Annotated in this window: 50 protein-coding genes (2 of these 50 cut by a window edge); 29 read left to right on the forward strand and 21 right to left on the reverse strand. The window is 58.6% G+C overall.

The genetic code is table 11. The features are described from left to right. Positions 1–983: the 3' portion of a Gfo/Idh/MocA family protein gene (locus tag G6L97_RS15640; RefSeq protein ID WP_065687731.1), read on the forward strand. The gene continues 118 nt to the left of window position 1, outside the view; only the last 983 of its 1,101 coding nucleotides appear in the window; its start codon lies beyond the left edge, outside the window; its stop codon occupies positions 981–983. A gap of 17 nt (positions 984–1,000) precedes the next feature. Further along, positions 1,001–1,642, forward strand: coding sequence for a ThuA domain-containing protein (locus tag G6L97_RS15645; protein WP_003510737.1), 642 nt, complete (start codon positions 1,001–1,003; stop codon positions 1,640–1,642). A 47-nt stretch (positions 1,643–1,689) separates the two neighbouring features. Here G6L97_RS15645 and G6L97_RS15650 read toward each other — a convergent pair whose 3' ends face one another. Continuing rightward, positions 1,690–3,048, reverse strand: coding sequence for an amidase (locus G6L97_RS15650; RefSeq protein ID WP_003510741.1), 1,359 nt, complete (start codon positions 3,046–3,048; stop codon positions 1,690–1,692). A gap of 346 nt (positions 3,049–3,394) precedes the next feature. On the opposite strand from G6L97_RS15650, the gene G6L97_RS15655 reads away from it, so the two are divergent. From G6L97_RS15655 to G6L97_RS15665, 3 genes are all read left to right on the forward strand, one after another. Then, positions 3,395–5,713 (forward strand): EAL domain-containing protein, encoded by a 2,319-nt coding sequence (locus G6L97_RS15655; protein WP_003510743.1) that lies wholly within the window; start codon positions 3,395–3,397, stop codon positions 5,711–5,713. Positions 5,714–5,743: 30 nt separating this feature from the next. After that, positions 5,744–6,637, forward strand: a complete 894-nt coding sequence (locus G6L97_RS15660) for an amino acid ABC transporter substrate-binding protein (RefSeq protein WP_060642281.1) — start codon at positions 5,744–5,746, stop codon at positions 6,635–6,637. Positions 6,638–6,704: 67 nt separating this feature from the next. After that, a complete protein-coding gene (locus G6L97_RS15665) occupies positions 6,705–7,607 on the forward strand; it encodes an amino acid ABC transporter substrate-binding protein (protein WP_003510747.1) in 903 nt (300 codons plus the stop codon). A gap of 45 nt (positions 7,608–7,652) precedes the next feature. Here G6L97_RS15665 and minE read toward each other — a convergent pair whose 3' ends face one another. The 3 genes from minE to minC are packed head-to-tail and all read right to left on the reverse strand — an operon-like array spanning position 7,653 to position 9,491. Then, complete coding sequence (gene minE / locus G6L97_RS15670) at positions 7,653–7,913, reverse strand: cell division topological specificity factor MinE (protein ID WP_003510750.1); 261 nt, start codon at positions 7,911–7,913, stop codon at positions 7,653–7,655. Beyond that, positions 7,910–8,725 (reverse strand): septum site-determining protein MinD, encoded by an 816-nt coding sequence (minD, locus tag G6L97_RS15675; RefSeq protein ID WP_003510752.1) that lies wholly within the window; start codon positions 8,723–8,725, stop codon positions 7,910–7,912. Before minD ends, minE begins: the two co-directional genes overlap by 4 nt. A 37-nt stretch (positions 8,726–8,762) precedes the next feature. Then, on the reverse strand, positions 8,763–9,491 hold the full coding sequence (gene minC, locus G6L97_RS15680) for a septum site-determining protein MinC (RefSeq protein WP_003510754.1): 729 nt from the start codon (positions 9,489–9,491) through the stop codon (positions 8,763–8,765). Positions 9,492–9,899: 408 nt separating this feature from the next. Here minC and G6L97_RS15685 point away from each other — a divergent pair, with 408 nt between their 5' ends. The 7 genes from G6L97_RS15685 (at position 9,900) to uxuA (ending at position 16,963) form a co-directional block, all read left to right on the forward strand. After that, positions 9,900–10,586, forward strand: a complete 687-nt coding sequence (locus tag G6L97_RS15685) for an HAD family hydrolase (protein WP_174003340.1) — start codon at positions 9,900–9,902, stop codon at positions 10,584–10,586. A 231-nt stretch (positions 10,587–10,817) separates the two neighbouring features. Then, positions 10,818–11,534 (forward strand): FadR/GntR family transcriptional regulator, encoded by a 717-nt coding sequence (locus G6L97_RS15690; protein ID WP_013761517.1) that lies wholly within the window; start codon positions 10,818–10,820, stop codon positions 11,532–11,534. 61 nt (positions 11,535–11,595) lie between these two features. Further along, positions 11,596–12,570, forward strand: coding sequence for a sialic acid TRAP transporter substrate-binding protein SiaP (locus G6L97_RS15695; protein ID WP_013761518.1), 975 nt, complete (start codon positions 11,596–11,598; stop codon positions 12,568–12,570). Between the two features lie 61 nt (positions 12,571–12,631). Next, positions 12,632–13,204 carry a TRAP transporter small permease gene (locus G6L97_RS15700; RefSeq protein WP_013761519.1) on the forward strand — a complete coding sequence of 191 codons (573 nt, stop codon included), beginning with the start codon at positions 12,632–12,634 and terminating at the stop codon, positions 13,202–13,204. A gap of 4 nt (positions 13,205–13,208) precedes the next feature. Further along, complete coding sequence (locus G6L97_RS15705) at positions 13,209–14,615, forward strand: TRAP transporter large permease (RefSeq protein ID WP_003510762.1); 1,407 nt, start codon at positions 13,209–13,211, stop codon at positions 14,613–14,615. A gap of 76 nt (positions 14,616–14,691) precedes the next feature. Continuing rightward, positions 14,692–15,738: an L-idonate 5-dehydrogenase gene (locus tag G6L97_RS15710; protein ID WP_174003341.1), complete on the forward strand. Its 1,047-nt coding sequence runs from the start codon at positions 14,692–14,694 to the stop codon at positions 15,736–15,738. A 16-nt stretch (positions 15,739–15,754) separates the two neighbouring features. After that, positions 15,755–16,963: a mannonate dehydratase gene (gene uxuA, locus G6L97_RS15715; RefSeq protein WP_174003343.1), complete on the forward strand. Its 1,209-nt coding sequence runs from the start codon at positions 15,755–15,757 to the stop codon at positions 16,961–16,963. Between the two features lie 28 nt (positions 16,964–16,991). Here uxuA and G6L97_RS15720 read toward each other — a convergent pair whose 3' ends face one another. Further along, a complete protein-coding gene (locus tag G6L97_RS15720) occupies positions 16,992–17,345 on the reverse strand; it encodes an antibiotic resistance protein VanZ (RefSeq protein ID WP_065659707.1) in 354 nt (117 codons plus the stop codon). A gap of 245 nt (positions 17,346–17,590) precedes the next feature. Here G6L97_RS15720 and G6L97_RS15725 point away from each other — a divergent pair, with 245 nt between their 5' ends. Then, a complete protein-coding gene (locus G6L97_RS15725) occupies positions 17,591–19,102 on the forward strand; it encodes an aldehyde dehydrogenase (NADP(+)) (protein ID WP_013761523.1) in 1,512 nt (503 codons plus the stop codon). Positions 19,103–19,159: 57 nt separating this feature from the next. Here the strand turns inward: G6L97_RS15725 and G6L97_RS15730 are convergent, their stop codons facing one another. From G6L97_RS15730 to G6L97_RS15745, 4 genes are read right to left on the reverse strand one after another with little or no spacing between them, the layout of a single operon-like run. Further along, entirely contained in the window at positions 19,160–20,158 is a 999-nt protein-coding gene (locus tag G6L97_RS15730; RefSeq protein ID WP_174003345.1) for a TRAP transporter substrate-binding protein, read from the reverse strand. 16 nt (positions 20,159–20,174) lie between these two features. Continuing rightward, a complete protein-coding gene (locus G6L97_RS15735) occupies positions 20,175–22,007 on the reverse strand; it encodes a TRAP transporter large permease (RefSeq protein WP_174003346.1) in 1,833 nt (610 codons plus the stop codon). Between the two features lie 31 nt (positions 22,008–22,038). Beyond that, the gene (locus tag G6L97_RS15740; protein WP_174003347.1) at positions 22,039–23,166 is read right to left on the reverse strand and encodes an LLM class flavin-dependent oxidoreductase; all 1,128 of its coding nucleotides are present in this window, start codon (positions 23,164–23,166) and stop codon (positions 22,039–22,041) included. Beyond that, entirely contained in the window at positions 23,163–24,029 is an 867-nt protein-coding gene (locus tag G6L97_RS15745) for an ABC transporter substrate-binding protein (protein WP_174003349.1), read from the reverse strand. Before G6L97_RS15745 ends, G6L97_RS15740 begins: the two co-directional genes overlap by 4 nt. 211 nt (positions 24,030–24,240) lie before the next feature. Here G6L97_RS15745 and G6L97_RS15750 point away from each other — a divergent pair, with 211 nt between their 5' ends. Together G6L97_RS15750 and G6L97_RS15755 are read left to right on the forward strand one after the other, a co-directional pair. Then, positions 24,241–24,606, forward strand: a complete 366-nt coding sequence (locus tag G6L97_RS15750; protein WP_025595724.1) for an ArsR/SmtB family transcription factor — start codon at positions 24,241–24,243, stop codon at positions 24,604–24,606. 1 nt (position 24,607) lies between these two features. Next, a complete protein-coding gene (locus G6L97_RS15755) occupies positions 24,608–25,237 on the forward strand; it encodes a glutathione S-transferase family protein (protein ID WP_041694635.1) in 630 nt (209 codons plus the stop codon). 6 nt (positions 25,238–25,243) lie between these two features. Here G6L97_RS15755 and G6L97_RS15760 read toward each other — a convergent pair whose 3' ends face one another. Next, positions 25,244–27,079: an ABC transporter ATP-binding protein gene (locus tag G6L97_RS15760; protein WP_174003351.1), complete on the reverse strand. Its 1,836-nt coding sequence runs from the start codon at positions 27,077–27,079 to the stop codon at positions 25,244–25,246. Positions 27,080–27,127: 48 nt separating this feature from the next. Beyond that, the gene (locus G6L97_RS15765) at positions 27,128–28,324 is read right to left on the reverse strand and encodes an aminotransferase class V-fold PLP-dependent enzyme (RefSeq protein ID WP_174003353.1); all 1,197 of its coding nucleotides are present in this window, start codon (positions 28,322–28,324) and stop codon (positions 27,128–27,130) included. An 88-nt stretch (positions 28,325–28,412) separates the two neighbouring features. On the opposite strand from G6L97_RS15765, the gene G6L97_RS15770 reads away from it, so the two are divergent. Further along, on the forward strand, positions 28,413–29,249 hold the full coding sequence (locus G6L97_RS15770) for an IclR family transcriptional regulator (RefSeq protein ID WP_003510788.1): 837 nt from the start codon (positions 28,413–28,415) through the stop codon (positions 29,247–29,249). Positions 29,250–29,255: 6 nt separating this feature from the next. Here the strand turns inward: G6L97_RS15770 and G6L97_RS15775 are convergent, their stop codons facing one another. From G6L97_RS15775 to G6L97_RS15795, 5 genes are all read right to left on the reverse strand, one after another. Beyond that, the gene (locus tag G6L97_RS15775; protein WP_019564632.1) at positions 29,256–29,750 is read right to left on the reverse strand and encodes a RidA family protein; all 495 of its coding nucleotides are present in this window, start codon (positions 29,748–29,750) and stop codon (positions 29,256–29,258) included. 81 nt (positions 29,751–29,831) lie between these two features. Beyond that, the gene (locus G6L97_RS15780) at positions 29,832–31,055 is read right to left on the reverse strand and encodes an amidohydrolase/deacetylase family metallohydrolase (protein ID WP_174003355.1); all 1,224 of its coding nucleotides are present in this window, start codon (positions 31,053–31,055) and stop codon (positions 29,832–29,834) included. A 1-nt stretch (position 31,056) separates the two neighbouring features. Next, positions 31,057–31,932, reverse strand: coding sequence for an ABC transporter permease (locus G6L97_RS15785; RefSeq protein ID WP_019564634.1), 876 nt, complete (start codon positions 31,930–31,932; stop codon positions 31,057–31,059). Continuing rightward, positions 31,932–32,873, reverse strand: a complete 942-nt coding sequence (locus G6L97_RS15790) for an ABC transporter permease (RefSeq protein ID WP_174003357.1) — start codon at positions 32,871–32,873, stop codon at positions 31,932–31,934. Before G6L97_RS15790 ends, G6L97_RS15785 begins: the two co-directional genes overlap by 1 nt. A gap of 236 nt (positions 32,874–33,109) precedes the next feature. Then, complete coding sequence (locus G6L97_RS15795) at positions 33,110–34,636, reverse strand: ABC transporter substrate-binding protein (protein ID WP_113090235.1); 1,527 nt, start codon at positions 34,634–34,636, stop codon at positions 33,110–33,112. Positions 34,637–34,772: 136 nt separating this feature from the next. On the opposite strand from G6L97_RS15795, the gene G6L97_RS15800 reads away from it, so the two are divergent. From G6L97_RS15800 to G6L97_RS15830, 7 genes are all read left to right on the forward strand, one after another. Continuing rightward, the gene (locus G6L97_RS15800) at positions 34,773–34,973 is read left to right on the forward strand and encodes a hypothetical protein (RefSeq protein WP_127966203.1); all 201 of its coding nucleotides are present in this window, start codon (positions 34,773–34,775) and stop codon (positions 34,971–34,973) included. Positions 34,974–35,151: 178 nt separating this feature from the next. After that, the gene (locus G6L97_RS15805; RefSeq protein ID WP_174003359.1) at positions 35,152–36,276 is read left to right on the forward strand and encodes a glycosyltransferase family 4 protein; all 1,125 of its coding nucleotides are present in this window, start codon (positions 35,152–35,154) and stop codon (positions 36,274–36,276) included. Between the two features lie 282 nt (positions 36,277–36,558). Continuing rightward, positions 36,559–37,077, forward strand: coding sequence for a helix-turn-helix domain-containing protein (locus G6L97_RS15810; protein ID WP_174003361.1), 519 nt, complete (start codon positions 36,559–36,561; stop codon positions 37,075–37,077). 158 nt (positions 37,078–37,235) lie between these two features. After that, the gene (locus G6L97_RS15815; protein ID WP_174003363.1) at positions 37,236–38,273 is read left to right on the forward strand and encodes an acyltransferase family protein; all 1,038 of its coding nucleotides are present in this window, start codon (positions 37,236–37,238) and stop codon (positions 38,271–38,273) included. A gap of 412 nt (positions 38,274–38,685) precedes the next feature. Beyond that, the gene (locus G6L97_RS15820) at positions 38,686–39,882 is read left to right on the forward strand and encodes a polysaccharide biosynthesis/export family protein (protein ID WP_174003365.1); all 1,197 of its coding nucleotides are present in this window, start codon (positions 38,686–38,688) and stop codon (positions 39,880–39,882) included. A 294-nt stretch (positions 39,883–40,176) separates the two neighbouring features. Further along, positions 40,177–41,478: an efflux RND transporter periplasmic adaptor subunit gene (locus G6L97_RS15825; RefSeq protein ID WP_111800209.1), complete on the forward strand. Its 1,302-nt coding sequence runs from the start codon at positions 40,177–40,179 to the stop codon at positions 41,476–41,478. Next, the gene (locus G6L97_RS15830) at positions 41,475–44,618 is read left to right on the forward strand and encodes an efflux RND transporter permease subunit (RefSeq protein WP_174003367.1); all 3,144 of its coding nucleotides are present in this window, start codon (positions 41,475–41,477) and stop codon (positions 44,616–44,618) included. The genes G6L97_RS15825 and G6L97_RS15830 overlap by 4 nt, the downstream gene beginning before the upstream one ends. 56 nt (positions 44,619–44,674) lie before the next feature. Here G6L97_RS15830 and G6L97_RS15835 read toward each other — a convergent pair whose 3' ends face one another. From G6L97_RS15835 to G6L97_RS15855, 5 genes are all read right to left on the reverse strand, one after another. Next, complete coding sequence (locus G6L97_RS15835) at positions 44,675–45,259, reverse strand: invasion associated locus B family protein (protein WP_174003368.1); 585 nt, start codon at positions 45,257–45,259, stop codon at positions 44,675–44,677. Beyond that, positions 45,259–49,227 carry an autotransporter domain-containing protein gene (locus G6L97_RS15840; RefSeq protein ID WP_174003371.1) on the reverse strand — a complete coding sequence of 1,323 codons (3,969 nt, stop codon included), beginning with the start codon at positions 49,225–49,227 and terminating at the stop codon, positions 45,259–45,261. The genes G6L97_RS15835 and G6L97_RS15840 overlap by 1 nt, the downstream gene beginning before the upstream one ends. Positions 49,228–49,459: 232 nt before the next feature. Next, entirely contained in the window at positions 49,460–49,984 is a 525-nt protein-coding gene (locus tag G6L97_RS15845) for a flavin reductase family protein (protein ID WP_013761544.1), read from the reverse strand. Then, positions 49,984–50,877 (reverse strand): aldo/keto reductase, encoded by an 894-nt coding sequence (locus G6L97_RS15850; RefSeq protein ID WP_174003373.1) that lies wholly within the window; start codon positions 50,875–50,877, stop codon positions 49,984–49,986. The genes G6L97_RS15845 and G6L97_RS15850 overlap by 1 nt, the downstream gene beginning before the upstream one ends. Then, the gene (locus G6L97_RS15855; RefSeq protein ID WP_003510817.1) at positions 50,877–52,034 is read right to left on the reverse strand and encodes an LLM class flavin-dependent oxidoreductase; all 1,158 of its coding nucleotides are present in this window, start codon (positions 52,032–52,034) and stop codon (positions 50,877–50,879) included. The genes G6L97_RS15850 and G6L97_RS15855 overlap by 1 nt, the downstream gene beginning before the upstream one ends. A gap of 100 nt (positions 52,035–52,134) precedes the next feature. Between G6L97_RS15855 and G6L97_RS15860 the strand changes: the two genes are divergently transcribed. From G6L97_RS15860 to G6L97_RS15885, 6 genes are all read left to right on the forward strand, one after another. Beyond that, positions 52,135–52,839 carry a GntR family transcriptional regulator gene (locus G6L97_RS15860; protein WP_003510818.1) on the forward strand — a complete coding sequence of 235 codons (705 nt, stop codon included), beginning with the start codon at positions 52,135–52,137 and terminating at the stop codon, positions 52,837–52,839. 332 nt (positions 52,840–53,171) lie between these two features. Continuing rightward, complete coding sequence (locus tag G6L97_RS15865) at positions 53,172–54,248, forward strand: ABC transporter ATP-binding protein (RefSeq protein WP_174003375.1); 1,077 nt, start codon at positions 53,172–53,174, stop codon at positions 54,246–54,248. 54 nt (positions 54,249–54,302) lie between these two features. Next, positions 54,303–55,538 (forward strand): ABC transporter substrate-binding protein, encoded by a 1,236-nt coding sequence (locus G6L97_RS15870; protein ID WP_174003377.1) that lies wholly within the window; start codon positions 54,303–54,305, stop codon positions 55,536–55,538. Positions 55,539–55,712: 174 nt separating this feature from the next. Next, positions 55,713–56,624 (forward strand): carbohydrate ABC transporter permease, encoded by a 912-nt coding sequence (locus G6L97_RS15875; protein ID WP_003510821.1) that lies wholly within the window; start codon positions 55,713–55,715, stop codon positions 56,622–56,624. A 4-nt stretch (positions 56,625–56,628) separates the two neighbouring features. Further along, positions 56,629–57,486 (forward strand): carbohydrate ABC transporter permease, encoded by an 858-nt coding sequence (locus G6L97_RS15880; RefSeq protein ID WP_003500737.1) that lies wholly within the window; start codon positions 56,629–56,631, stop codon positions 57,484–57,486. A 12-nt stretch (positions 57,487–57,498) separates the two neighbouring features. After that, positions 57,499–57,671, forward strand: the 5' portion of a protein-coding gene (locus G6L97_RS15885) for an alpha-glucosidase (RefSeq protein ID WP_174003379.1). It continues 1,822 nt past the right edge of the window; the window shows 173 of its 1,995 coding nt (coding positions 1–173); it begins with the start codon at positions 57,499–57,501; the stop codon falls past the right edge of the window.

The following is a 57,671-nucleotide window of genomic DNA, read 5'->3' on the forward strand; positions in this document are numbered from 1 at the left end:
CAGCAAAAGCGCGGGCAGACGAGTTCGGCTTTCAGGCAAGAAGTATCGACGAACTTCTGTCTGACCCCTCCGTGGAAATCATCGTCAACCTGACGATTCCCAAGGCGCATGTGGAGGTGGGCCTGCGCGCACTTGAGGCGGGAAAACATGCCTATTCGGAAAAGCCGCTCGGCATCAATTTCGCGGAGGGTAAACGGCTTGCGGACGCGGCAAAGGCAAAGGGCCTGCGCATCGGTTCGGCACCGGACACTTTCCTCGGCGGCGGGCACCAGACCGCGCGCCGCCTGATAGACGAAGGCGTGCTCGGCCAGCCGGTTGGCGGAACGGCTACCTTCATGTGCCCCGGCCATGAGCGCTGGCATCCCAACCCCGCCTTTTATTACGAAGTCGGCGGCGGGCCGATGCTGGATATGGGACCCTATTACATCACCGATCTCGTCAACCTGTTCGGCCCGGTCGCCAAGGTGGCAGGTTTCGCCATCGCGCCGCGCAACGAACGCCTCATCACCAGCGAACCTAAGAATGGCGAGAAAATCCCAGTCCATGTCGCCACCCATGTTTCCGGCGTGCTGGCATTCAAGAACGGCGCGGTGGTGCAGGTGGGCATGAGCTTCGATGTGGCGGGCCACAAACATGTACCGCTGGAAATCTACGGAACGGAAGGCACATTGATCGTGCCCGACCCCAATCATTTCGGCGGTGAGGTGCAATTGCTGAAAAAGGGCGGCCAGTTCGAGCCGCAGGCACTGTCTTCGCCCTATGCTGACGGCAACTACCGCTCGATCGGCGTGGCCGACATGGCCCATGCGATCCGCGAAAACCGCCCGCACCGCGCCAATGGCGATCTTGCCTTGCACGTGCTGGAGGTCATGGAGGCCTTCCAGACGGCATCGGACAGCGGCACCACCGTTTCCATCACCACCGAGGTGGAGCGCCCTGCTCCTCTCGAAACTTCGCTGGTCGACGGCCAGCTCGGCAAATAATCCCGAGGAGGAAATAAATGCGCGAAGCACTCATCGTCTGGGGCGGCTGGAGCGGCCACGAGCCGCAGGAATGCGCCACCATCGTTAAGGACATTCTCGAAGAGGATGGTTTCAAGGTCTATGTCGAGCACAGCACGGAGGCTTTTGCCGATCCGTCCGTGCATGACCTGAGCCTTGTCGTGCCGATCGTGACAATGTCGAAGATCGAGAAGGAAGAGATCAAGAACCTCACCGCCGCCGTCGAAAACGGCGTCGGCATTGCCGGCTTTCATGGCGGTGCAGGCGACAGTTTCCGCGACTGCGTCGAATACCAGTTCATGATCGGCGGCCAATGGGTCGCCCATCCCGGTAATATCATCGACTATCACGTCAACATCACCCGCCCCGACGACCCGTTGATGGAGGGGATTTCCGATTTCCCCTACACATCGGAGCAATACTACATGCATGTCGATCCCTCCAACGAGGTGCTGGCGACGACAAAATTCACCGGCGACCACGCTTGGTGGATCGACGGTGTAGTGATGCCGGTGGTCTGGAAACGCAAATACGGCAAGGGCCGCGTCTTCTATTCGGCGCTCGGCCATCAGGCCAAGGAGTTTTCCGTGCCGCAGATGAAAACCATGTTCCGCCGCGGCGCCAACTGGGCGGCACGTTAAAGCGTGCATTGAGAGGCGGCCAAACAAGGCCGCCTTTTTCTTTATCATCAGCCCCGAATAATCTCTTCCGCAGCCATCGCCACACCCAGAACGTGGTCATCCGTGCCGTGCAGGCCTGATAGCAGCAGGCCAACGGGCATGCCCGCCTCACCCGTGCCGCAGGGAATGGAAACGCCGCAGAGATCGAAGAAGTTGCCGATCTGGGTGTTGCGCAGGGTCTTGGCATTCATTGCAAAGAAGGTCTCATCATTCTCCACAAGCGGTGCGACCTTGGCCGCGACATGAGGCAATGTCGGCGATATCAGCAGCTCATTCTTGCCAATCATGCCCGAAAAAGCCGCCGTCATGCGTTCGCGCGCCTCGATAATGGCGATGTAATCCGGCAGGGAGATATTTGCGCCCAGTCTTGCTCGCGCAACCACGCGCGGGTCCATGCGAGCCGCATCAGCACCTTCCAGCCGCGCCTTGTGCAGGGCGAAGGCTTCCGCCGTTACCAGCGCACCCTTTTCCTTGATAAGATCGAATAATTGCGAAAAGACCGGGAATGCCTGCCGCCGTACAGAAGCGCCGGCCCGGGAAAGCCGTTCCACTGCCTGCTCGAAAGCGACCGCGACGCCCTCCTCGATGCCATCGAAAAACACTGTTTCCGGCACGACGAGTGACAAGCCGGACAGAGGCGTGCGCGCCGCATCAACAGCCGCCTTGCCACGCATGGCGGCATCTACCCACACGGCGTCCTGCACAGTGCGAGTGAGCGGGCCGAGCGAATCGAGACTTTTAGCCAGCGGATAGACGCCGCGCATCGAGTAACGGCCGCGGCTCGCCTTGTACCCCACCACACCGTTGAAGGCGGCGGGAATGCGCACCGATCCGCCGGTATCCGTACCGATTGCCACCGGCACCAGACCGGCCGCAACCGCGACACCCGCGCCGGAAGAAGAGCCGCCTGGCAGCCGGTGGCCATCCGTGGAAGCGGGATTGCGCGGCGTTCCGTAATGCGGGTTGATGCCAAGGCCGGAAAACGCGAACTCGCTCATATTGGTACGGCCGATGCAGACCATCCCGGCCTCCTTCAGCGCGCTCACCACATCCGCGTCACGGGACGCAGGCGCATCATTCGAAAGCACCGTCGATCCAGCCGTGGTCACAGTGCCTTCGAGATCGAAAAGGTCCTTCCAGGCGACCGGAATACCGTCGAGCACGCCGCAGGATCGACCCTCGCGAATGCGTTTCAAGGCGCCTTCCGCCTCCGCCATGGCCCGCTCCGCCGTCAAGCCGACAAAGATCGCCCGGTCTTCCGATTTCCCGATTGCATCAAGGGTCTCTTCCGCCAAGGCGCGCGGATCAAGATGGCCGCTCTGGATGAGAATGGAAAGCTGCGCGATGTTTTTGCTCTTGTGAGCCATGATATGTTCCCTGAAACCGGCATGTTACGCACAACATGCCGTTTATCGGCAGCTTGGCAAGGTCAATCGCGGTACCCTTGCAACCATAAAGCCCGGTTGATGAGCGCGAAAAGAGGCCCCAATGCATCGTCGTATTTGGCGCCGATGTCCCATCACAAGCCATCGAATATTTCAACCTGAGGTACATATTTTCGGCGCCTTATATAAGCGGCGACTATAAAAAGACGGATTAATTCTTAATCGCATCTAAACTTTGTTGAATTATTTAGCAGACACCATTGAAATACATGCCCTATAAAAATTCCATAAAACAATCATAACGCGACATCGCGGGGGAATATCGCGAATGGAAGAGACTGCCTATCGGGGGATAGATAGACAGACTGAAACCGGTGACACGCTTCGCTCAACGACGCAGCCGGTGCCGGGCCGCTTTTCGCGGCGGCGTTCGCTCGCCAGCAAGATAACCCTGATATTTCTCGGCGGCGTGATCTTTTCCTACAGCATCGGGGCGCTCGTCGGCTGGTACATGTTCGTTGCCGCCGCCAGCGAGCAATGGCTCAACCAGGCCCGCGTCAATTCACAGATTGCCAGCGCCACCCTGCGCAGCATCTATACCTATGTCAGCGTCACCGCCGACACGGACGGACAGGTGAACGGCATCTTGACCGACAAGCCGATTGGCGACGACGCTTCCATCCTCGTTACCGGCTTCAACCCCAGCGACGTTCTCGCCCTCATCGGTGCGCAGACCAAGAATGCCGTCTGGCTTTTCCGCTACGATGAGGCCGATTCCGGATTCCGTCAAATCGCGGCGGCCTTCGACAACGCCACCGACGACGCCGAAAAACCGATTGCCACCGATCCCATCTTCTCCAGAGATGCGGTCGCCGCGCGTTTTGCCACCGGCTTTGCGACGATTGGCGATTCCAGCCATTATATCGGCCTGTTGCCGATCATCAGCACGGAAACGAAAAAGCCGATTGGCGCGGTCGCCGTCAGCATCGGCGGTTCGGACGCGCTTTATGGCGCGCAGCGCAAGCTCATCTACAATTCGCTCGTCGCCCTGATCGTTGTTCTGACCGTCACCGGCGTTCTCGTGACGCTGATTGCCAGGCATTTTCTGAAACCCGTTCCGGCGCTGGTGCAGGCGACACTCAGGATCGCCCGTGAGGAAACCGATGTCGTCACGCCGTTTCAGGATCGACGGGACGAGATCGGCGACATGGCCACCGCCATCGAAACCCTGCGGGAGGCCGTTCTGGAACGTGGACGGCTCAGGCAGATCCGCGACATGGCGCAGCAACTGGAACATATGGCCCATCACGATGCGCTGACGGGGCTTCCCAACCGCGTGCTCTTGATGAAGACGCTGGAGAACCGTCTCGAACATCTTTCCACGTCAGGCCAGCCGTTCAACGTCATGCTGCTCGATCTCGACCGCTTCAAGGCCGTCAACGATACGTTGGGACACGCGGCAGGCGACGCCCTGCTGGTGGCCGTGGCCTCGCGGATTTCCTCCGTGCTCGGTGAAAACGACATGGTGAGCAGGCTCGGCGGCGACGAATTTGCGATCATACAAGCGGTGAGCGATAATTGTCGAGAGGATGCGGGCGCGCTGGCAAAGCGCGTGGTCCATGCGGTCTCGCGCAGCTTCAGCCTCGAAGGTAGCCATATAAGCGTCGATACCAGCATCGGCATCGCCTGCGCGCCCGATCACGGCAACTCCGCCACCCAGCTTCTGCAACATGCGGACCTTGGTCTCTACCGGGCGAAATCCATGGGATGCGGCTTTTTTGTCTTTTACGAGCCTGGCATGGACATGGCGGCGCAGCACAAGCACGCGCTCGAAATAGACATGAAATCCGCGCTCGAAAACCACGAATTCGAGCTGTATTACCAGCCCGTGGTCAATCTGGAGAGCGGCCGCATTGTCGCCTACGAGGCCCTTGCCAGATGGCGGCACAGCAAGCTTGGCATCATCACGCCGGATCGCTTCATAACGCTTGCCGAAGAAAACAATTTCATCAAACCTCTGGGCGAATGGGTTTTGGCGCAGGCCTGCATGGACGCCATGACCTGGCCCAGGGATATCCGACTTGCCGTCAATCTTTCCGCCGTGCAGCTTTGCAATGACGATATTGTCCCGATCGTTGACGGCGCGCTGAAAGCCTCCGGCTTCCCGGCCGAGCGGCTCGAGCTTGAAGTGACGGAAACGGCAATGCTGGAGCGCGACAACAGCGCCAGGGCTTTAAAGCTGCTGAAGGAAATGGGCGTCCGCCTCGTGCTTGATGATTTCGGCACCGGTTATGCCGGGTTGAGCACGCTGACGCATGTTGCCTTCGACAAGATCAAGATCGACCGCGAATTCGTTTCCGGCCTGCCGGAAAATCCAATGTGCTCGGCCATCGTCAACACCATCATCGACATGGCAGAACAGATCGGCCTGAAAGTCACCGCCGAGGGCGTGGAAGACAAGAAACAGGTCGAGGCCCTCAAGCTTTCCGGATGCGACGAGGCACAGGGCTATTATTTTGCCGAGCCGGCGCCGCTTGCCCGGATACTCAAGAACCGTGCCGTCATCGCCCAAACCGGAAACGACGAATATAGCGACGTCGGGCGACCGATGCAGGAAACCTATTACCCGCCACAAAAAGCGATTTGAGAACGCGGCTGACAGCCAAAAGGACATAAAATGCGCATTTCAGTATTTTGCCTTTTCCTCACATGCTTTATCCCCACAACTCCGGTGCAGGCCGCCGGCGAAGGCGATACGCTTCGGCAGATTGCCAAGACCGCGAAAATCCGCATCGGTTATCGTGAGGCCGAACCGCCGTTTTCCTATCAGCTGCCGGATGGAGAAGTGACCGGCTTCTCGACTGATCTTTGCCGCGCGATCAGCGAGGACATCCGCACGCAACTGAAGCTGGACAAACTCGACATTGAATATGTAAAGGCCACGCCCGCAACCCGGTTCATTCTCGTCCGTAGCGGCAAGATCGATATTGAATGCGCGGCGACGACCAACAACAGCGAACGCCGGAAAATGGTAGATTTCTCCTATCCGAATTTCATGACCGCGACGCAATTTCTCTCCCGTAAACAGGACAATCTGAAGAGCCTTGCCGATCTGGCCGGACGCTCCGTCACATCCGCCTCCGGCACGGTCAACATCGAGCAGCTGAATGCGGTGAACCGCGAAAAGAACCTAAATATCTCGGTGATGCCCACAAAAACCAATGAGGAAGCCTTCGAACTCGTCGTTGCCGGCAAGGCCTCTGCTTTCGTCATGGATGGCATATTGCTGGCGGCGCTGGCGGCAACATCGGAGAATCCCGACCTCTACGCGCTCTCGGACGAAACGCTGAGCGCACCCGAACCGTACGGCCTGGTGTTTCGGCGCAACGACCCGGCCTTCAAGGCGGCGGTCAACGAAAGCCTGCGGCAGATCTTCACCGGTCCCACCATTCACGGCCTTTACGAAAAATGGTTCACCAAACCCATTCCGCCCAATGGCATGAACCTGAACCTGCCGATGACCGCCTCGTTAAAACAAGCCTATGACCATCCGAGCGAATACCGGGACTGAGGGAGTAAAAATCCCACCTCTATTTTATGAAAATGTTTTGACAGATAATTTTGGCTGGAGATGCGCGATGCAGAGATCGACATTGTGGCTCATGCTTGGGGTTTTTAGTCTTTTACCCACCATTGCAGCCGCCGACGAGACCCAACCGCCTACACTCGAAACCATTGCCAGAACCGGCACCATCCGGCTCGGCTTTGCCGACAGAAATCTTCCCTTTTCCTATATGGGAATTGGTCCGGAGCCGATCGGTTACAGCATCGAACTGTGCCTGAAGGTGGCGGATTCCATCAAGAAGAAGTTGGGCCTGCCGGAATTGAAAATCGATTTCGTCAAGCGCACCCCCAGCAACCGCATCACGCTTCTCAATGACGGCACAATCGACATGGAATGCGTGGCGAGCACGAATACGGAGGAAAGACGCAAGGCAGTGTGGTTTTCCTACAGCCACTTCATCACCGGCACGCGTTATGTCGCGCTGAAATCAAGCAACATGACAAGCGTCAGCGATCTTGCCGGACGAACCGTGGTGGTGACGACGGGAACGATCAATATCAGTCAGCTGAATGTGCTTAACCGCAAACTGGGACTGAACATCGCCGTCCTGCAAAATGACAGTACGGAAGGCAGTTTCGACATGGTGACGGAAGATCGAGCCTCGGCCTTCGTCATGGACGATATTCTTCTGAGGTCCTTCGTCGCTGAAACGGGCAAGCCAGAAGACTATTCCATCTCGAACGAATATCTCGCCCCACCACAACCCTATGGCCTGATGCTCCGACGGGGCGACACCGCCTTCAAGAACGCCGTCAACGAAGCCCTTGGGAAAATTTATGCAAGCGGCGAAATCAACGCGATCTACGACAAGTGGTTCAACGCGCCGATCCCGCCGAACGGCATAAACCTCAAGCGCCCGCTTCCCGACGATCTGGCCGAGGCATTTAGAATGCCGGTCGATACGACGGCCGAGTAAAGAAAAACGCCGCCCTGCAAGGGGCGGCGGTATTCGGAGAAAACATCACGCGGCGCGCAGGTCGGCGCTCAACGGTATCTCGACATCGATCTCCAGTATGGAGACGTGCTCGTCACGATCCATCTTCACATGCACCCGATCGTTATCGATCTGCACATGCTTGGCGATGACGGCGAGAATTTCTTCCCGGAGGACGGCGACGAGATCGGTTCCCGACGACGCCCTTTCGTGGGCAAGCAGCACCTGCAGTCGCTCGCGCGCAAGCGGTGCCGACTTTTGTTTACGGAATAGGCCGAAAATGCTCATGCAGCCCTCCTAGCAAAGATCTTGGAGAAGATACCCCGCTTTTCGCCCGGAATGACCACCGGAATGTCCTCGCCTGACAGGCGGCGGGCAGCGTCGAAGTAAGCCATGGCAGGTGCACAACGGGCATCCGCGAGCGTAACCGGTGCACCGACGTTGGAAGCACGCAGCACATCCGTGCTTTCGGGAATGATACCGAGCAGCGGAATGGAGAGGATTTCCAGAACGTCGTCGACCTTCAGCATGTCGCCGCGCTCGGCACGGGCCGAATCGTAGCGCGTCAGAAGCAGGTGCTTTTCCATGCGCTCGCCGCGTTCGGCCTTCAGCGTCTTGGAATCGAGCAGGCCGATGATGCGGTCACTGTCACGCACCGAGGAGACTTCCGGATTGGTGACCACGACGGCCACATCCGCATGGCGCATGGCCAACGTCGCTCCGCGTTCGATACCGGCCGGGCTGTCGCAGATGACCCAGTCGAAATGTTTCTTCAACTCGGCGATTACCCATTCCACGCCTTCCGGCGTCAGATTGTCCTTGTCGCGTGTCTGCGAGGCGGGCAGCAGGAACAGCGTCTCGAGGCGCTTGTCGCGGATCAGCGCCTGCGTCAGCTTGGCATCGCCCTGGATGACGTTGACGAGATCGTAGACCACCCGGCGTTCAGCACCCATGACGAGATCGAGGTTACGCAGTCCGACGTCAAAATCGACAACCACGACCTTCTGCTTGTTCTGCGCCAATGCGGCGCCAAGCGCTGCGGTCGAGGTGGTCTTGCCAACCCCGCCCTTGCCGGAAGTAACAACGACTACCTTCCCCATACGGCTCTCCTGTTCCTGTGTTGTTTTCTCTATGTCGTCAGCCAAGTTTTTCGGCCTTTATCGTATCGTTTTCCAGCCACAGCTGAACGGGCTGGCCGCGCAGCTTGTCGTCAATGTCCTCGGCAACCTTGTAGACGCCGTCGATTGCCAGTAGCTCCGCTTCCAGCTTGCGGCAGAAGATGCGCGCCGAAACATTGCCAAGCGAACCGGCCATGGCGCGACCGCGCAACGCCCCGTAAATATGCACCGACCCGCCCGCGATGATTTCCGCACCCGAGGCGACCGAACCGATGACGGTCACATCGCCTTCGGGGAACATGATCGACTGGCCGGAGCGCACCGGCTCGTTGATGACCAGCGACTGGACCACGGCCCGAACCTCGCCCGAAGCGCGCGGCTTTTCTTCGGGCAATTCGGCGGCAATGGCGACGGGCTCGACCTCGACATCTGAAGCGGGCTTTCCGCCCTTCAGCGACGGCGGCATGCCCGGCTCGATCATCGAGGGGCGAACACCTTCGATCCCCATGATGCCGACATTACGTTCCGTCAGCGCTGCCAGCAGAGCCTTCAGCCCTGCCTTGTCCAGCGACAGCTCAGACGCATCCAGAACCACCGGACGCGACAGGAAGAACCCGGCTGAACGTGCAGCAAGATCATCCAGCCGTTCCAGCCATTGATCGAGCGGAGCTTCAGGGGACAGAACGACCGCGAGGAAGGAGCGGCCTTTGATACGGATCGAACGCTGGTCTGTTAGCACTTTGGTCATCTAGGTAAACAAATCGTTGACAATTAGGTACCTCGAATATGGTTAACAAATGGTTAACAACGCCCCTTAAACGACGGTTTCGTTAAGAGAATTCCGCTGCGAAAAATCTCATGCACAACATTCATAAGCTCCGTTTAGCTTTTGATTTTGCGAACTTTGACTTCTTTCGAAAACTCACAATAGCAGTTGATCCTTGCTGCAACCTGACGCCCGCATGACCGTATGCGGACGCCCTCCCCTGCCTGACCATGCCCCGAGTCGCAGTCCGTTCAAACTGTCCGATTCCGGCACGATGTCCGCCACTGGCGGATGGGTCGCCATTTGCTTGAGGAGCGGAAAAACGATTCCGTTATGCCTGCCGATGCTATAGACACGAGGCCAACCCGACACATCCAACGGAAGAATGCGATGCACAGCAAAGTCCCGGCGACCGCCCAGATCTCCTCGCGCGAATATGGCGCCTTCCTGTTCGACATGGATGGAACGCTGCTGAATTCCATTGCGGTGGTAGAGCGGGTCTGGCGCGAATGGGCCGTAGACAACGGGATAGAGCCGGAGGCTTTCCTGCAGCGCATCCATGGCATGCGCGCATCCGAGGTTGTGCGTCGCGAGGCAGTTCCCGGCCTCGATATCCAGGAACAGGCGGATATGCTTTTGCAAAAGGAAATGGACGATGTTGACGGCATCCTCCAGATTCCGCAGGCAGCCGCATTTCTTGAGAAATTGCCGGCCGGAAAATGGGCTATCGTCACCTCCGCCGCCCGCGCCCTTGCCGAACTCCGGTTGGCTGCGGCAGGCCTCACACCGCCTCCAGTGATGATCTGCGCCGAGGACGTTGTGAACGGCAAGCCTGACCCGGAGGGTTACAGAAAGGCTGCTGCGAAGCTCGGCGTTGCACCTGAAGACTGCGTCGTCTTCGAAGATGCGCCCGCCGGCATTCAGGCGGGGGAAAGCATGGGCGCAACGGTCGTGGTCATTAACGCCACTCATTCGCATCCCATCGAAACGCCGCACCTTTCGATCGGTGGGTACGGTGAGCTGGACGTCACTATCGGCGACGGCGGCGGCTTGAAGCTCACAAGTAACAAGGGCTGAAAAGCCAACCCAAACATGCGGTGTCATCCTCGGGTCTGTCCCGAGGATCAATCACGTTTCGTAAAATCCAATCCATTGCGCCGAGCCTGCCGCACCGGTCTCCAGTCTTTCGCCGTGTAGTTTTCCTCTAGCGGCCAATTGACAGCACCGCATAAATCCTACCTAATAAAATTGGTAAGACCATCTTACCGCTTGCGCGAAGGGGGGAGACTTTCGCGCTGGGAGGACATCATGTTTGTGGCTCTGGAGCCGCGCCGCCTCTACAGGCTGGTCGCGGAACAAATTCGCTTGCTTATCGAGAGCGGGGAACTGACGGACGGTCAGCGCCTGCCGGCGGAGCGCGATCTGGCGGAACGTTTTGGCGTGTCCCGCCCGACGGTGCGGGAAGCGCTGATCGTTCTGGAAGTGGAAGGCCATATCCATATCCGCATGGGTTCGGGCGTGTATGTGAACACGTCCCGCACGGCTAACAAGGCAAAGTCACCCGTGCCGGACGCGCACGGCCCCTTCGAAATCCTGCAGGCGCGCTGCATCATTGAAAGCGCTATTGCCGAGGAGGCCGCGCGGCTTGCCACGTCTGAATGCATCGCCAGGCTGGACGACATCATCGAACGCATGGCCGGGGCGCTCGACAATTCGCCGCAGGCCCTCAACCTGGACCGCGCCTTCCACACCGCCATTGCCGACATCATCGGCAACTCGGCGCTGAACCGCTTTACCGGCCTGATCTATGACGAGCGCAGCCTTTCGCCCTATTTCGAAAAGCTCGCCAGCTATTTCGAGGGTCCTCACACATGGATTCTTGCGGTTCAGGAACACCGGGTGATCCGCGACGCGATCGCGGCGAACGATCCGGAAGGGGCACGCGAGGCGATGCGCCAGCATCTGACGCTGTCGCAAAAGAGATTTTCCGAGAGTTTCGGGGAGGAAACGATCGGAGAAGAGTGACCGCGCCGCAACCGGCGACGGGAAAAACAGAAATCTGGCTTTAATTCGGGAGGAGTTAAGAATGAAAATCAGATTGTCGACTTTGATGGGTGCAACCGCTGCCATTTTGCTTTCGGCTTTGGCGGCACAGGCGCAAACAACGCTGAAATGGGCGCATGTCTACGAGACCTCCGAACCGTTCCACACGGATTCGGTCTGGGCTGCGGAAGAAATCGCCAAGCGCACCGACGGCCGCTACAAGGTGGATGTATTCCCCGCCTCGCAGCTCGGCAAGGAAGCGGATATCAACCAGGGCCTGAAGATCGGCACGGTGGATATCATCATCTCCGGCTCCAGTTTTGCCGCACGTGACTTCAAGCCGATCGGCGTCACCTATTTCCCATATATCTTCCGCGACCCGAGCCATCTGATCGCCTATACCAAGAGTGATATCTTCAAGCGTCTTGCCAAGGGTTACGAGGACAAGACCGGCAACCACATCGCCGCCGTCAGTTACTACGGCACGCGCCACACCACGTCGAACAAGCCGATTGCCAACTGCGCCGACATGGCGGGGCTGAAGATGCGTGTTCCCGACGTTCCGGCCTATCTCGCCATGCCACGCGCCTGCGGCGCCAACACGACGCCGATCGCATTCGCAGAAGTCTATCTGGCGCTTCAGAACGGCACGGTCGATGCACAGGAAAACCCGCTGACCACCATCGAGGCAAAGAAGTTCTTCGAAGTGCAGAAGAACATCGTGCTGACCGGCCACATCGTCGACCACCTCAATACGGTGATCTCGAAGAACCTGTGGTCCAAGCTTTCCGATGAAGACAAGAAAATCTTCACGGACGTCATGCAGGAAGCCGCCGTGCGGACCACGAAGACCATCGAAGGACGCGAAAAAAGCCTCGTGGAAGAGTTCAAGAAGCGTGGCCTGAACGTCGCAGAGGTGGACAAGGCGGACTTTGAGAAGAACGTCATGGAGAAGGTGAAGTTCGAGGACTTCGGTTACGACAAGGCCGACTGGGAAGCCATTCGCGCCGTCAAGTGAGCCAAGATCCGGTGCGGCCTTCGTTGCCGCACCGCCCTTTCTCTCCAGACGGGATATCTCAATGTCGCAGGAAATTCATACTCAGGTCACGCCTGAAGAACTCGCCCACACGTTTGACGAGGCGCCGCCCGAAGTTGACCTGAAGGTCTACGCCTTCGAGGACTGGGTTACGCTTGGCCTTTTCTGGCTGATGACAGGTTGCGTGTTCCTTCAATTCTTCACCCGTTACGTGCTTAACGACAGCTATGCCTGGACGGAAGAAATCGCCGTCAACTGCCTGATTGGCGTGGTGTTTCTAGGTTCGGTCATGTGCGTGCGCATGTCACGCCACATCCAGGTGGATGTGCTTTATCACTACGTTCCGCCGCAGGTTGCCCGCGTCATGTCGATCCTTGTCGACGTGCTGCGCATCGTGTTCTTCGCCTACACCTCGTGGCTGATGTGGCGGTATCTGGAAATCGTCGCGGACGAGGAAATGGTCACCGTCGCCCTGCCGCGCAACATCGTTTTCTATACGGTTCTGGCCGCTTTCGTCCTCATGTTCTTCCGTTCGGTGCAGGTCTTCATCGCCAATATGCAGCGTGGCTATTCCGTTCTGGAACGGCCGGAAGAATTCCAGAGCGCGGGGGATTGAACATATGCTTATTCTTATCGGCTCGTTTCTTCTGTTGATGCTGATCGGCCTGCCAGTCGCCATTTCAATGGCCACGGCATCGCTTCTCTACATCGTCTCGTATAATGTCGCGCCAGATATCATCGCGGCGCAGCGTCTGATTGCGGGCGTGGAAAGCTTCCCGCTTCTCGCCGTTCCCTTCTTCATCCTTGCCGGCAATCTCATGAACACGGCAGGGGTGACGGGACGCATCTATTCCTTTGCCGTGGCGTTGGTCGGCTGGATGAAAGGTGGTCTGGCACAGGTCAACATCATCGGCTCGGTAATCTTTTCCGGCATGTCCGGCACGGCCCTCGCCGACGCCGCCGGCATCGGCACCATCGAAATCAAGGCCATGAAGGATCATGGTTATCCGGTCGAAGCGGCCGTCGGCGTCACCGCCGCCTCCGCAACGCTCGGGCCGATCTTTCCGCCATCGTTGCCCTTCGTCATCTACGGCATGATGGCAAACGTCTCGATCGGCGCACTGTTCATGGCCGGCATCGTTCCAGGTGTCGTCATGACGCTTTTGATGATGATCACCGTTGCCGTTTTCGCCTACGTCAAGGGTTGGGGTTCCGATACGCCGTTCAACCTCAGAACCATCTTCGGCGCTTCGCTTGAAGTGCTCGTCGTCATGATGGTGCCGCTCGGCATCTATCTACTGACGCTGTTTGGCCTGTCGCTCAACCTGTCGATCCTGATCGTGCTGGTGGTCTTGCTCGCCTGCGACTGGTATTTCGACTTCTCTGCCGTGATGGCCCTGATGACGCCGGTGATCCTGATCGGCGGCATGACGATGGGCTGGTTCACGCCGACGGAGGCGGCTGTCGCAGCCGTGTTGTGGTCTCTGTTCCTCGGGCTTGTCCGTTACCGGACGATGACGTTCAAGTCGCTGGCAAAATCGACCTTCGACACGATAGAGACCACGGCATCGGTTCTCTTCATCGTTGCGGCGGCATCAATCTTCGCATGGCTTCTGACGGTGAGCCAGGCAGCACAGTTGCTATCGGCGGCGATCCTGACGATCACCGACAGCAAGTGGATTTTCCTCCTGCTGGTCAACCTGCTGATGCTGTTCGTCGGCTGCTTCCTAGACACGATCGCGGCAATCACCATCCTCGTGCCGATCCTGCTGCCGCTGGTGCTGCAGTTCAATATCGATCCGGTGCATTTCGGCCTCATCATCACCCTCAACCTGATGATAGGGCTGCTGCATCCGCCGCTCGGCATGGTGCTGTTCGTGCTCTCACGCGTGGCGAAACTCTCCGTCGAGCGCACGACCGTCGCCATTCTGCCGTGGCTGGTGCCGCTGTTCGTGGCGTTGTTGCTGATAACCTTCATTCCGGCGATCACGCTATGGCTTCCGACGGAAATGGGTCTCATCCGCTGACCAGCACAACCCCTGCCCGCGCGGCTCGCCGCGCGGGTTTCATTCATCCAATCCACATAAGATGAGAGGCATCGTCATGCAGACACGCGTGGCACGTCTATACGGCCGTGAAGATATCCGCGTTGAAACGCAGGACATGCAGGCCCCCGGCCCCGGTGAAGTGCTGCTGGCCATGGCGGCGGGCGGCATTTGCGGTTCCGATCTACATTATTATCAGGACGGCGGCTTCGGGCCTGTGCGGGTGCGCGAGCCGATCATCTGCGGCCATGAGGCATCGGGGCGGGTGCAGGCGCTGGGCGAAGGCGTCAGCGGGCTCGCACTCGGCCAGCTCGTCGCCGTCAATCCCTCGCAGCCTTGCGGCCATTGCCATTTCTGCCTGAAGGGCCAACCGATCCATTGCCTCGATATGCGCTTCATGGGCAGCGCCATGCGCCTGCCGCACGAACAGGGCATGTTCCGTGATCGGCTCGTGGTTCCGGCAAAACAATGCGCGACATTTTCAGACACCACTTCGCCCGCCGAAGCCGCCTGCACCGAACCGCTTGCGGTCTGTCTGCATGCCGTCGCACAAGCGGGCGATCTGACCGGCGCCAAGGTGCTGGTAACGGGCGCCGGGCCGATCGGCCTCTTGACGATTGCCGCCGCCCGCCATGCCGGTGCCGGCATCATTCTCGCCACCGACCTGACCGATGCGGCGCTGGAGCGCGCGCCCGCCATGGGGGCGGACCGCACCATTAATGTCGCGAAAAACGCAGAAGCACTTTTACCCTATCAGGACAATAAGGGGTATTTCGACGTCGTTTTCGATTGCTCCGCCGCGGCACCTGCGCTTCGCGCCGCCTTCGCCTGTGTACGTCCGCGCGGTACGGTCGTGCAGGTGGGCGTCACCGGTGACATAACCATTCCGCTCAATGCGCTGGTGGGCAAGGAAATCCTCTGGCGCGGCTCGCAGCGTTTCCACGACGAATTCACCATTGCCGCCGGCCTGATCTCCACGCGCCGGATCGATGTGCGGCCGATCATTTCCCACAGCTTCCCTCTTGAAGAGGCGAAATCTGCATTCGAGCAGGCTGGAGACCGCTCCGCCGCCTGCAAGGTGCAGCTGACATTTTCCGCAGAATAATGTTTGAGGATAAAAAATGAGACATACATGGCGCTGGTTCGGCCCGGTGGACAAGGTCACGGTTCAGGATGCGGCTCAGGCAGGGGCGGAAGGCATCGTAAGCGCGCTGCACCACATCGCCACCGGCGATGTCTGGCCGGTGGACGAGATCGCCAAACGGCATGAGGCGATCAAGGCCGGTGGGCTGTATTGGGACGTGGTGGAAAGCGTGCCGGTCTCCGAGGAGATCAAAACCCAGACGGGCGACTGGAAAAACCATATCGCCAACTGGCAGGAGACGCTGCGCCGCCTCTCCGCCACGGGCATTCGCACCGTCTGCTACAATTTCATGCCGGTGCTGGACTGGACCCGCACCGATCTGCGCTGGGAAACGAAGCACGGCGCAAAAGCCATGCGTTTTGACCTTTCCGATTTCGCCGCCTTCGACATTCACATTCTCAAACGCCCCGACGCAAAGACCGATTATCCGGAGTGGCTGATCGAGGAAGCGGCAAAACGTTTCGCCGATATGCCGGATACGAAGATCGCCGCACTCGGACGTAATATCGGCGCGGGCCTGCCGGGTTCGGCGGATGGTTACACGCTCAGCCAGCTTCTCGAAAAGCTGCGCTCATATCACGGCATAAACCGCGAAAAACTGCAGCAGAATCTGATCAACTTTCTGTCGGAAGTGACGCCGGTCGCGGAAGAAGTCGGCATCAACATCTGCGCCCACGGCGACGATCCTCCATGGCCGCTGCTTGGCCTGCCGCGTATTCTTTCAACGGAGTCCGACTACGCCCATATGCTCTCGCAAGTCGACAGCCGCGCCAATGGTGTTACGCTCTGCACCGGCTCGCTCGGCGCGCGGGCGGATAACGACCTGCCGTTCATCGCCAGCCGTTTTGCAGACCGCATCCATTTCGTGCATCTGCGCAACGTCACGCGCGACACGGACACCGTGCCCTGCTCCTTCTTCGAAGACGAGCATCTGGAAGGTGGAACGGATATGGTCGCCGTTATCGCAGCACTTCTGTCGGAAGAATCCCGCCGTCGCGCGGAGGGCCGTGCAGACCACACCATTCCGATGCGGCCCGACCATGGCCAGGAAATCCTTGATGACCTGACGCGCGGGGCGCAGCCGGGTTATCCCGCCATCGGCCGATTGAAGGGGCTGGCAGAGCTTCGCGGCATCGAGCGCACGCTGTCGCATGGCCGTTTCGGATTGGCGAAGCAGGCGAATTAAGCCGTCACGATTGGCCGCCGGCAGCCTCTTAGCTTGCGGTCAATCGCGTCCTGAATTGAAGATACGAAAAGGCGGAAAGCCCACCGGCAATGGCGCCAACGGCTTTCACAACTGCATCTGTCATATGCGGATGCCGTGTGGGCGACAGAAATTGCAGCGCCTCGATGCCGAAAGCCGCCACGACACCCGCGACAATGATGGCAAGCCAGTAACGCGGATAAGCCAGCACGAAGGCAGCCGAACAGAAGGCAAAGGCGGCGGCGCGGTCGATGCCGACGGTCGTCAGCGTATGCGGCCGAAGCCCGATCGGGCAAACTGTAACGATCACGATCAGCAGCAGAACCGACCAGGCGATGTATTTCGGAAGTCTATTTGTCATCATGGCGTCACAATAGAGCGCTGCGCGCATAAACGGAAGATCGTCTTTTTCTTCCACCGCCCAATAAATCACACTTTTTGGACAGATACTGCACAAACCGGCTTTCGCTGAAGCCTTACTCGGGCTAAGGCAGAGGGCAACCGGACAAGGATCGCGGCTGATGGCCTTTCAGGCTGTCGCCCTTCGGTCCGGTTTTACGGTATCGGGTGGATTTTCCACACAGGATCAGATTTTCAGGGAAGAGCACAATGAGTTTCAAGCCGCACGGCAAACATCTGGTTGCAGGAGAATGGGTCGCCACGGAAGCGAAATTCCGCAGCGAGCCTGCACATGGCGAAGCTTTCGATTTTTCGGTCGGCACCGTCGATCTGGTGAATGCGGCCGCAGAAGCAGCCGAAGAGGCTTTCTGGAGCTATGGCTATACGACCCGCGAAGAGCGCGCCGCATTCCTCGACACCATCGCCGATGAGATCGAGGCCCGCGCCGACGCCATCACTGAAATCGGCACGTCCGAGACCGGCTTGCCCGCAGGACGCCTGCAGGGTGAACGCGGCCGCACCACCGGACAGCTTCGCCTTTTCGCATCGCATATCCGCAAGGGCGACTATCTCGACCGCCGCCACGACGAAGCGCTTCCGGATCGCCAGCCGCTGCCGCGCCCGGATATCCGTCTGATGCAGCGTCCGATCGGCCCCGTTGCGGTCTTCGGTGCTTCCAACTTCCCGCTCGCCTTCTCGACCGCCGGTGGAGATACCGCCGCCGCTCTCGCAGCCGGCTGCCCGGTTGTGGTCAAGGGCCATTCCGCCCATCCCGGCACCGGTGAAATTATCGCCGAGGCCGTTCTCGCCGCCGTCAAGAAGCACAATCTGCATCCCGGCGTCTTCTCGCTGATCCAGGGCGGCCGCCGCGATGTCGGCTCTGCGCTCGTCCAGCATCCGCGCATCAAGGCAGTCGGCTTCACCGGCTCGCTCGCCGGTGGCCGCGCGCTGTTCGATCTCTGCGCCCAGCGTCCGGAACCGATCCCTTTCTTCGGCGAACTCGGTTCTGTCAACCCGATGTTCCTGCTGCCGGAAGCCGTTTCCGCGCGCGGTGAAGCCATCGCCAAGGGCTGGGCAGGTTCGCTCACCATGGGTGCTGGCCAGTTCTGCACCAATCCCGGCATTGCCGTGGTGCTTGCCTCGCAGGCGGATGCCGTGTCGGAAACCGCACGGGCGGCCCTTTCCGAAGTCGGCCCGCAGGTCATGCTGACCGACGGTATCGCCGCTGCCTATCGTGACGGTCGCGACCGCATCGCAGCCGGCAACGGCGTGCGCGACGTTTTGACCACCACCTGCGACCTGCGTAACGCAACGCCTTACCTGTTCCGCGTTTCGGGCAAGGACTGGGTTGCCAACCACGCGCTCGCCGAAGAAGTCTTCGGACCGCTCGGCCTGATCGTGACGGTCGACAGCGCTGAAGAAATGATCGAAGTGGCAAAGAGCTTCGAAGGTCAGCTGACAGCGACCATGCATCTTGACGCAGGTGACGCCGAACTCGGCCGCAAGCTGCTGCCGATCCTCGAGCGCAAGGCCGGCCGCGTTCTCGCCAACGGCTTCCCGACCGGCGTTGAAGTCTCCGAAGCCATGGTTCACGGCGGCCCCTACCCGGCTTCCACGAACTTCGGCGCGACCTCGGTCGGCACCATGTCGATCCGCCGCTTCACGCGCCCTGTTTCCTACCAGAATATTCCTTCGGACGTTCTGCCGCAGGATATCCGCTGATCAAAAAAATGGGGAGGGCGCTCCTGCGCCCTCCCCATTCACAATAGTGCTTCGGTATCAGGCCGACTGGATCGCCTGTATTTTCTCGATGCCGCCGACAGTGCCGGCGAAATCCTGCCAGACGCCCTGCGCCCCCTTGCGCCACTCATCCAAGGCTTCCGGCTGCAACACCTTGCCGCCCTTCGAAATCGCAAGCTCCACCGATTTCGCCTCGTCCTCGACGATCAACTGGTTGAAATAGAGCGCGCCTTCGCTTGATGCTTCGGTCAGGGCCATCTTCTCTTCGTCATCGAGCTGGTTCCAGAAAGCCGCACCATAATAAACCACGCCCGATGCCCAGATATGGCCGGTCTCGGTCATGTAGGGTACAACCTCGTAAAGCTTGAAACCCGCATAGGCGGACTTCGTCAGATCCATGGCGTCGGCTACGCCGGTTGACAGTGCATTATAGGTCTCGGTGATGGGAATGCCGACCGGCGTGGTGCCGAAGGCGCTCCACAGCTTGGTATGCAGCGGGCTCTGGATGACGCGGATCTTCTTGCCGTTGAGCTGCTCTGGCCGGGTTACCGGCTCCTTGGTCAGGAGATGGCGCGCACCGTAATTGATGAAGTCTACGGCCACGAATTGCTGCGCGCCAAGCTTTGTCTTCAGCTCGCTGCCGGTCTCGCCCGTCACCACCTTGCGCACATGGTCTGCATCGCGGAACAGGAAGGGCAGATCGAGGATTTGCAGTTCCGGCACCCAGCCGGAGAGCGAAGAGACCGTGGAAAGGCTCGCCTGAACCGATCCGAGACGAATATTTTCCGCCACTTCCTTTTCGCCGCCCAGCGCACCGCTCTTGACGATGTTGAAGCGGAAACGGCCGGGCAGCTTTGCCTCCACCAGCTCGCTGATCTTCACCCAGATTTTCGTCTCCGGCTTGTCGTCCGCGAACAGGGAGGCGACCGTAATGTTGCGGGTCCTGGCATTTGCGTTGCGCACGAAGGCGGGCGTGGCAAGTGCTGCCGCACCCGCAGCGGAGAGTTTCAGGAGATTGCGACGATCGATAATAGTCATGAATAAAACCCCGGATTTAGAAGACAATGGCCCAGGCGCACAGAATGGCGAGGGAAACGAGAAGGGATAGGAGATAGGGAACCACGGCCTGGAACAGCGCTGTCGCCGGAATGCGGGTGACACCGCTGACGACGAAGATCAGCATGCCGAGCGGTGGTGTGAGGCCATGGATCATCAGGTTGACCACGAGAATGACGCCGAAATGGATGGGATCGATGCCGGCCGCGACGGCCGCGGGCAACAGGATCGGTCCAAACAGCAGGATGGCCGCACCGATATCCAGCACCAGCCCCACCACGAGCAGGATGAGGTTGGAAAGCAGAAGCACCGCGATCTTGCTGCCGCCAAGCAATGTCACGAAATCCGTGACGAGGCCGGAGACGTTATCGACCGCCAGAAGAAAGGCGAAGGGGCCTGCCGTGCCGATAAGGAGACCGATGGCCGCCGCCTCACCGGCTGATTGCCGGAAAGTTGCGAAGATACGCCCCGCGCCCAACCGGTACCCAAAGCCGAGAAGCAGCGTGTAGAGTGCGGCAAGTGCGGCCGCCTCCGTGGTGGTGACGACACCGATGCGGATGCCGACCACCACGATGACGCCGAGACCGAAGGCGGGTATAGCGGCGATAGCCGAGCGCCAGCGCTCCGTGCCCGTGGCGCGCGGCAGGGTATCGACGCTGCGCACGCTCCAATGGATAGCCACCGCAAGGCAGATCGCCATCAGCCCGCCGGCGAAAAAGCCGCCGACCAGCAACGAGCCCACCGACAGGTTGGTAGCCGTTGCGAGGATGAGAAAGGCAATGGAGGGCGGGATGACATTGTCGAGCACCGAGGTTGCAGCGATAATCGCGCCCGCCTGCGCCGGCGGATAGCCGTGTTTGACCAGTTCCGGCTGGAACGTTGAAGCGCCGAAGGCGGCGTTGGCGACAGAGGAACCGGATGCGCCGGAAAACAGCACGCTGGTCAACAGCGTCGTCTGCGCCAGCCCTGCCCGGCGGTGTCCAACCATGGAGGCGGCGAACCGAACCAGCTGGTTGGCAACGCCCGATTCCGTCAGCAGGCTTCCGGCCAGCAGGAAGAAGGGGATGGCGAGCAGCAGGAATTTCGACATGCCTGTTACCGTTGAGGAAACGATGGCCGGCTCCGGCAAGGTACTGCCGAAGGCGATCGCCACATAGGCTGCGGCGAGAAAGGCATGGGCGAGCGGTGCTGCCAGCACCAGCCCCACCGCCGCCGTAAGCGCCAGAAACAGGCTGGGCGGCAGGCTCGTATCAACGAAGACTTCCGGCAGGCCGACATAGGCCGCAATTGCAATGGTGAGAGACACTAGAACGGCAAATGTCTTGCCCTCACTGACACGCTGAAGCGCCAGGTAAAGAAGGATCAACGCGCCGCCTGCACCCAGAAAGCCAAAACGCACCCATTCCGGCAGACCGAGCGTCGGAGACGTACCGCCCAGCATCGCCGCGATTTCAACCCCACCGAAGGCGAGGATCAGTGCTGCGATGAAGGAGAAGGCATCCGCCAGAACTTCGGTGGCGGCATGGAACCGCTCAGGCAAAAACCGCACGAAAACATCGAGCCGCATGGCAAGCGCGCTTTTGAGACTGAGCGGCGCGCCGACCGCGATCATCGCCACATGCAGCCAGATGCCGAGATCTTCCGCACCGATGAAGCCGGTGTGAAACAGATAACGCAGGGTGACATTGACCAGCACCACCACGAGAAGAGTTGCCAGGATTGCGGCGGCGACTGCGCCAAGCGCCTTGTCCAGAACGGCAAGCGCCCGCTCCGCCGCACGCTGAGGGCCGATGCGCCGTTGTGCAATCGTTGTTGCCGGACCAGCCGTCATGTCTTTTTTCTCCACTCCCGGAAGGCCATGTTTACGATGCCTTTGCCGAGAGGTCGCGGTCGAACAAGGTCGACCAGGTGAATTGTTTGGCTGACGAGACTTCCCGCGATACATCAAGACGCGGAAGAACCTTTTCCCCGAAACGGAAGGCCTCTTCCAGCAATGGCATGCCGGACAGAATAAAGGTATTCACGCCCGCCTTTTTATAGGCCTCCAGCGTGCGGATCACCGTATCGGGCGAGCCGACAATTGCGGTGCCCGGTCCCGGCCGGACAAGACCGATGCCGGCCCAGAGATTGGGGGCAATTTCGAGATCACGCAGGTTCTCAGGCGTCTGTCCACCATGCATCGCCGTCATGCGCTGCTGGCCGACGGAATCGGTCTTGCCGACGAAACGCTGGTTGGCTGCAATGGCACGCTCGTCCATGCGCCCGTAAAGATCGGCGGCGGCGGCCCATGCCTCTTCATCCGTATCGCGGACAATCACATACAGGCGAATGCCGTATTCCAGCTCACGGCCGAGTTTCTCCGCCCGCGCCTTGACGAGATCGACCTTCGCGCCGATCTGGTCGGGCGTTTCGCCCCAGGAAAGATAGGTCTCGACATGTTTGGCGGCAACCTCGATCGCCTTGTCCGAAGAGCCGCCGAACCATAGCGGTGGTGGCTCTATGCCTTGCCCCACCGGCAGTGCAAACTTTGCGCCTTCGGTCTGGAAATGGCGGCCCTTGAAATCGACCGTCTCACCGGCAAAAAGACGATGCCAGATCTGCAGATATTCATCCGCCATATCGTAGCGTTCGTCATGCGGCATGGTCATGCCATATGCACCGAGCATCTTGGCATCGCCCGAGACGACGTTGATCAGCAGGCGTCCGCGCGAAAATTCCTGAAGCGTCGCCGCCATCTTGGCGAGCAGCGTTGGCGCGACAAGACCCGGATGAATCGCGACCAGAAACTTCAGCCGCTCGGTATAGGAAAGCAGCGCGCCAGCCAGAACCCACACATCATGCGCGCCGGTGGCAAACAGGGCGCCTGTGTAACCAAGCTGATCATAAGCAAGAGCAAGCTGCTTGTAATAACCGAGATCAACCTTGCGGGATCCTTCCGGTTGCCAGGGATAGGCGCCATCGGGCGCGCACATATACCAGAAAACGTTCATCTGTCGCCTCCCGCGCTGGCTGATTGTGGGGCCGGTCTCTGCCCGGTCAGAACCGGTAGAGAGAAATGGCCGTGCCTGTAAAGCGTATCGGCCTCCTCCTGCTGTTCGGCAAGGATATTTTCGGCGGCGGGCACCACCGAAAGATCGCGTGAGCGCAGCACCTTTGCCCAGGACTGCGCATCGCCTTCGCTGCCCGGCTCGGCGGCAAGAAGGGCCGCGGCTCTGTCTATATCCGCCATGACGGCGCGGCCAACGCGGTCCAGTTCGGCGGCAATCGCATCGCGTTGTTCCAGCGCCACAGTGTGACGCGCAAGCGTCCAGAACAGCGAACGGTTGGGAATGGTGGAGCCGCAACGGACCAGAAGACTGATCCCGTCATGGGTCAGGGCTTTTTCGAGCCGTGGCGACATCGTCACCCAGGCATCGACGCGGCCTTCCACGAGATCGCGCAGGCTATCGCTGTCACCGCTCTCGATGCGTATTACATCCGCAAGACCAAGCCCCACCCCTTCCAGGCTACGCGCAAGAAGATAGGTATGAAAAGACCCGTCAATCAGCGATATGCGTTTTCCCGAAAGGTCGGCCGCAGAGCGGATGGGGCTGTCGCGCCGCACGAGGATCGCGCCGTTTGCGGGGCGTGGTGCCGAGGCGGCGATATAAGCTACGGAAAGCCCGCGCGCATCCGCCTCGATTGGCGGCGTCGAGCCCGTGCCGCCGAAATGAATTTCGCCTTTTTCCAAAAGCGCTGCGGTATCGCGCCCCTCGCGGTAGGGCACGAATGCCGGATCGAATTCATCAAACGCGCCGGGCCAAAGCCGGGCGAGCCGCAAATGCAGATTGTTGGGATGGACCCCGATTTTCATGTCGACACCTCATTTCTCAATCAATCTACTTTTTTATAGAATGTTTTCGAGGAACGTTTTGGCGATCCTCTGCGGGAAAGCGAAAGAGAAATCTATCAATCCTGTAGATTTTAAAAATTTCCTGACGCGGTCAAACTCGGCTTAATCAAACCATTGAAATTTATCGCAATACAATTTACTTTTTTATAGTTTGAAAAATGGACCTGTAGTCGTGACGAAACCGGTTTCCAATCTCATCTGCCGCAGCGTGGTGGAGGCGAGCGAGCTTTTAAAGCTAGTCGCCAACGCCAATCGCCTGGCCATCGTCTGTTATCTCATGGAAACGGAGGCTTCCGTTTCCGCACTGGAATATGAACTCGGCATTCAGCAACCGACACTTTCCCAGCAGCTTGCCGAATTGCGCGATGCGGGTGTGATCGAGGGCTCGCGGGAAGGCAAACAGGTGATTTATCGCGTCACCGACCCGCGCGTCATCCAACTCGTTGCGACATTGCGCGGTCTTTATACTGATCTTTCTGATGTGACCGGCAAGAAAGGCAGGCGAGCTTTGCCACTAGATGAGGCGATGTTCGATTAGCATGATCGACCTCTACACCTGGATCACCCCGAACGGCCTGAAAATCTCGATTGCGCTGGAGGAACTCGGCCTGCCCTATGTCAGCCACGCCATCGACATTGAAAAAGGCGAACAATTCTCAGCCGACTATACCCGCGTCAATCCCGGCTCGAAAATACCGGCAATCATCGACCGCGATAACGGCACAGTTCTAGCGGAATCGAACGCGATCCTGATCTATCTCGCCGAAAAGGCCGGGCGTCTTCTGCCTGCCTCCCCTGCTGCGCGGCTGGCAGTCACCGAATGGCTGATGTGGCAGGCCGCCAATTTTGGCCCGACACTCGGTTATGCCCATTATTTCCTGACCTACAATACCGGACAGGCACCCTTTGCAGAGGCGCGTTTCGCCTCGGATACGGAGCGCCTCTACCGCACACTGAACCAGCGCCTGACGGGCCGGGAATTCATCGCCGGTGATTTTTCCATAGCCGATATCGCCATCTGGCCATGGGTTTCGCGTTTCGCGCGCCATAAAATTGACCTCGACGATTTTCCGGCGGTACAGCAATGGTATCGCCAGCTCGGACAGCGCGAAACCTTCCGGCGCGGTTACCGCGTGCCTTTCGCGACATCCGATGTACCGGGTCTTTAACCCGCTTTAGCAGGCGACAAGGTGACCGGGCGAGACCTCACGGTACTCACGCGGTTTCACCACGTAATCGATCGCGCGGATCGGGCTTTTCAGCTCGTCATTCGCGGCATTTCGCCGGGTGTTTCTGCGGTCCGGGTCCGGCACCGGCACGGCGGCCATCAGCTTGCGGGTGTAATCATGCTGCGGATTGTCAAACACCGCCGCACGTGGGCCGATTTCAACGATCTCGCCGAGATACATTACCGCTACCCGGTGGCTGACGCGCTCCACCACCGCCATGTCATGGCTGATGAACAGGAAGGCGAGATCGAGGCTTTGCTGCAGATCCAGCATCAGGTTGATGACCTGCGCCTTTATCGAAACATCAAGCGCCGAAACGCTCTCATCGGCGACAATCACCTTCGGCTGGAGCGCAAGCGCGCGGGCGATACAAATACGCTGACGCTGGCCGCCGGAAAATTCATGAGGGTAGCGCGCCGCCATATCGGGCGAAAGGCCGACCTTCGCCAGCATATCGGCCACAACATTCTTCGCCTGGCGGGCGTTTCCCATGCGGTGCTCCAGAAACGGTTCGGCAATCGCCGCACCCACCGTCATGCGCGGGTTGAGCGAGGCATAGGGGTCCTGAAAGATCATCTGCACCGTTTTGCGCATCTCGCGCATGCCTGATTTGTCGAGGGCGAGAATATTCTCGCCATTAACCATCACTGAGCCGGCATCCGGCTCGATCAGCCGCATGATGGCGCGCCCGGTGGAAGATTTGCCGCAACCGCTTTCGCCGACCAACGACAATGTCTCGCCGGCCCTGAGATCAAAGGACACATTCTCCACCGCATGCACGCGGCCGCTGAGCCGCCCCAAAAGGCCGGAGTGAATATCGAAGCGCTTGGTCAGCCCTTCTACCTTGAGCACCGGCTGGGCACTCGCGTCAACGGTATCGCCCGGCCGCGCCGGCTGCTGCGTTTCGCCTGTGGTGGTGTTGACGATGGGAAACCTGAGCGGTCTTTCCTCACCCGTCATGGAACCCAGAACCGGAACGGCGGACAAAAGCGCGCGGGTATAGGGATGCTTGCCGCGATGAAAGATATCAGCGGTCGCGCCAACTTCCACCTGCTCGCCGCGATACATGACAACGGTACGATCGGCGATCTCAGCCACCACGCCCATGTCATGGGTGATGAACAGAACCGACGTGCCTTCCTCCTCCTGAAGCGTCTTGATGAGGTCAAGGATCTGGCCCTGAATGGTCACGTCGAGTGCGGTCGTCGGCTCATCGGCGATCAGCAGCTTCGGCCGGGATGCAAGCGCCATGGCGATCATCACGCGCTGGCGCATGCCGCCGGAAAAGCGATGCGGATATTCATCGAAACGCGATGCGGCTGAAGGAATACGGACCTTTTCGAGCAGCCGAACCGTCTCCGCCCTTGCGTCGGTTTTCGACATCGGCTGGTGGCATAACAAGGCCTCGGAAATCTGGTCGCCGATTGTGAACAGCGGATTGAGGCTGGTCATCGGCTCCTGAAAGATCATGGCGACCTCGTTTCCCCTCACCTGCCGCATGGCATCTTCGGAGAGGGACAGCAGGTTGCGCCCTCCAAGCAGGATTTCACCCTCCACCCTGCTGCTTTCACGATCCAGCAGCCGCATGATGGAAAGGGAGGTAACGCTTTTACCCGAACCGCTTTCACCGACGATCGCGACCGTTTCACCCGGCCCGACATCAAAGGAAATATCACGAACCACGGGTTTCCAGCCGCCATCCACGTGAAAGGACGTGGTGAGATTGCGGACGGAAAGCACGGCATCTTCGGCACCAACGGGTGCGGCCTGCGGCATGGTCATGATCGTTCCCTTCTTGTCGTTAGGTTTTGGCGGCGCAAGCGGTCAAGCCTAGTCCGGCCAGCGCAGCATGCCGTCGAAGCGGTGTCGGCTCCGGTCTTCGAAAGGTGTTGCAATCACCTCGTTGGAGGCACGCGCCTTGTCCAGTTCCTCGGCCAGACGAGACGCCACGATGGTTTCCTGTCCGGGATGCAGATTGCATGGGTCGAGATAGAAATAGCGATGCTCTACCTCGTGGTCGCGGGTGATGATGGGAGGATTGCCCTTGGCCAACGCCGTCGTCAGGTCCCAGGCAGTGATATGCGCTTCTTCGGCATCGATGATCACGCGCAGCCTGTCGAGCGGGTTATTGGTCGGATCCGGCTCGATGAGCGCGGTCACGCCCGGGCGGCCATCCAGCGTTTCCTTCCAGAGATTGAGATATCCGGTCTCGCGCTCACGGATGCCGGCATGGTCGCGCTTTTCCCAGGCTTCCAGTGCCGCCATAACGCCATAGATGCTTTCCTTGCCGACCTTCATGCCGCGGCCAATGCCCATATTTTGCAGGAAGGCGTTGCGCACCAGTTCCTTACTTCCGGCCACGATGCCGGAGGTGGGGCCGCCGAGAAACTTGTGGCCGGAATAGAGGACAATATCTGCCCCGGTGGCCAGAAACAGCTCCAGATCATATTCGGACGCCGCATCCACGATAACCGGAACACCCTTGGCATGGGCGATCTCTACGAATTCGGAAAGATGCAGCAGGCCGTAATTCACGACATGGTGCGAGATGACATAGACCGCCGCCGCCGTCCTTTCGGTGATGGCGTTTTCCATGTGGAAGCGATGGGTCGATGTGGCCTGCCCGACCAGCACCACCTTGCCGCCGCCAAGCCGGATCGCCTGATCCACCGGCGCGCCGTAGCTCACCACATGCCCCATCTGCACCAGCACTTCGTTCTTTTCCGGTGCGATATCAGGCAGCTTTTCGATGGCTAGGAGATTGTTGCCGGTGATGGCGCCGGCAACAGCAAGGCTGATGCCGGAAGAGCAGGAAGCAGTGACGAAACCAGCCTCGCCGCCCGTCAGTCTCGCGATGATCGCGCTTGCCTTGCGCTGCAGATCGTTGATCTCTACGAATTGCGGCAGGATCGCCGCCATGGCCTCAACCGCCTCTGGAACGACGATGGAAGCACCGAGCGACGTCATGGTGCCCGAGACGTTGATGACCGGGCGAAGGCCGATCCTGCTTCTGATATCCTCGGTCATGTCTTTCTCCTGCTTTGCGATGCGATAGGCATCGACATATATGCCATAATAATGTAATAGCTTCTCAAAATTCATGAGGAGCCCGAAATTGGACGCCCATAAACTGGACGAATTGTCTTCACACGCCTTGTCCGCGACCGAGGAAAACCCGGACGCGAAGGTGGCCAAGCGCTCGCGTGTCAGCGGCATTGATCGCGCTCTTCAGGTGATTGATTACCTTTACGAAACCGGATCGCCAGCTGGCGCTTACGCCATTGCCAAGGCGATCAAGGCGCCACTTTCCACCGTCTATGTGATCGTTGACGATCTGGTCGAAAAGAACATGCTCGCGCGCAACGCCGAAGGTAACATATGGCTCGGCGCACGGCTTTATCACTACGGCCTTGCCTATGCCCGCTCGCTGGATTTCATGGGTGTCGCAACCCACGAAATGCATGATCTGTGCCGCCATGCGGGTGAGACGGTGCAGCTTTGCGGTCGCGACGGTGACCATATGCTGGTGCTCGCCATGGCGGATGGCCCCAGCCATTTCCAGGTTGCCTCGCGCGTCGGCACCCGTGTTCCATTGAACTGGACGGCATCCGGCCGCCTGCTCGTTGGCCATCTGCCGGAAGAGGAGCGCGTCGAGCTTTTCAAACGCTGCGCCCGCACGTCGCCCACCGGCCGTGCGGAAATCAACCCGGAAGCGCTTTCTCAATCGGCAGGCACGGCGTTCCGTGACCGGCTGTCGATACAGGTTGCGGAATCCGACTACGCTGTTGCCTGCATCGCCTCGCCGATCTGCGACACCAATGGAGAATGCGTGGCGACGATCTCCATCGTGCTGCCGGAACAGAAGGTGCTGGCGGACGAAAACCACTATACCGAACAGGTCAGGGTTTCGGCCGAAAGGATCGAGAAGCTGATGGGCTGGCGCAACCATTGAACGGCCTCAATCCCTCAGCGCGATGATCGCTTCAATCTCGACGGTAATGTTGCCCGGCAGCGAACCGAACCCCACGGCGGAACGGGCGTGCTGCCCCGCATCGCCGAACACATCGATGAAGAGATCCGAACAACCGTTGATGACGCTTGGATGATCGCGGAAATCGCTGACGGCATTGACCATGCCCAGCAGCTTGACCACCTTCTTCACCCGCGACAGATCCCCAAGCGCCTCATGCATGACGGCAAGAAGATTGATGCCGGTTAAACGCGCATGCTGGTACGCCTCGTCCAGCCCGATCTCGGCTCCGACCTTGCCGGCGTACAGGTGTCCGTTCTCCTCCCTCGGGCCCTGCCCCGAAAGATAGAGCATGTTGCCTTCCACCACATGCGTGACGAAATTGGCGATCGGCGGCGGTGGTGGCGGCAACGAGATGCCGAGCGCGGCAAGCCGGTCGTAGGGCGAATGACGCCCATCTGCCTCAAGCGAAGACTGTTTCACGCGAATTCCTCATAATACCGGGACGGGTATCCCTATTCTTGCGGAAGACGGAGAGCATCCCTCCCCGCCGCTCCAGTCGGTTCAGCGCCAGGAATAGCCATGGCTGTGGCGCACGAGCTTGCGCGCTCTTGGGACATAACGGCTGGCGGCAATGGCCTCCGCACCGATCACCGCATAGCGCGGCTCGAACAGTCGCTTGAGACGCGAAACATCGCCATTGGAATCGGTCGCCTCCAGATCGGAATCGACAAGATCGAAAACCGTGAAATCCGCGCGCTGGCCAACGTCGAGGCGGTTTTCCATGTCGAGGCGGATGATGGAGGCCGGATTGCGGGTGACGGCCTCGACGACATTTTCGAAGGGCATATCGACCGAAAGCAGCTTCGACATGGTCGTCGCCAGATCCCAGACGGGGAAATTCATCGAATGGCCATGCAAATCCGTGGAGATCGAGAAAGGCAAAAGGCCGCGCGCGATTGCCGCTTCCGCCACCTTGAAGGAGAAGGATGCACCGCCGTGGCCAATATCCAGCCGGATGCCTTCCCCGGCGCAGCGCTCCGCAAGGTTGAACAGGTCCTCGTCTTCCATGATGCTGGAGCCGGACTTGCCGTTGAAGCAATGGGTCACGACATCGCCGGGACCGAGAATTTCAAGCACCTCATCGTAGAGCGCAGGCGGTTCACCCACATGCACCATCATCGGCACTTTCAGGATCTTGGCGATCTTCTTGCCGAGTTTGACCGGCGTAACACCCCAGGAACCCGTAATGACATGGCTCGCCCGCACCTTGAGGCCAACGATATGCTCGCTGTTCTCGGCATAACATTCAAGGATGCGGTCGAGGTCGATATCCTTGATATCGCGCAGCTCCGGGACCCGGTTGCAGGCGACAAGCCCGATGGAGCCGAGATTGAGGAAGGCCTTGATGCGTTCCTTCGATGGTTCGATGATATATTCGCGAAAACCGTGGAAATTTGCTTCCCCCGCCGAACCGGCATCCACCAGCGTCGTCACGCCGCGCTCGGCCCCGCATTCTGACGGGCGGATGGAGATATCGGTGCCGCCATGCCAGATATGCACGTGCAGATCCACCCAGCCGGGCGAGACGAATGCGCCCTTTGCGTCGATGCGCTGCGCATCAGTCGGCGCCTGAAGGGCAGGCCCAACCGCCACGACCTTGCCATCGCCGCCGATCAGGATATCGGTCTGGGCCTGTGGCGCTCCCTTTTCGAAGCCGACGGGTTTCACATTGGAGAGAAGAATGGGAGTTTGAAAAGGCGTTTTTGCCTGTTCACCGGACGTCATATTACAAATCCCTTCGCAATCTTGGGTCGAGCATGTCCCGCAGTCCGTCGCCGACCATTTGCAGCGAGAGCACGGAAAGAATGATGGCAAAGCCGGGGAAATAGGTCATCCAGTCCGCCTGGCCGATATATTGGCGGCCGGCAGAGATCATGGTTCCCCAGGTCGGAATTTCGGGGCTGACACCCAGCCCCAGAAATGAAAGGCCGGCCTCGGCCAACATGGCGCTGGCGAAAAGGAAGGTGCACTGCACGAGGATCGGCGAGATCAGATTGCGCAGCACATGCCGCGTCATGATGTGGAAGGTGGAGATGCCGAGCGCCTTGGCCGCCTCCACATAGGGCAATTCCCGGATAACCAGCGTCGAGGCGCGCACGATGCGGGCAAGACGCGGCGAATAAACGACGGCAAGCGCAATGATTACCGTCGTCAGCGACGGCCCGAGTGCGGCCACTAGCGCGATGGCCAGCAGAATATCCGGAAACGCCATCATGGCATCGATCAGTCGCGCGATCGGCGTATCCAGTTTCTGGAAGAAACCGGCAAGCAGGCCGAGCGTGATGCCGATCAACGCCGACAGCGCCACCACGGCGGCCCCGACCAGAAGCGACAGCCTTCCCGCAAAGATGGTACGGGAAAAAACGTCACGGCCGAACTCGTCGGTGCCGAACCAGTAGAGTTCGCTCGGCGGTTTCAGACGGTTGACGATCGACAGTTTCGACGGCGAATAAGGCGCGATCATCGGCGCGAAAACGGCGAGCAGCACGAAGACGAGCAGCACGATCAGACCGGCTGCGACCGTCTTGCGCTTCAACAGACGCCGAATGAACAGGATGGTCGGGTTGCGCGCCGGCTGGGCGGTGGAGGTGATATCGGCCATCAGTAACGAACCCTCGGATCGACCAGCAGATAGAGCATGTCGATGGCAAAATTGATGAGCACGTAAAGCCCGGCGATGACGAGAAGCGCGCCCTGAATGACCGGATAATCGCGCCTCAAGACGGCTGACACGACGAGATTGCCTACGCCCGGCAGGCCAAACACGGTTTCCGTAACGACCGCGCCGGAAATCAGCACGGCGGCGGTGAGACCAAGCACGGTGAGGATGGGGATGAGTGCGTTCTTCAGCGCGTGTTTCATCACCACCCGGCGTTCCTTTACGCCCTTGGCTCTGGCGGTACGGACATAGTCGTCGCCGAGAACATCCAGCATCGAGGCGCGGGTAAAGCGCAGAATGAGGGCAGAAGAAACGAGGCCGAGTGCGATGGCCGGCACGGTCAGGTGATACATGCGCTCGAGGAAGCTTGCGCCCGGACCGCCATATCCCGACACCGGGAACATATCGAGCCGGACGGCGAAGAACTGCATGAGGATCAGGCCAAGCCAGAAGCTCGGAATGCTCGCCGCCAGCATAGCAATGGTTGTCGCTGCCTGATCCACGAAGGAACCGCGCCGGTAAGCGGCATAGATGCCGATGGGAAGCGCGATGGCACTGGCGATCAACAGCGAAAAGATCGTCAGGAAGAAGGTCGGTTCCGCCCGATCCAGAAGCGCCGATCCAACCGGCATGTTGAGGAAGATCGACTGACCGAGATCACCTCGCAGCAATTGCCCGATATAGTAGACATATTGCACGCCAAGCGACTGATCTAGGCCAAGTCTGGTGCGCAACTCCGCGATGTCCTGTGCCGAGGCGTCCGGCCCGAGCATCACCGCCGCCGGATCCCCGGGCGTGACGCGCAGGATGATGAAAACGATGGTGACGACGAGAAACATCACCACGATCATTCCGGCAAGTCTCTGGAAAATATACCGTATCACGTATGAATGCTCCGAAGCGCGTGATGGGCCGCTCTCAGGCGACGGTTGAACAGAGTTGTCGACGAGTGCCGGTAAACCCGGCGCTCATGGCTGGAAAACTCCCGCCTCCGTCATACCGGATCTGATCCGGCATCCAGCCACCGCGCGTCTGCGTGGTGAAGGCGTCCTCTTGCGGTCAAAGACTTGATCGCGCTGGACCCCGGATTCAGTCCGGGGTCACGGAGTGCGGAGCGGTCTTACTTCGTAACCGAAGCATTCCAGAAATAGGGCCAGGGAGCCGGATCGACGCCATCAAGCTTGTTGGACTTCGCCGCCACGGCGTTGAAGTCGCCGATCTTGATGAGCGGCAGCTCGTCATAGATCGTCTTCTGCACCTTGGCCCAGAGAGCAATGCGCTTCTCCGGATCAGCCTCCGAGGTGAAAGCGTCCACCGCCGCCTTGCGCGTCGGCGTGTCCCACCAGCCCGGCGAACCTGTGGAAAGCGCGCCAATCAGCGCCGGCTCCGGCAGGAAGGGGCTGTGGCTGATGTAGATATCCCAGAGCTTCGGGTCGGCACGGCGCTGCGTCAGCGTCGCCCAGTCCACCACCTGCATATCCACCTTGAAACCGGCAAGCTTCAGATACTCCGCTGCCACCTGCGCCATTTTGTAGTGGAACTCATACTGACGGCTGGTGAGGATGCGCAACGGCTCGCCATTATATCCGGCGGCCTTCAGCTTTTCGGCTGCGGCCTCCGGGTTGCCGACATTATAATTGCCTTCGACGCCCTCTTCCGAATGCCAGGAGAAATTGGACGGATAGTAGGCGCCATCAAGCGCATAGAAATCCGTGCTGCCGAACGCCGCCGCCAGCATGTCCTCCATGTTCAACGCTTCGGTCACCGCCTTGCGGACCTCAAGCTTGGAAGACAAACCTTCCTTGGTATTGAATACAAAGACCGGATAACCGAAGGGCTTCAGCATCAACGGCTGCGAGGCCGAGGAGGACTTCACCTTGGCGAAGGATTCCACCGGAATGGAATCGACGTAGTCATACTGGCCGGAAACAGCGGCCTCGACACGGGTATTCGGATCGGGAACCGGAACGAAACGGATTTCATCGAGATACTGATGGCGCGCACCGCCATATCCGTCACTTTCACCGTCACGAGACTTGTAGCCGTCGAAACGGACGAGCTGGATATATTGGTCCGCCTTGCGTTCCTTCAGCATATAAGGGCCGGTGCCGACAAATTCTGTCATCGGCTCAGCCTGCTTTTCAGCGGGCAGAATGATGGCTGCGGAGTTGTTGAAAGCAAGCAGCGAGGTTAGCGGCGCATAGGGCTGCTTGAGGGTTATTGTCACCGTCTCGGCATCAGGCGCGGAGATATTGTCGATGAAACCGGCGACCTGTTTTCCGCGTGATGCGATCTTCATCCAGCGGCCAAGCGAGGCGACGACATCTTCCGAGGTCATATCGCTGCCGTCATGGAACTTGATGCCCTTCCGCAGCTTGATCTTATAGGTTTTGCCGTCCGCACTGATGTCAGGCAGGCTTTCCGCCAGAAGCGGCGTCACCTTCCACCCCTTGTCGAAGGTGTAGAGCGTTTCGAAAATATGTTGCGTGACAATGCCGACGAGATCGGCCGTCGAGGCCATGGGATCGAGTGTCGGCGGCTCGCCGATCGTGGCGACATTGATGACACCGCCCTTTTCCGCAGCCATCATCACGCCCGGCGCTAGCATCAATGCAGCAGTGGCGAGAAATGCAAGTTTACGTCTCATTGTTAAGCTCCCAGCTCTTGGTTCCGACCTTATGAGTTCCATTATTATGTTATATCAATCTTTATAACAGAATAACTCGATAGGGCGCCTTGTCAATGACAATGCGACGCGAGGAATGGTTTCCAAGACAGGCGAAATGGAAGACGGGCCTTCGCAGGAGGCGGAAACGGAACGTAAGTCGATGGAAAACAGGCTATTTCGCCCGAAACACGGCGCGCGGCAAACACCGCTGCTGCCAGCCGGAACTGCGGAAACTACGGCTGGCTTTCAACTGGAAAACGAAGAGGAGGAATTAAGAGGCTTTGATATTTCGCATTTGCGAACAAAGTGCTATTGAGGATCAGACCAAGACCAGATTACGACAGACATAATCTCGCATTCTTATTAATCGTTACGTTATTCGCCTTCCCAGCCGTGTTTTTAAGGGCTGCAGACAGACCAGATATTCTAAACCGCCGAGCTTTATTCCGGGGCGGGTTATAAATTTTTATTACGTTGAAATTATTGAGGAAATCATGAAGACGGCAATCGTGCATGACTGGCTCACCGACAGAGGTGGGGCCGAAAAAGTGCTTCACAACCTTCTTGAGATCTATCCTGACGCGGATCTCTATTGCCTTGTCGATTTCATGAGCGATCGAGACCGGGGCTTTCTCGGTGGCAGGCCGGTCAACACCTCCTTCATCCAGAAACTGCCTTTCGCTCGTAAAAAATATCGCTCCTATCTGCCGCTGATGCCGCTGGCCGTCGAACAATTTGATCTCAGCGGCTACGATCTGGTGATTTCCTCAAGCTACGCCGTCGCCAAGGGCGTCATCACCGGACCCGGCCAGTTTCACGTCTCCTATATTCACAGCCCCATCCGTTACGCGTGGGATCTCCAGCACCAATACCTGAAAGAATCGAAGCTTAGTCGCGGTTTCGCCTCGTGGATCGCCCGTGCCGTTCTTCACTATATTCGCATTTGGGACATCCGCACCGCCAATGGCGTCGATCTCATGACGGTCAATTCCAAATTCATTCGCAGCCGGGTTCGCAAATGCTACGGACGCGACTCCACGGTTATTTATCCGCCCGTGGATACTTCCCATCTCTCCCCTTCCGACCTGAAAGGCGATTATTTCGTCACTGCTTCGCGGCTGGTGCCTTACAAGAAGGTCCACCTCATCGTAGAAGCCTTTGCAAAAATGCCCGATAGACGACTGGTCGTCATCGGCGACGGCCCGGACATGAAACGCATCAAGGAAATCGCCACTCCCAATGTCGAGATCCTAGGTTTCGTCGGCAATGACGAGCTTCACAAATACATGGCGGAAGCCAAGGCATTCGTATTTGCCGCCGAAGACGATTTCGGCATCGTCCCGGTTGAATCGCAAGCGCTGGGAACACCCGTCATCGCCTATGGAAAAGGCGGTGTACTAGAGACCGTTGTTCCTCTCGGCGCTTCCAATCAGCCAACCGGGCTTTATTTCCGCGAGCAAACGCCTGAAGCCATCTGCGCTGCGGTGCAGGAGTTTGTCGATAACTCCGACAGTTTCGACAAGAACGCCTGTGTCGACAATGCCGCCCGCTTTTCAAGTGAACGCTTCCTGCGAGAATTTGCCGATACCGTGAATTTCGCGCTGGCTGAACGGGCCTGACATGCAATTTTCAAGGTCGAATATATCCATATTGGATATACTCTGTTGTCTTCGACAGAGACACTCATAGGTCAAGCAAGTGGCGTCACCGGCATTCTCTTATCCAGCGCAGGCTCGCCGTCGCCTTGTCCGCAATGCAGTCGCCGTGCATAATGATTCCTCGTTGTGAGCGAGGCGGCCCTGACCGGCCTTACCTCATGAGTGATTTGGTCTTTGTACAAACAGAGGAATATCACAAATTGGTATCTAGTAAATACCAATTTGTGATATTTATGCGGAATTATGAGCAGGAAACGCGTCGAGCCAAAGACGCCGTTGGGAAAACGGCTGACCGAGGTCCGCGAAGCACTGAAATTTGACGAGCGTGAGCCATTTGCCGAGGCACTAGGCCTGACAGTCGCAATGCTTGGTTACTATGAACGGGGCGACCGTATTCCCGACGCTGGCGTTTTGGCTCTCTATCGTGAGCGGTTCGGCATCAATATAAGTTGGCTCGTGGCCGGTATGGGCGACATGTTTGACACGGCGCCAGCGGCACCTACGCTTGCCTACGACGTTGCCCTGCTGCAAAAAATCAGCGACCGGGTCGAGAAGATCTTCGCGGAGTGTCGCCAAAAGTCGCCTACACGGTCTACAATAACGGAGGCCGCGCTTATTTATAACGAGCTGGCCAAAACCATATCGGACATTCGCGACGTCCAGATGGTAGAGGCAATTTTATCCGTACTTCTGCTACGCTTCAGGGAGCGTATAACAACACCAGGATCGGGCCTCGGCAAATACGAATCTTCAGGGTTTTAATATTCAGCATATTTATACAGATGCCACAATAGACAGATTTTTAATATTATTCAATACTTCCTATACATAATTAGTAATTCATAATAAATTTTGTATCCATATCAAATAAATAGCTCACTAAATTCTAAATAATTTTAAAATTTACATTAGGTGTTTTCATGGAAGATAAGGCGTTGCGTGATCACAGCTATGATATAGCCAAGGGTCTCGGCATAATTATGGTTGTCTTTGGTCACGCGGAAAGAGGTTTGAGTATTTCCGGTATGCCGACGCACTTCAGCCTTATGGGCTTTATTGACTATACGATTTACACCTTCCATATGCCGTTTTTTTTCTTCGTGTCTGGACTTTTTTTCTCCGAAAAAAATGTCGGCCCGACGGATTTTCTTACCAAACTCGGAAAGAATATCGCTTACCCTTATCTGTTCTGGTCAATTCTGCATGGCAGTCTGATGGTGGCTATGGGTCGTTTTGGTCTCACTAACACGACCATAGATTTCACCCGTGTCCTCGAAATCCTGTGGAACCCGATCAGCCCCTTCTGGTTTCTCTACGCATTGTTTTTCTGCCAACTTGCATCATATATTTTCGTTCAGGTGCCTCCGATTGTCCGCACGGCATTTGCGCTTGCCCTCTTCACACTTTTTTATCTGCACAGCCAGTCTGTTCCCTTGGATATCGCATATGGGCTCGTCTATTTCACACTTGGCACTGTTGCCAAGCAATATGGTTTTCGGCAGAGGCGATACACGGTACACTCATTTCTCGCGCTTCTCGTCGCCTTTGCGATTTCCACCTATTTATCGTGGCAAACCGAAATTCCCGAACGGCTTCCTTTCCCATCCGCAATTCTCGGCATATTCCTGATTATCGCAATTTCGCAGGCGCTTGTTATTCGCGAAAGCGCGATTTCGTCGATGCTCAAGACACTCGGCCAGTTATCTGTCGGCGTGTATGTCATGCACATCATCGCTATAGGCTTTGGCCGAGCTGTCGCGGTGAAGCTTTTCCACGTCACGGATATGGCGAGCTTGCTAGCGATCACGACCGTTATCGGCGTTGCCATACCGGCCATCGTACAGATGGCCGCTATCCGCTTAGGGATCCAAGAGTGGCTGGCGCTGCCGGCCTCCGCCCACCGCAAGCGTGAAACCAGCGCCGCAGGCCAGCCGGGGAGACTGAGGATCGGCCGCTGATGCGGGGAAAAGATACTTTAAAACAACCAATTATCGTGTTTTTAAGCCAAACATGAAAGAAACTGGACAGGCGTGACAAAACTGCACTAGCGCTATGCGGTAATCGCAGTGATTATGCCGTCCGATTGAATATTGAAGAACGATGATACTGACGCCATTCGGGTTCGTGAATATTTTGCATGTTACGGATTTTCCGGCGCAATCGAGCGACGACTTAACTTGAAGTATCGCCTTAATTTAGGCAATAAGCCTGATGCCAGCGTAGACATTTCGTGACACGATTCCGCTGAACGGATGTAATGCCCGGTTGAGATTTGATTTACCGGTATCAAATATGAAGTGCCGATTTTTATAAAACTATACGATGTCCGGTTTGTTTCTTTTTTCGGACGAAATTTATTTTGAGGACCAAATGCGTTTATTGAATGTTTCGATTCTGCTTGCCTCCGCAGCACTTGCGGGGTGCACCGTCACCGCGGCATCAGGCCCCGATGCGGCAACAATCGAATCCAACGCTTCAGTGAAATTCAGTTCCAAGGACAAAAAGAAAACTGCGGGCGTTGACTACGCTCTCATCGATATCAACAGTTCCGTCCTGAACTATGTCGGCGACACCACCACCGCTACCCTGCTCGGCAGTTTCGGCGGCGGCAAGGGTGGTGTTCCGGCATTGCCGATGGGCGTTGGTGACGTGGTGCAGGTCGCAATCTTCGAAAGCCAGGCGGGCGGACTTTTCATTCCAAACGATGCGGGCAGCCGTCCCGGCAACTTCATCAGCCTGCCGAACCAGACGGTAGACCGGGAAGGCAATATCAGCGTTCCCTATGCCGGCAAGATCCGCGCAACAGGCCGCAATGTCGAGGATGTGCAGAGCGAGATCGAGGAGCGTCTGGCCAACCGGGCCATCGAACCGCAGGTCCTCATCACCAAGATTTCCAGCCGCTCCGCACAGGCATCCGTGCTTGGCGACGTCAAGGAACCGACGAAGGTCCAGCTTTCAGAAGCGGGTGACCGCGTTCTCGACGTCATCTCCTATGCAAAAGGCCTCAGCGCCCCGAATATCGAATCCTATGTCACGCTGATCCGTCGCGGCAAGACCGCGCGCGTCAATTACAATCACCTTGTCAGCACGCCATCCGAGAACATCTATGTGGTTCCGGGCGACACGGTCATGGTGGAGCGTGAACGCCGCACCTATCTCGCTTTCGGCGCCTCCGGCCTCAATGGTCGTTTCGAATTTGAGGACGCCGCGCTGAAGCTCTCGGATGCGCTGGGCAAGGCGGGCGGATTGCTCGATTCCCGTGCCGACCCTGCGCAGGTCTATGTCTATCGTACCGTCAAACGCAATCTTCTCGTGAAGCTTGGCATCGACATGTCCAAGTTCCCGGGACAGGAAGTTCCGGTCATCTTCCGCGCCAACCTGCGCGATCCTTCAACCTTCTTTGCCACCACGAAATTCCCGATGCAGGATCGCGATATCATCTACGTCACCAACTCGCAGGCAACCGAACTTTACAAGTTCCTGGACCTCGTCGGCTCCGTTCCCGCAACGGCCGGCAACGTCTCCGAGGATGTGCTTGCGACGCGCAACGCCATCCGGGCGTTCTGACCCTCGGCTACTCGCCGCTCCTGTTCAAAGCCGCCCCGGAAACGAGGCGGCTTTTTATTTTGGTCACGAGTGGGGTCAAGTTCCGTGCATCGAGCCCGGCGACGGGCATATGCCCAAAAGCGCCACAACCCTTGTTTCGCAAGGCAACATGACGGCAGACATCGTCGCCGCCATTACAAAAGTTTAAGGTGATTTTGCAGCGCATTGGGTGTCTTGTGGGAGCTAAAGCTGCTCCCAGGGCTTGCCGAACATGTTCGGGAAACATGTATTGCTCTCATTTTGCGGAACCGTCAGATGAAACGTTTCTGGACCGCCCTCAGCGTTCTCGCCATCGCAGCCGCCGGCGCGTGGTATTTTAAAGATCGCCTGCCCCTTGATCAAATTCCCTATCTCAAACAATTCGCCAGCGTTTCGCCACATGCAGAAACGGCAACGGCCGATGGATCTGCCGGCAAGAAGGGCCAGACGTCGCAGAACGGTCAAGCCGGCCAGCAGACAGGCCAGAGGCAAGGTGGCGGGCGGCGCAATGGCGGGCCGCCTACCGTCAGCACCATCGCCGTCAACAAGGCGACGTTGCCAATGGATGCTACGGCGACGGGATGGGCGGTTGCCGCCGACATCACCAATATAGCGCCGCTTCAGGCCGGTCTCGTCACGGAAATCTCCGCGAAGGACGGCCAGCATATCAAGGCGGGCGATCTGATCCTCAAGATGGACGACCGTATCGCCCGCGCAGCCGTCGACAAGGACAAGGCCAATATCGCTGCCGATCAGGCAACGCTGGAACAGACGGAAGCCGCCTTCCAGCGCGCCGCCAATCTGGTCAAGCAGAGCGCAGAGTCCCAGCAGGTGCTGGATCAGGCAAGGGCAGCCAGGGACAGCGCCGCCGCAAAGATCGATGCCGACAAGGCGACGCTTGCTTCCGACCAGGTAACGCTCGAACATATGGAGATCCGTGCGCCCTTCGATGGGCGACTGGGCGATGTTACCGTCAGCCCCGGTGCCTATCTCAGCGCTGGCATCAATATTGTGACGATCACGAAATACGATCCCATCTCTGTCAGTTTTCGCCTGTCGCAGCGCTACCTGCCGCAATTGCGCGAAGGCGTTCAGAAGGACACGGCGGTCGATGTAGACCCGGCGGCAACCGGCGGCGAGCCCATGAGCGGCATGCTGCGTTTTTACGACAACGTCGTAGACCAAACGTCCGGTACCGTACTTGCCAAAGCGGAATTCAAGAACGATCGCGGGCTGTTGTGGCCCGGCCAGTCCGTCAACGTCACGGCTCATTTCGTCTCCGACGCGGAGATGATCGTCGTGCCGACGGTTGCCGTGCGGCCGGGGCCGAAGGGCAATTTCGTCTACACCGTCGATGACAACCACCGTGTTCATATGACGACCGTGGAAGTTGCCCGCTCCAACGGCGATATGACAGCCATTGCCAGCGGCCTCACCGGCGGCGAGCATGTGATCATTGAAGGCCAGTCGGGACTTGCCGACGGTCAACAGGTGGTCGAGCAATTCTCGGACAAGGGCGGCGCGGCCGCCAATCTGGCCGCCAATATTCCCCAGCAGGAACAGGTGGGTAACCCATGATCCCGAATTTCTGCATCAACCGACCCGTTGCAACCACCCTTCTCGCCATCGGCCTCGTGCTCGCCGGGCTTGCCGGTTTCCGCCTGTTGCCCGTCGCTGCGCTGCCGAAAGTCGATTTTCCGACGATCAGCGTTTCGTCGTCGCTGTCGGGCGCCTCGCCGCAAACCATGGCCACCTCAGTCACCACGCCGCTGGTGAAGCAGTTCGAGACCATTCCGGGTGTCAGCGAAATCAGCGCCACCAACACTCTGGGCAACAGCTCCATCGTGCTGCAATTCGATCTCAACCGTGACATCGACGCAGCGGCAGCAGATGTTCAGGCGGCGATTTCGCGCGCACAGCGGCAATTGCCAAGCAACATGACGACAACGCCGAGTTACCGCAAGACCAACCCGGCTGATGCGCCGGTACTGCTGCTTGCCATCAACAGCAAGGAGATGCCGACCAGCAAGGTGGACGAAATTGCCGAGAACATCATCTCGCCGCTGCTTTCAACCATTTCCGGCGTCGCGCAGGTGAGTATCTACGGCGCGCAGACCTATGCCGTGCGCATTGGCCTCGACCCCTCGCAGCTTCAGGCAAGAGGGCTTGGCGTCGATACCGTCACAACCGCCATCGCGCAGGCGAACAATCAGGTGCCCGTGGGCGCGTTGCAGAATGACAACCAGCGCCTGACGATAGAGGCAGACACCCAGCGCACCGATGCGGCGGCCTTCCGCTCGCTGGTGGTGGCGACAAGCAACGGTGCTTCCATCCATCTCGGCGATATCGCCAATGTCACGGACAGTATCGACAACCCCAATGCCGGCAGTTGGTTCGATGGCGAACAGGCGATCGTTCTTGCCGTGCAGCGCCAGCCGGACGCCAACACCGTTGATGTGGTGGATGCCATCCGGGCCAAGTTACCGGCGCTGCGCCAGCAATTGCCGCCATCGGTCAATATCAACGTCATGAATGACGCCTCGACTGCAATCAAGGACGCGATTGCCGACGTACAGTTCACGCTGCTCCTCACAATCGGGCTGGTGGTCGCGGTTATCTATCTCTTCACCGGGCATCTGACGGCGACCATTATTCCGGGCCTTGCCGTGCCGCTATCACTGATTACCGCCTTCGGGGCCATGTATGTTCTGGGGTACAGTATCGACAATATCTCGCTACTCGGGCTGACATTGTCGGTCGGACTTGTGGTGGACGATGCGATCGTCATGCTGGAAAACATCCTGCGACTGCACGAAGAAAAAGGCCTGACGATGCGCGAGGCGGCCCTTCAGGGCGCAGCGGAAGTCAGCGGCACCATTCTGTCCATGTCCATCTCACTGGTTGCAGTGTTCATTCCCATTCTGCTGATGGGCGGAGTGATCGGCAGGCTGTTTAACGAATTCGGCATGGTGGTAACGCTGGCAATCATGGCGTCGGCGCTGGTTTCGCTGACTGTCACGCCCATGCTCGCCTCAAGGCTTTCGGGTCATTCCTCCAGACCGCCAGCCATCATCCGTTGGTTCGACGCCGGCTTCGAGCACACGCTTCGCCTCTACGGCAAGGCCGTTGGCTGGTGCCTTTCCCATCGCCGCGTGGTTCTGGGCGCATTCCTGGCATCGGTCGCAGCATCGCTTTATCTGTTCGAGACTTTGCCTTCCAGCTTCTTCCCGCAGGAGGATATCGGTCGCCTTTCCGTGTCGACGCAGGCGCGTGAGGACATTTCCTATTCCGCGATGCGCGATCTTCAGGCGCAGGTGGCCGATCAGATCCGCAAGAACCCGGCCGTGGTGCATGTGACCTCTACAGTCGGCGGCAACTCCCGCAACCCGCTGAATAACGGCTCGATGTTCGTGGAGCTGAAACCGAAGGAAGAGCGTGCACCGCTAAGCCAGGTATTGGCCGAACTTGGCCAGGCGACATCGAAGGTGGCGGGCATCCGCACCTATATCAATCCCCAGCAAAGCTTGCGTTTGGGCGGGCGCAGCTCCGCCAGCCAATACCAGCTCGTCATTCAGGGCCTGAATGCCGACGCGACCAATGAATGGTCGAACAAGCTGATGGAGGCGATGCGCCGCGACCGCACATTCGCCGCCGTCAACTCCGACGCTCAGAACGGCGCAATTGCGGCGACGATTTCGGTCGACCCGGAAAAGGCAGCCGCCTTCGGCATTACCAACGACCAATTGCGCAAGACGCTGGAAATGTCGTTCGGCGGTTATACGGCGGCGCAAATCCAGTCGACCGGTGATAGCTATGATGTGATCGTCGAATTCGACAGCTCGAAACAGTGGAATGACGATTTCCTGAGCGACATCAACATTCTCTCGGCAAAATCGGGTGTTCTGGTTCCGCTTTCCAACTTCGCCACCCTCACCCGCACGCAGGCGCCGGTGACCATCAACCAGACGGGCCAGCTCGTTTCTACGACCGTCTCCTTCAACCTGCCGGATGGCGTGGCGCTTTCGGATGCGACGAGCCGTATTGACCAGATCAAAACCACCATCGGCCTGCCGCAGGACGTGTTCACCAGCTATGGCGGCACGGCGGCGATATTCCAGCAGAGCCAGGGCAATACCAGCATCCTCATTCTTGCGGCGGTGTTGACCATCTATGTGGTGCTGGGTGTGCTTTACGAAAGCTTCATCCACCCGCTGACCATCCTTTCCGGTCTGCCGGCGGCGGCTTTTGGCGCGCTGGTGGCGCTGAAGGTGATGGGCATGGATTTCTCGATCATTGCGCTGATCGGGCTGTTGATGCTGATTGGCATCGTCAAGAAAAACGCGATCATGATGATCGACGTTGCGGTGGAACTGATCCGCGAAAAGGCCGAACCGCCCACCCGCGCCATCCACGAAGCCTGCGTGCGCCGTTTCCGGCCGATCATGATGACGACCTTCTGCGCGCTGCTGGGCGCCCTGCCCATCGCCCTCGGCTCAGGCGCCAGCTCGGAACTGCGCCAGCCACTTGGTGTTGCCGTGGTCGGTGGTCTCATCGTCTCGCAATTGCTGACGCTGTTCATCACTCCGGTCATCTTCGTGGAAATGGACAGGTTGGGTACCTACCTCACCGGGCTGTTTTCGCGCAAGAAATCGGCCGAAAAACACGCGGAACCGCAAAAGCCGGAAAGTGCCGGCGAACCCGATTCCGTCGCGGCATAGGTCGTAGATACGCATTTCCGGACACAAACCGCGATGCGGTTTCTACCGGAAATGCTCTAATGCAAGCTTCCGAGGCGCTCCAGTGCCTCGGAAAATCCCTGTCCCTGCAACTGGAACGAAACCGTTCGGCCCTGCAGATCGGGGGCCTCTATTGTCAGGGTTTGTCCGGCCTTCAGCGCGGTTACAAGTTCGACGAACGGCGTGAAGGAAACGATGCAGCCCACGGGCAGACACGTGCTGACCTGAACTTCCTGCAACCGCACATTTCCGGATTTTACCGAAAACAGCTTTGTGACGGCAAGGCCGAAAGGCATGACCATGGTGCCGGAAAGCTTACCCGGCGTCCCGACATCATCCAGCCGGAACTCGACGGAGACGACCAGTTTGCGTGTCTTCTCCTCAAGCTGGACCTGAGCGATGGCGCAGAGCGGTTTTGCCGTCTCCGCCACCAGCTTACTCGCGTCATTATCATCTTTTTTCGCAGGCGCGACGCAAGCAAGCTGCCAACTCCCGTGAACCTCACGCAACGGCGCGTCCGCCTTTTTTTCTGCATCTTGCGCGGGAGCATCGCCTGCCACCAAACCGGCGGACAGGAACACCGTGAGAGCCGTTTTCCAAAGCGTGTTTTGACTGCGCTTCATCAGAAACGAACTCCAAGTTGGGCTGAAGCAGATTGATCCAGAAGACCCGCGCCAAAAACCGCGCCGTAACGGAATGTCAAGGTGGCGGATGCGTTGAGATTGTAGCTAAGCCCCAGATTGATCAATGCCACGTCGCGCGCCATGGCAGCACTTGTCACAGAAAACGCACTGCCACCATCGTAGAACAGTGCGCTCTCCATCATCGGATCGCCATAGGCATGACGCCACCCGATATCGAGCATCGCGCGTCCAAGCATCCCCTCCGACGCAATGTCACGGCTGATGCGCGCCCCGAGCGTCGAATAAAACTCGTCGTGGCTGACGGCACCCGAAGACACGGCGGCGATACCGCCCATCTCCCGGAAAGCATCCGTCCGCGTATTCACGTAAGCGATATTGGCGTAAGGCTCGATATGGGTGAGATCAAAATCGAACCGCCAGGCGGCTTCGGCAAAGACCTGCGTGGTGGAAGCGTCGTAACCAGCGGTTAGGTCCTCCTTCAATGTTGAAAAAGAAACCGCCCGGCGGGTTTCGACATCCTGAAAGGCGTGGGTTGCACCAAGACGCAGGGATGCAGGGCCAATTGTTTTGCCCGCATAACCCGCCACATAGTAGCTGTCTACGTCAGCAGATGCAGCAGGAGAACCCTGGCTGATCACATCGCGGCCGTAACCGGCGGCCACCCCAGCACGCCAGCCATCAGCCAGATCTCCGTCAACACCAAAGAGGACGCCGCCGCCCTTCATCTCGGCCGATGCGCCGTTTCCATCGCCATCGATGCGGCCGCGAGAGCCAAAACCACTGGACCAGAACGTGAGTGAACCCTCGTCAATGTCAAACGGGTTTGATCCGCCTTCAGCATAGGCGACCGGCAGGATCGGGCGCGCATCGACACCTTCGAAAGCACTGCGCAGCCGGTTGAGAATGACATCGCGGGTGAGTTGGCTGCGGTTGATCAAAGCCATGGCAAGCGAGGGATGAATTTCCCCGGCAAGCTGCGCGAAGGCGGATTGGGTTTCGCCCTGCTGCAGAAACACGGCCGCCTCGTAGAGCGGCGAGCTTTCCCCAAGCGCCTCTATGGCGTTGGCGGCCCCGCGCGCATTGGCCGTCGATGTTTCAGCGGCCAAAAAGCCGGCATCCGGTGATGCCCGGGCGAAGGAAAGATAGGTGCTGCCGTCGTCGGCACTCCGGGCTACCCTTGCGGTCAGATAGGCGAAATTTTCGCCGACACTTGAAAACGTACCGGTAATTCCGCCCGTTGCCGTCAGGATCGTGTAGCGGGTGTTGAGGCTATAGGCAGTTTGGTTCGCCAGCGACGTAACGACAAGACTGACATCATTGTCGATGGTGATGGTTCCGGTCACGGCAAGCCTGTCGGAATTGCCGGCGGCGTCGATTTCAACCTCATAGCGAGAGCCATTGGCAAATGTTGCGCTGCCCGTGGAAGCCAGCGTGCCGATCGAATTGCCGGGCGCGAGCGTGCCACCCGAGCCGACGGTCAGGCCTCCGATGGTGCCGGAGCCGCCGAGTGTGGCACCGGTACCGACCGAAACAGCGCTTGCAACCGAACCATTGACGCTGAGCTTTCCAGAGGAAACCGCAGTGGTGCCCGTATAGGTACTATTTCCGGTCAAGACCAGATTACCATCGCCGGTCTTTTCAAAGGTGCCAGTACCGCTGATGGCATTGGAAAGCGTGCCGGCACCATCGACAACGAGTTGCGCATCGTTGGCGATGCCGCCCGAGCCGAAACTTTTTGAGTTGCCTTTCAGCGTGCCGGAAGAAATCGTAGTGCCGCCGGAATAGCTGTTATTGCCGCCAAGCGTTGTGACGCCAGCTTCGGCAACGACTTTGCCCGCACCTGAAATATCGGCTGAGAGTATATATCCGGTCTCGGAATGGTTGAAGACGATGCTGCCGTTGCCTGCACCGAAAGCAATCGTGCGCGCTTCCAACGCACCGGCTGAGCGGGCGGTTTGGCCCGCGGCAGCTCCGATGTTGAGCACGCCTGTGGAACCCGCCGATGCGGCAATGAGAATAGTGGGCGCAGCCAGCGAGGCTCCGCCGGTTATCTCAACGGAACCGTTTCCGGCATCGCCGACGACCATGAGATTGCCAACCGCAACGCGCGATCCCACACCGCTTACCAGAACGTTTCCATTCGATCCCGCCGCACTGCCCGCATAGAGATCATAGGCATCAAGTGATCCGCCGTTCGTAACGGTCAAGCTTCCGGAACCTTCAAAACCCACATCGACGGAGCCGGAGTTCACAACGCCGTTGTCGATATAAGCGGTGACGTTCGAACCCGATCCTGTGATCGTCATCGTGCCGGAGGAACCGGCAAGATCACCGAGCATCACCTTGGCAGCTTTGATACCGCCGCCGGCGCTGACCGACACATTTCCTGTAGTCCCGCCTCCGTATCCGACAAAAAACGTTCCGGTCATCGCCCAGCTCGATCCGTCGCCCGCCACCGTTACGGTGGAAGTGGAGCCGCCATGGGCCGCAACATAGCCGTCGCGGCTTTCCACCGTGCCACCGGCCTCGACGGTCATGGAACCGTTGCCGTCAAGGCCGACATTGAGATCGGCGCGGCTTTGCAATTTGCTGCCGGCACCGGATACCCGGGCGGAACCAGTACCACCGGCATTTGCTCCGATGATGATATTCGCTGCATCGACAAGGCCGCCGCCCGTGACCGCCAGCGAACCCGTGCCATTCACCCCCACCTCGAGATCACCACGGTTGACTTTCCAGACCGACCGCTGCCCATCCACAACGGCAGCGCCGGTCGCGCCCGCCACAACGCCGAGCTGCGCCGCCGTGCTATCCACGGAGCCACCCGCCAGGACGTTGAGCTTGCCGTTGCCGGCGGCACCGCCCGGATCGGCGACATCGCCGCCGACCTGCAGGTCGCCGGTCCTCCAATTCGAGCCGTCGCCGGTGACAGTCGCCTCACTTGCCGAATGGCGGCCGATAATGGCCTCGCCACTGGTTACGGTCCCTGCGGCCTCTACGAGAAGCGTTGCAGCTCCAGAATTGCCAACGACGAGCGATCCGCCGCTTTGCAGCGCGGAGTCCAGACGGCTTACCGTCACAGAACTTCCGTCCGCAGAAGCCAGATTTGCAATCACCGTCGTTGTCTGACTGATGACCGTGCCGCCACCGGTTACGGTGAGCTTACCAACGCCTGCTTCGCCAACGACCATATCCCCGGACATGGTCCAGTGGCTGTCTTCACCGGAAACCAGCGCGGTTCCCGTCGTGCCGAGGTCTTCGGCCAGAACGCCTCTCGCGCTGTAAAGCTCGCTGGCGCCGAGCACCTCCAGATTTCCACCGCCGCCAGCTCCGGAAGACGACCCGCTCACAAAAACGGTGTCGGAAGTCGTGAGAGTGGAAGAGTTATCGAGCTTGAGGGAGCCATTTCCAGTCCCGCTTCCGCCAATAAGGACGTTCTTCGACGATGCCGTCGTGCCGTGCAAAAGGGAAAGGTTACCCACGCCGCTGCCACCGATGGAGACATCACCGTCATTCTGCCATTTCGCACCGATGAAACTTGCCGTGCCGGACGCGCCACTGACAGCGCCGAGAAAAACTGAATCTGTCTGCAAGCCGCCCTGCACTACCAGCGTGCCGGCCCCTGGCGCGGTGCCTATCAACAATTCACGGGCTTTGGCGCTCGTCCCTATCGTAATGACCGGGCCGTAGGTATCGATCATCACATCATCGCTGGCACCAGGCACGCGGCGCGACGGACCCCAGTCCGCGTCGGTAAACCAGTCACCCCCATCGGACCCCGTCCAGAGCAACGTTTCGGCGATAGCCTCCGATGTAGCGGCAAGCGAAAATATAAAGAAAAAAAGACCCGCCGTCCCGCAGACGAAAAGCCTGCTTGGCGTCAAGGCACGCATTTCCGCTGTCGGACAGGTTTCCCCTTCCGAAACATGGCAGAAACAAGCGGACATTCAGTCTCCCTAACCCGCGCGACGTGCGGTCTTCCTTTGATCGAGCGAATCATTTTTTGAATCAGATCAACTACGCCAGTTTGAAAGATGATTTCCAGTATGAACAGCGCAAAGCGAGGTTTTTACTGACAGACGAAACAAAAACGGAGCACGACAGGCGTGCTCCGTTAAATAAGCAACAGATGGCTGGAGTAAATCTCTACCGAGATCGAACGGGAAAATCCCGTTCTGCCTACTGCTTTGAAAACCGCCCGAAGGCTCCGCCTGAAAAGCACAGGGGATCGCCATCGCGGTGGGCGGCACGCAGCACTTCGCCGACGATGATGGTGTGATCGCCCGCATCGTGGGCTGCCGCCTGCCGGCATTCGAAACGGGCGAGCGTGCCCGGAATGACCGGAACGCCCTCGTCGTTGATTTCCCAGTCAAGATCGTCAAATGCGCGGCCGTTGCGGGTGAAGCGGGCGCTCAGCACGTCCTGATCTGCGCTCAGCACATGGATGGCGAAATGCGTTGCGCCGCTGAAGGCCGGATAGCGCGATGAATTTTTGGCAGGCGACCACAGCACCAGCGGCGGATCGAGCGATACCGACGCGAAGCTGTTGACCGTCATACCGATCGGCCCTTCGGGCGTCGTTGCCGTCACCACCGTCACGCCGGTGGTGAAAGCGCCGAGCGCATTGCGAAAGCTGCGGCTGTTTTCGCCGCCGGGAACAAATACGTGCTCATTGGGCATTTTGATCGCTTCTGCGACTGTCATCACGGCACCTCGCTTCCAATTGCAAGTGTGTAAAGCTCAAACCAGGTCTGGCGGTCGATGGTAACGCGCAGGGCATCGGCCGCCGTTTTTATGCGCTGAATATTGTTGGTGCCGAGCACGGGCACGATCTTTGCCGGATGCCGCAGCAGCCAGGCGATGGCAACGGCAGTGGCATCGACGCCCTGCTCGTTGCCGATGCGCTGCAGGGCAGCCATGGTTCCACCATGCGCACCGGAAAACAGCGAACCGCCGCCAAGCGGCGACCACGCCATCGGTGAAACGCGCTTTTCCTGCAGGAAGGCCAGATCGCCATTGGTGAAGCTATCGGTCGCAAGCAAGCTCATTTCGATCTGGTTCGTAACCAGCCTATTGCTCATAGCCGATTGCAGCAGGGAGAAATCCCAAGGGCGGAAATTGGAAACACCCACGGCCTTGACCTTGCCGGAAGCTACCAGCGCATCGAGCGCCTTGCCGGTTTCTTCGGGATCGATCAGCGGATCGGGCCGGTGGATCAGCAGCAGATCGACATGATCTGTGCCCATGTCACGCAAGGAGGCCTCGACTGAAGCGTTGATATGGCCATCCGTGGTATCGTAATGCTTGACGCGGGCGGATGAGTGACGCCCGGCTGGCGCCACGATGCCGCATTTCGTCACGATCTCGATCTTGTCGCGAAGGGATGGAGCTGCCTTGAGGCCGGCACCCAGAATGGCTTCCGCCGTGTATCCACCATATATATCAGCCTGATCCATGGTGGTGATGCCCTGCTCCAGGCAGGCTTCGATCTTTGCCTGTACATGGGAAGGCGAAGTATCAGCATCGTCGCCGATGCGCCACATGCCGTAAACGATGCGGCTAAGTTCCAGGTTTTCAGAAAGAGCGATACGTTCCATCAGTGGCGTTCCCCGTTGCCCAGCGGCGTGGCAGGTGTTTCAGAAGGCACCCGGCCGTATGCATGCGGCAGGGAGCAGGTTTTCATTTGCGGCAGGACCTTGGTTCCGAAGTGTTCAGCCTCGTCGAGATGCGGATAACCCGAGAGGATGAAGGCGCGAATACCCATTTTCTGGTATTCCTCCAGCGCCGAAAGGACCTTGTCGGTGGAGCCGACGAGCGCTGCACCACAGCCGGAGCGCGCCCGGCCGATGCCGGTCCACAGGTTTGGTTCGACATAACCGAACTTGTCGGCCAGTTCTCGGGCCCGCGCCTGATGCGATACACCGAGTGAGCCGCTGTCGTGGGCGCGGTTGCGGATCAGCTGGCCATACTCGTCATCGAGCTTCGAAACCAGATGCTCGGCATATTCGCGCGCTTCCTGTTCGGTATCGCGCACGACCATGTGGACTCGCAGGCCGTAATCCAGCGTGCGGCCGTGGGCTGCGGCACGCTCATGGGCAGCGCGCATGCGGTCTGCGAGCTGGTCTTTCGTTTCGGGCCACATCAGATACACGTCGCATTGCGCGCCGCACAGCTCCAGCGCATCCGGCGAATAACCGCCGAAATAGAGCAGCGGACCACCATTCTGCTGGTACGGACGTGCAGGCTCGGTGGAGACACCCTTGAACTGGTAGATCTCGCCGTCATGGTCAATCGTGTCACGGGTCCAGGCCTGGCGCAAAATCTGCACGACTTCATGGCTGCGTTTGTAGCGAAACGCGCTGTCAGCCACCTCGCCGGGAAAATCGGAGCTGATGACGTTGAGCGTCAGGCGGCCCTTCAGCATGTGATCGAGCGTCGCCACCGTACGCGCCAGCATGATCGGCTGCATTTCGCCGCAACGGATTGCAGCAAGGAAATTGATGCGGTCGCTGATCGGAGCGCAACCTGCCACGAAGCTCAACGTGTCCTGGCCGACCTGGTAGGAAGAGGGGCAGAGAATGTTACGAAAACCGAGTTCCTCGGCCTTTTTGACGATATCCGAGCAATGTTCGAAGCTGGAGCGCAGGCTACCATCCGGCACGCCCAGATAGGCGTAATCATCGGAACAAAGGGCAGAAAACCAGGAGACCTCGGCAGCATCGAGATCAGCGGATGTAACGGGTACGACGGTCATGCAATTCCTCCTCAAGGCCGCTCTCGTTTTTCTTGCATAACATCAAGAAATATGTAAATCAATGATGTATCAATTTTTGTTTTGCGGAGGGGATAGCATCATGAAACACACGGGCGGCAGCCTGCCTATGTATTTGCAGATCGCCGAAATGCTGGTGCGCGAAGTCGCTGCGGGCCGTCTGACAGATGGTGAAAAGCTTGCTCCCGAAAGGGATATGGCAGCCGATCTCGGCATTGCTGTCGGCACGCTTCGCAAGGCGCTTGCGGAGTTGCAGGAGCGTGGGCTGCTGGAGCGTGTGCAGGGTTCCGGCAATTATATCCGCGCGGTCAGCGATCCCCAGAGCGTTTATGCCTTCTTCCGGCTGGAGATGATCGAGGGGGGTGGCCTGCCAACGGCGGAGGTGCTGGATGTTGCGCGCCTTGCCAAGCCATCCACCCTACCCGCCTTTGGCACATCGCCGGAAGGCCACCGCATCCGCCGCCTGAGGCGTATCGCGGGGAAACCGGCGGCAATCGAGGAGATCTGGCTAGACGGTTCCTATGTCGACACGATTACCATCGAGAACCTGTCGGAATCGCTCTATCTCTATTATCGCACCCGCCTCAATCTCTGGATATCGAAGGCAGAAGACCGCATCGACCTCGGGGAAGTGCCAGAATGGGCGCCTGCACAATTCGGCCAGAAACCCGGCGCGTCGGTGCCGCGTGTCCTTCGCCTGAGCCAGGGTCAGGACGGAGCCGTGGCTGAAGTCTCATGGACATGGTTCGACCACACCGTCGCACGGTACGTTTCACGCATACGTTGAAAACGCACGAAATTCGCGTGATCCACATGGACAGAGAAAATTGACCACAGGCAAGGAAGCCGCGACCTGCCACGCAGGGGTTTTCGTTGAAATATTTCTACAAATCAAAGCTTTGCCGGTTTTTGATTTCTGTCAGAAATAAAATTGATACACTATTGATTTCCTTTTGACGAAAGGTAATATCACGGGCCTAGGGAGACAGGCGTTTGGCCGTCCCACGATATCGCCGGACGATCGGGATGATTTTTTCGAAAAGCGATGCGTGGATTTGAAGGTTGATGCCGGGTTTGCGTTCATCGGATTTTGGACGCCCCGGACGTGAGGAGGAAAAGATGGCTTCAGTCAGCCTGCGCAAGCTGGACAAGAGTTACGGTGCCCTGCGCATCGTCAAGGGTATCGACCTTGAAATCAACGATGGTGAATTCGTGGTTTTCGTCGGCCCCTCCGGCTGCGGAAAATCCACGACGTTGCGCATGGTCGCCGGGCTGGAAAGCATCAGCGGCGGTGAGGTGATGATCGGCGACCGCGTTGTCAACAAACTGCCGCCGCGCGAGCGTGACATCGCCATGGTGTTTCAGGACTACGCGCTTTACCCGCACAAGACGGTGCGTGAAAACATGGGTTTCAGCCTGAAGGTACGTGGTGTCAGCGCCTCGCAGGCCAATGCCAGCATTGATGAGGCAGCGAATATGCTGGGCATCAGCCATCTGCTGGACCGTCGTCCGGGCCAGCTTTCCGGCGGCCAGCGCCAGCGCGTGGCCATGGGTCGCGCCATCGTGCGCCGCCCGCAGGTGTTTCTGTTCGACGAGCCGCTTTCCAACCTCGACGCAAAACTGCGCGGACAGGTTCGCACGGAAATCAAGCGCCTGCACCAGCAGCTCGGCACCACCATCATCTACGTTACGCATGATCAGGTGGAGGCGATGACGCTGGCTGACCGCATCGTCATTCTGCGCGGCGGCGATATCGAGCAGGTGGGCACGCCGGACGAGGTCTATAACCGTCCGGAAAGCGTGTTCGTCGGCGGTTTCGTCGGTGCGCCTGCCATGAATTTCGCTCGCGCCAGAGTGACCGGCGACAAGCTGACATTTACGGACGGCAACTCTCTTCCACTGGCAGCAATCAGACCGTCCCGTGAAACGGCGCTCGATGGACGGGAGGTCATCGTCGGCATTCGCCCTGAACATTTCGGTCCTGCCGGGGGATTTGACACACAGCTCTCCGTCAAGGTGCAGGTGGTGGAGCCTTTGGGGTCGGATACGCTGGTGCATTTCACCCTCGGTGATGCGGCGCTGACGGCGAGAATGCCGCCAGAGATGAAACCGGCTCCGAATGAGGAACTGAAGATCGGCCTCGACCCATCGAAGGTGCACCTGTTCGACTTGACGACGGAACGCTCCATTCAGTGACAGGATCGGGCCGCCACCGGCCCGGCTTCAAGATTTCAATAACGGGAGGAAAATATGAAATTCAAAGCCCTTACGGGAGCGGCGCTCTGCGCAACGATGCTCAGCTTTTCGGGACAGGCCTTTGCCGACGCCGAACTCAAAATCTTCGTTTCCAGCCAGCATCAACCCGACGTGTGGCGCAAGGCGCTCGATCAATATGAGGCGAAGACGCCAGGCGTGAAAGTCGTGATCGAGACCGGCGGTAATACCTCCGAAATGCAGGCGCAATATCTCAACACCGTCATGTCTGCCAAGGATTCGAGCCTTGACGTGCTGATGCTCGATGTCATCCGTCCCGCACAGTTCGCAACCGCTGGCTGGACCAGCGATTTCTCCGGCAAAGACTTGTCCGCCTACCTGCCGACCTATGCAGAAGCAAACACCGTGAACGGCAAGATCGTGGCGCTGCCGGCGTTCGCCGATTCCATGTTCCTCTACTATCGCAAGGACTTGCTGAACAAATACGGCATCCAGCCGCCGACCACCTGGGATGAGCTGAAGGAAGCCTCAAAAAAGGTGATGGAGGGCGAAAAGAACCCCGAACTTCAGGGCCTCTCCTTCCAGGGTAAGGCCATCGAAGGTGCGGTATGCACGTTCCTGCTGCCCTACTGGAGCGAAGGGAAGTCGCTGGTTCAAAACGGCAAGCTGAATTTCGACAATCAGGCGGCCGTGGATTCGCTGAAGCTCTGGAAGAGCTTCGTCGACGAAGGCATTTCCAAGAAGAACATTTCCGAAGTGGCGACCGACGACACGCGCAAGGAATTCCAGGCGGGCAAGGTTCTCTTCGCCGTCAACTGGTCCTACGCCTGGACCCATTTTCAGGGCAAGGAATCCCAAGTGAACGACAAGGTTGGCGTCGCCCGGTTGCCGGCCGTCAAGGGCGGAGAGCAGACGACGTGCCTCGGCGGCTGGGAATTCGGCGTTTCCGCCTATTCCAAGCAGCAGGACGAAGCCAAGAAACTGGTGGAATATCTGTCCAGCCAGGATGTTTCGAAGTTCATGGCCATCAATGCCGCGCTGCTGCCCACCTATGCCTCGCTCTACAAGGATGCTGATGTGACCAAGTCCATCCCTTGGTTTGCGGATGCTCTTCCGGTTGTTGAAACGGCAAAGGCACGTCCGGTCACACCGCGTTACAACGAGGTCAGCGAAACGATCCGCACCACCGTCAATGGCGTGCTTGCGGGCGTGATGTCGCCGGAAGACGGCGCAAAGCAGATGGAAAGCCGTCTGCGCCGCGTATTGCGCTAAGCCCTGTGGCCGGGGGCGGCATGCAGGACATGCCGTTGCCGGCCCGCTTGGCCGAACCAGTGAAAATCGCCTGAACGGCGCGATAAACGGGCCGGGACTTAACCGGTCTGATCGGGAGACGATGACGTGAATTCAGTTGCGGGAGTGGCAGACGTGACGATGCCGGAGAGAACAATGGTCAGGGTGGACGAGAAACCGCAGCCGCGCTGGACGCGGTGGCTCGATCTCGGTGACCGGTCGCTTGCCGTGCTTTTGCTGGCGCCTGCAGCCATTCTTCTTTCCCTTATCATCGTCTATCCGGTGGCGCGTCTCGTCTACACCTCGTTTTTCAGCCTTTCGCTGACATCAGGTCTGCCGGCGGAATTCATCGGCTTTGAAAACTACACGGCGATGCTCGATGACCCGATTTTCTGGGAAACGACCTGGAATACGGTGCTGATAACGCTGATAACGGTGCCGGGAGCGCTGTTCATGGGCCTGGGCCTTGCGCTCCTCGCCAACCTGCCGTTTTCCATGCAATGGCCGATGCGCCTGTCGCTGCTCATCCCTTGGGCGCTGCCTCTTTCGTTCGCCGGCCTCATCTTCGCGTGGTTTTTCCACTACGAATACGGCGTGGTCAACGATGTGCTGAACCGGCTGGGCTTTGAAGGCATCATCTGGTTCAACTCCCCGAACTGGGCCTTTGCGGCCATCTGCCTGACCATCATCTGGAAGACCTCCTCCTTCATGGCACTGATGATCCTTGCAGGGCTGCAAACCATTCCGCGCTCGCTTTATGAAGCCGCCGATGTGGATGGCGCCGGCAAGCTCAGGCAGTTCTTCGAGATCACGTTGCCGCTCCTAAAGCCCTCGATCGTCGTTGCTCTCATCTTCCGTACGATTACGGCGCTGCAGACTTTTGATATTCCATACATGATGACCGGCGGCGGCCCCGGCACATCAACCACGACGCTCGCCATGTACATTCACCAGAACACTGTTTCCTTCCTCGATCTCGGTTACGGTTCGGCACTGGCGGTCATGATGTTTGCGCTCTCCATGTGCGTCACCGCCGTTTATCTCCGCATTATCAGGACGAAGGACTGATCCCATGAGCACCGTTGCGACCTCCTCCGGTCTGTCCTCCTTCTTCTCCGGCAAGCCGCTGCGCTTCATTGCCGCCTCCATATTGCTGGTCAACGGCCTGTTTCCGGCAATATGGATCCTGTTCACCTCGCTGAAAACCGAAGCGGAACTGACGGTGAAACCGATCACATGGTTTCCGCATGCGCCGACGCTCGCCAATTACATGCAGGCCTTTTCCGACCAGCCGTTGCACCTCTTCCTGTTCAACAGCTTCATGGTCGCGCTGCTTTCCACGGCACTCACAATTCTGATTTCGGTGCTGGCAGCCTATGCGCTTGCGCGGCTCGATCTCAAGTACCGGGCGCTGATCCTCTCGCTCATCATCGCCGTTTCCACATTCCCGCTGGTAACGCTGCTGGTGCCTCTGTTCGAGATCATGCGTGCGCTCAACCTGCTCAATAGCTGGACCGCTCTTATACTGCCTTACACCGTGCTCTCCCTGCCGGTCTGCACGCTGATGCTGGTATCCTTCTTCGAAAGCATCCCGCGCGATCTGGAAAACGCCGCCATGATTGATGGCTGCACCCGCATCGGCGCGCTGTTCAAGGTTGTCGTGCCGCTATGCGCGCCAGGCGTCTTCACCGCCGGCATTCTCGCTTTCGTGAACGCCTGGGACGAATTCCTGCTGGCGCTTTCCTTCAATTCCAATCCGGCACTGCGCACGCTGCCGGTCGGCATCCAGCTTTACCAGGGTGAGTTCGCTTTCCCGTGGCCCGTCATCTCGGCGGCGCTGGTGGTCGGCATCGTCCCGGTTGCGATCCTGATCGTCATTTTTCAGGAACGCGTCGTCTCCGGCCTCACCGCCGGCGGTCTCAAGGGTTAAACAGGTACAGTCATGCAATTCGAAAAGACCAGAGACGGCTTCAAGCTTGCGATTGGCAGCCACACCATTCTTTCTCATTCGCCTGAGAACCCGGCTTTCTTCGCCGGTTTCGGCAAGGAGCGGATGGATATGTATCGCGGCAATTTCGATATCGAGGACTATGTCATCGAACGAACTGCGATCCG

This window comes from Agrobacterium tumefaciens (assembly GCF_013318015.2).
GTDB classification, from domain to species: Bacteria; Pseudomonadota; Alphaproteobacteria; order Rhizobiales; family Rhizobiaceae; genus Agrobacterium; species Agrobacterium tumefaciens.

Bases quoted from the DNA above. Each gene is read 5' to 3' on its own strand.
- G6L97_RS15645 (WP_003510737.1), top strand. From the start codon at position 1,001: ATGCGCGAAGCACTCATCGTCTGGGGCGGCTGGAGCGGCCACGAGCCG.
- G6L97_RS15650 (WP_003510741.1), bottom strand. From the start codon at position 3,048: ATGGCTCACAAGAGCAAAAACATCGCGCAGCTTTCCATTCTCATCCAG.
- G6L97_RS15655 (WP_003510743.1), top strand. From the start codon at position 3,395: ATGGAAGAGACTGCCTATCGGGGGATAGATAGACAGACTGAAACCGGT.
- G6L97_RS15660 (WP_060642281.1), top strand. From the start codon at position 5,744: ATGCGCATTTCAGTATTTTGCCTTTTCCTCACATGCTTTATCCCCACA.
- G6L97_RS15665 (WP_003510747.1), top strand. From the start codon at position 6,705: ATGCAGAGATCGACATTGTGGCTCATGCTTGGGGTTTTTAGTCTTTTA.
- minE (WP_003510750.1), bottom strand. From the start codon at position 7,913: ATGAGCATTTTCGGCCTATTCCGTAAACAAAAGTCGGCACCGCTTGCG.
- minD (WP_003510752.1), bottom strand. From the start codon at position 8,725: ATGGGGAAGGTAGTCGTTGTTACTTCCGGCAAGGGCGGGGTTGGCAAG.
- minC (WP_003510754.1), bottom strand. From the start codon at position 9,491: ATGACCAAAGTGCTAACAGACCAGCGTTCGATCCGTATCAAAGGCCGC.
- G6L97_RS15685 (WP_174003340.1), top strand. From the start codon at position 9,900: ATGCACAGCAAAGTCCCGGCGACCGCCCAGATCTCCTCGCGCGAATAT.
- G6L97_RS15690 (WP_013761517.1), top strand. From the start codon at position 10,818: ATGTTTGTGGCTCTGGAGCCGCGCCGCCTCTACAGGCTGGTCGCGGAA.
- G6L97_RS15695 (WP_013761518.1), top strand. From the start codon at position 11,596: ATGAAAATCAGATTGTCGACTTTGATGGGTGCAACCGCTGCCATTTTG.
- G6L97_RS15700 (WP_013761519.1), top strand. From the start codon at position 12,632: ATGTCGCAGGAAATTCATACTCAGGTCACGCCTGAAGAACTCGCCCAC.
- G6L97_RS15705 (WP_003510762.1), top strand. From the start codon at position 13,209: ATGCTTATTCTTATCGGCTCGTTTCTTCTGTTGATGCTGATCGGCCTG.
- G6L97_RS15710 (WP_174003341.1), top strand. From the start codon at position 14,692: ATGCAGACACGCGTGGCACGTCTATACGGCCGTGAAGATATCCGCGTT.
- uxuA (WP_174003343.1), top strand. From the start codon at position 15,755: ATGAGACATACATGGCGCTGGTTCGGCCCGGTGGACAAGGTCACGGTT.
- G6L97_RS15720 (WP_065659707.1), bottom strand. From the start codon at position 17,345: ATGATGACAAATAGACTTCCGAAATACATCGCCTGGTCGGTTCTGCTG.
- G6L97_RS15725 (WP_013761523.1), top strand. From the start codon at position 17,591: ATGAGTTTCAAGCCGCACGGCAAACATCTGGTTGCAGGAGAATGGGTC.
- G6L97_RS15730 (WP_174003345.1), bottom strand. From the start codon at position 20,158: ATGACTATTATCGATCGTCGCAATCTCCTGAAACTCTCCGCTGCGGGT.
- G6L97_RS15735 (WP_174003346.1), bottom strand. From the start codon at position 22,007: ATGACGGCTGGTCCGGCAACAACGATTGCACAACGGCGCATCGGCCCT.
- G6L97_RS15740 (WP_174003347.1), bottom strand. From the start codon at position 23,166: ATGAACGTTTTCTGGTATATGTGCGCGCCCGATGGCGCCTATCCCTGG.
- G6L97_RS15745 (WP_174003349.1), bottom strand. From the start codon at position 24,029: ATGAAAATCGGGGTCCATCCCAACAATCTGCATTTGCGGCTCGCCCGG.
- G6L97_RS15755 (WP_041694635.1), top strand. From the start codon at position 24,608: ATGATCGACCTCTACACCTGGATCACCCCGAACGGCCTGAAAATCTCG.
- G6L97_RS15760 (WP_174003351.1), bottom strand. From the start codon at position 27,079: ATGACCATGCCGCAGGCCGCACCCGTTGGTGCCGAAGATGCCGTGCTT.
- G6L97_RS15765 (WP_174003353.1), bottom strand. From the start codon at position 28,324: ATGACCGAGGATATCAGAAGCAGGATCGGCCTTCGCCCGGTCATCAAC.
- G6L97_RS15780 (WP_174003355.1), bottom strand. From the start codon at position 31,055: ATGACGTCCGGTGAACAGGCAAAAACGCCTTTTCAAACTCCCATTCTT.
- G6L97_RS15785 (WP_019564634.1), bottom strand. From the start codon at position 31,932: ATGGCCGATATCACCTCCACCGCCCAGCCGGCGCGCAACCCGACCATC.
- G6L97_RS15795 (WP_113090235.1), bottom strand. From the start codon at position 34,636: ATGAGACGTAAACTTGCATTTCTCGCCACTGCTGCATTGATGCTAGCG.
- G6L97_RS15800 (WP_127966203.1), top strand. From the start codon at position 34,773: ATGGAAGACGGGCCTTCGCAGGAGGCGGAAACGGAACGTAAGTCGATG.
- G6L97_RS15805 (WP_174003359.1), top strand. From the start codon at position 35,152: ATGAAGACGGCAATCGTGCATGACTGGCTCACCGACAGAGGTGGGGCC.
- G6L97_RS15810 (WP_174003361.1), top strand. From the start codon at position 36,559: ATGAGCAGGAAACGCGTCGAGCCAAAGACGCCGTTGGGAAAACGGCTG.
- G6L97_RS15815 (WP_174003363.1), top strand. From the start codon at position 37,236: ATGGAAGATAAGGCGTTGCGTGATCACAGCTATGATATAGCCAAGGGT.
- G6L97_RS15820 (WP_174003365.1), top strand. From the start codon at position 38,686: ATGCGTTTATTGAATGTTTCGATTCTGCTTGCCTCCGCAGCACTTGCG.
- G6L97_RS15825 (WP_111800209.1), top strand. From the start codon at position 40,177: ATGAAACGTTTCTGGACCGCCCTCAGCGTTCTCGCCATCGCAGCCGCC.
- G6L97_RS15830 (WP_174003367.1), top strand. From the start codon at position 41,475: ATGATCCCGAATTTCTGCATCAACCGACCCGTTGCAACCACCCTTCTC.
- G6L97_RS15835 (WP_174003368.1), bottom strand. From the start codon at position 45,259: ATGAAGCGCAGTCAAAACACGCTTTGGAAAACGGCTCTCACGGTGTTC.
- G6L97_RS15840 (WP_174003371.1), bottom strand. From the start codon at position 49,227: ATGTCCGCTTGTTTCTGCCATGTTTCGGAAGGGGAAACCTGTCCGACA.
- G6L97_RS15845 (WP_013761544.1), bottom strand. From the start codon at position 49,984: ATGACAGTCGCAGAAGCGATCAAAATGCCCAATGAGCACGTATTTGTT.
- G6L97_RS15850 (WP_174003373.1), bottom strand. From the start codon at position 50,877: ATGGAACGTATCGCTCTTTCTGAAAACCTGGAACTTAGCCGCATCGTT.
- G6L97_RS15855 (WP_003510817.1), bottom strand. From the start codon at position 52,034: ATGACCGTCGTACCCGTTACATCCGCTGATCTCGATGCTGCCGAGGTC.
- G6L97_RS15860 (WP_003510818.1), top strand. From the start codon at position 52,135: ATGAAACACACGGGCGGCAGCCTGCCTATGTATTTGCAGATCGCCGAA.
- G6L97_RS15865 (WP_174003375.1), top strand. From the start codon at position 53,172: ATGGCTTCAGTCAGCCTGCGCAAGCTGGACAAGAGTTACGGTGCCCTG.
- G6L97_RS15870 (WP_174003377.1), top strand. From the start codon at position 54,303: ATGAAATTCAAAGCCCTTACGGGAGCGGCGCTCTGCGCAACGATGCTC.
- G6L97_RS15875 (WP_003510821.1), top strand. From the start codon at position 55,713: ATGGTCAGGGTGGACGAGAAACCGCAGCCGCGCTGGACGCGGTGGCTC.
- G6L97_RS15880 (WP_003500737.1), top strand. From the start codon at position 56,629: ATGAGCACCGTTGCGACCTCCTCCGGTCTGTCCTCCTTCTTCTCCGGC.